Below are 57,671 nucleotides of genomic sequence, written 5' to 3' on the forward strand. Positions count from 1 at the left end.
TCATCGCCCTAGCCCACCGCCGCATCCTCACCCTACACGCCATGATCCGAAACGCCACCCTCTACAACCCCCAACCCACCCACCAACTACCAACCGTCGCTTGACACACCACATAGGGGCACCCCCCATCCGCCAGCGTTAGGGCTGTGTGAGGCGTGCTCCCCGCGTGAGCGGGGATGAGCCTTGGGACGATTGAGTTTAAAGGGGGGTGTCCCAGTGCTCCCCGCGTGAGCGGGGATGAGCCGGTCATTTCGGACTGGCGTTTCTCCGTGTGGACGTGCTCCCCGCGTGAGCGGGGATGAGCCGGCCCCTCACAGCCCCTCACCCCTCCCCTGCTCGTGCTCCCCGCGTGAGCGGGGATGAGCCCTCGTGAACAACCTTGTCACCAACGGGCTTACCGTGCTCCCCGCGTGGGCGGGGATGAGCCGCTCGTCCCGGTGCCGGTCGCTCCCAGCACTGCGTGCTCCCCGCGTGAGCGGGGATGAGCCTCGTAGACGCAACGACGTTTCCAATACCAGTAAGTGCTCCCCGCCTGAGCGGGGATGAGCCTCACATTGCTTTTAATCTGGCTGATCTTGGTAGGTGCTCCCCGCGTGAGCGGGGATGAGCCGAGTATGAGGGCGACGAGGGTGACCATCGCGTCGTGCTCCCCGCCTGAGCGGGGATGAGCCCGAGGAGGCCGTACACGGTGAGACGACCCCGTAGTGCTCCCCGCGTGAGCGGGGATGAGCCGATGCCTTGGATGACGGTGAAGATGCTTTGGATGTGCTCCTCGCGTGAGCGGGGATGAGCCCGCATACAGGGCTCGGCGCGCATCCTGATAGCCGTGCTCCCCGCGTGAGCGGGGATGAGCCCCACGGAGAACCGAACTCCCCGGAAACACGGGGGTGCTCCCCGCGTGAGCGGGGATGAGCCCACCCGATGCGCGCGCGATCCCCGATACATGGAGTGCTCCCCGCGTGAGCGGGGATGAGCCGATGCCTTGGATGACGGTGAAGATGCTTTGGATGTGCTCCTCGCGTGAGCGGGGATGAGCCCGCATACAGGGCTCGGCGCGCATCCTGATAGCCGTGCTCCCCGCGTGAGCGGGGATGAGCCCCACGGAGAACCGAACTCCCCGGAAACACGGGGGTGCTCCCCGCGTGAGCGGGGATGAGCCGCGTTGTGTGGAGGTTCGGCATAGCGCTGGGTGGTGCTCCCCGCGTGAGCGGGGATGAATCGGCCTGCTGGGTGTCCGGGATGTTCAGGAACAGGTGCTTTCCGCGCGAGTAGGGATGACTCCGTCTGCATTGCACCCTTGGTAGCGAAGGCCTTGGCGATCTGAGGGACCGGCTCGCCATTCGGGAAAACCTGTACAAGCCCTTCGCTCCGCCTTTTGAGATAAGCCTTGGGCACGAGCAAAATCGTCACAACTGCGCAAAGCGCGACCAGATCATGTGTCACCAGGACCTGCACCAGACCCCATTGTTAACATCTGTATCACAGCTAACAACGCCGCAGCCTCTCACAGGCAGGTTTTGCAAAATCCCAACTTCTTCGGAACATGATGAAATAGGGGGGTGTCATCTGGGTTGAGGGCTTTCATGTCATCGTTGTGGGCGAGGTTGAAAGGCACTTATGGGGTTGATCTGATCCCTGAGCAGCCGCCTGTGCAAGAGAATCGCAGAACCGAGGCGCGGACCCGTCCCTTCGCCGCCGCTCGGAGAGGGATCCGTAGCGCGGCGCGCGAGAGTGAGCCACATTCCTCTGTTTCTTCCTCTGCTTCGCGAGTGCGTGAATATGTGAATACTCTGGAGCGTTCCTTGAGTCCGAAAGAAGTTGATGAGGCGCGCGAGCTCGCAATTTCAGGGTGGCAGCGCCTCCAGGCCATGCCGGGCGGGGTACAGATTTCCGGTCAACTGGCCGTCGCGGTGAGAGCGGGAGATGTCGAAGGGGCTGTCGACGTCCTCGTGAAGAACGCGGGCTACCGGAGGATGGAGGCTGTTGCGTTCGTCGCCGCTTTCATGATGGTTCTCGCTTCTGGGCAACGCGTAGTCGACGAGGCCGAGGAGGCTGATCGTGAATACCGGCAGCTCATCAGCCGTGGCTTGCCTCCGATCAATAGTGACGAGGTCGCAATGCTGTGGACTGGCGAAGCACATGTTGCCTGTGCGCGTTATCAGCGACGCAGCGGGGCGAGCGAAGAGGACGCGCGAACCATGATTCGTTTGGCGGCGAAGATGGCCGCAGCGGAAGGCGACCTCCCCGCAAGCACTCTCCCTCATTAAGGAGGGAAGCTCTTCTGTGGTTGCTGTGTCTCTCAACGCTTCATGCGCGCGGGAGAAAGGTCCCGGGAGTCAGAAGATGGCGAGGAACCAGTCTCAGCGCTTCATGAGCGCGGGAGAACGGGCTCCCGACCTCCAATGCGTGCTTGCCGGAAATGCGAGGCATCCGTAAGTGCGAGGCATCCGGAAGTTCGTGGTTGCCGGAAGTACGAACGTGCCGGGAAGAAGAGTTCCCCAAAACCAAGCGCCCCAACTCAGGACGCTGGTCGATGCAAGAAGCGCCAAGCCGCAGCGAGCCACGACAGGGCGACTCCTGGGGTAGCGGAGCTAGGGCTTGCGCGTCCCGAAAAAATAGATATCATTTTGATAAGCGGTTTGCTTGAAGTTGATAGCTGCCTTGCTTGAAGCTGTGCATCCGGCGCGGCCAGCGAGGCTCTTCGAGGAGGTCCCCATGAACACCCAGGCCCCAATCGTCGATCCCGAGGTGGAAAACGACCCCACCAGTGTCACCGCCAGAATCGACATTGCCGAACGTCCCGCAGCGTCGATCAGCTCCGCAGCAGCCTTTCCCGCAGCCCTGCTTCTCCTCGCCGGATTCGCCTACTCCATCTACACCTTCATCATCGGTGCGGTCATGAGCGACGCGGAAGAACCTGGCGGAATCGCCCGCATCATCGCAGGCATCCTCCTCTTCCTGCTCGTCCTCATCCTCATGACTTCCCTCGCTGTCATCTCGCCCGGACAGACCTCCGTGCGCCAATTCTTCGGGAAATACATCGGCACCGTCCGCCGCACCGGCCTCGTCCTCGTGCCCCCACTGACAAACGGCAAAAGGGTCTCCGTCAAGGTCCACAACTTCGAGACGAACGAGCTGAAAGTCAACGATTCAGACGGCAACCCCGTGAACATCGCGGCGATCGTCGTCTGGCAGGTCGCCGACACTGCGCGCGCCGTCTTCGCCGTCGAAGAGTACGAGGAGTTCATCAAGGCACAGGCCGAGTCGGCCCTCCGCCACGTCGCGACCACCCATCCCTACGATGAGCCCGGCCCCGGTGAGACCTCGCTTCGTGGAGGCACCGACCTCGTGAGTGCAGAACTCGCCGAAGAGGTCGCCAACCGCGTCGCCCTCGCGGGCCTCGAAATCGTCGAGGTCCGCATCTCCTCCCTCGCCTATGCGCCCGAGATCGCCCAAGCCATGCTCCAACGCCAGCAGGCCGGAGCCGTCATCGCCGCCCGCGAGCAGATCGTCGAGGGCGCGGTCACGATGGTCGACCAGGCACTCAAACGTCTGGAGGATAACGACATCGTTGAGCTCGACGACGAGCGCAAAGCCCAGATGGTCTCCAATCTCCTCGTGGTCCTCTGTTCCGATACGAGGACGCAACCCGTCGTCAATGCCGGTTCGCTGTACTGAGGTGAGCACTCATCATGATGTCGCTGCCTTCGGAAGTTGAGGCTCTGGCGCAATTCTGGGGTGCGGGCCATGGCTGAGAAGCGTGAGCGCAAGCAGGTCCTGCTCCGGCTCGATCCGGCCGTCCATGAGGCTCTTGCCAAGTGGGCGGCCGACGAGCTGCGTTCGGTGAACGCCCAGATCGAGGTCGTCTTGCGCAGGGCCTTGAAAGATGCCGGGAGGGAGGTCAAAGCCGCCCCCATGCGAGGGCGCGGCAGACCCCGCAAGGACAGGGGAGAGGCGGTTTCACAGGCCTGAGGGTCGAGCAGGGCTCGCAAAGATAAGGGGCGGCCCGTCCTTGGAGTGGAAAGAGTCGAGCATTCCCCGCCGGGTGAGAGTGAAGGTGGGGCATTCCCCATCGGGTGAGAGTGCAGGCGGGGTGTCCCTCGCAAGGATGAGGATGCGGAGGGGGCAACTCCAAGGTGAATCTCGCAAGCGGCAGGGAAAGATCCCGTGTCATATATGGAAAATTCCTAATATGAGATACGGAAAATTCCGCATATCTTGCTAGTCATGAGTTCATGAAGTCGTACATTCCGCGCTTCGTTGATGCCGAGCTGGAGCGAGGACTGCGCGCATCGGGGGCTGTCGAGATCTGTGGACCTCGAGCCTGCGGGAAGACTGAGACGGCGCGTCATGCTGTGAACGCGGCTGGCGGCTCTCAGATCAGCTTGGACGTTGCGGGCACCACGATGGATCTTCTGCGCTCTGCTCCTGGGCAGATTCTCCTTGGCGACACTCCCCGACTCATTGACGAATGGCAGTCGCTACCGCAGATCTGGAACCTCGTACGTCACGAGATCGACGATCGTAGACAGAAGGGGCAGTTCATCCTCACTGGTTCTTCAACTCCGGAAGAAGACTCCCTGCGCCATTCCGGGGCGGGGCGGATTCGTCGACTCACAATGAGAACGATGTCCCTCTATGAACGCGGACTCAATCAAGGGAATCTTTCTCTCGCATCACTGTTCGAGGGAACAGCTGAAGTGAGGGGCGAGGTCGATGCGAGCGTCACCGATTACATCTCTTGGATGGCATCCGGGGGATGGCCAGGATTCCTCGGCCTCGATACGCAAGACGCCGCAGATAAAGTCGCCGCTTACATCGAGCAGATAGAAGAACACGATTATTCGATCGTCGCGGGAATGCGACGTGATCCCCGCAGATTCGGCGCTTTCCTCAGAGCTTACGCAGGGCTGATCGCCCAACCTGCGACCTTTGCGGCTGTCAGAAGAAGGATCGGAGAAATCTCCCAAGGAGAGCCCTCTGAGCAGTTTGTTCCTCTTCTCCATGATTTCGCCTGCCGACTCTTCCTCGTCGAAGATCAACCGGCGTGGTCTCCCCGTTTGCGTTCGAAGGCCGGCCTCGTGCAGACACCGAAGCGCCACCTCGCCGATGTCTCATTGGCGATGAGCCTTCTCGGGGGTGCTCCCGAACGCTTCGAATCGGACCCGGAAACACTCGGCATCCTCTTCGAATCACTGGTGGTGCATGAACTGCGTGTTTACGCGCAATCGATCCGCGCTCGAGGAGTCTTCCACCTGCGAGATGGCAAGGGGCGCCTTGAGATCGACGCGATCATCGAGTCCCGCTCTGGAGACTGGATCGGTGTCGAGGCTAAGCTCTCGCACTTGTCAGTTGACGAGGCCGCAGCAAACCTTCTTCGAGTCGCTTCCCACGTCGAGCGAAGCCCGAGCGCCCTCGTCGTCGTCATTCCATCCGGGCCGGTCATCCGGCGCACAGATGGGGTCTGGGTGATTCCCCTGGCGGCGCTCCGCCCGTAGCGCCGCATCACGTCGGCGCTCCCTCGGGGTATTGACCCTTTGGTGGTGTGCCCGGGCAGTCATCTCCGGCACTATGCCTGGGTATTCATCGAAGACAGGTGGCCTGTTGTTCGGTTCTGAGTGACCGCGGCTTGACTGTAAGTGGAGGAGATCGCGGCAAGTGGAGGGGATATAGTCCCTCCTTTTGTTGTTAAACCCTCCACTTGGGGGCTCGTTCGCGACACAGCTTAGGGAAGTCGCCGCCGCCCACCGGGCCTATCAGCCGAGCCTTCGCCGGGCTGCACCTCGCAGTGCTCATACCCCGCTTCTGATCTTCGTGCCTCGCATGTCTATACCCCTGCTTTTTGCCGTCCCACAGTGCTTTCGACGGGCAACCAGGATGCCCTGCTCGTGCGGCGACGCTGAGGATTCGGGCCCGGTAGACTTACCCGCGGTGCGGCCATCGTCGCATGCTCATCGAAATCGCGGGAGATTCCAATGCCAGCCGTCATCGTGCTCGGCGCCCAGTGGGGCGACGAGGGTAAGGGCAAGGCGACCGATCAGCTCGGTCAGAACACCGACTATGTCGTGAAGTTCAACGGCGGCAACAACGCCGGACACACCGTCGTCATTGATGGAGAGAAATACGCCCTTCACCTTCTGCCTGCGGGAATCCTCTCCGAGGGCGTGACCCCGATCATTGGTAACGGCGTTGTTGTCGACATTGAGGTCATGTTCCAGGAGATCGATGAGATGGCGTCCCGGGGCGTGGACTGCTCGCGTCTGAAGGTTTCCTCGAATGCGCACATCATCCCGAGCTACAACCGCCTCATGGATCAGGCCAATGAGCGGGCCCGTGGGAAGAATCAGATCGGTACGACGGGCCGTGGGATCGGCCCGACCTACGCGGACAAGATGAACCGTATTGGCATTCGCATCCAGGATCTCTTTGATCCTGAGGGCCTTGCTGAGAAGGTTGAGGCGGCGCTCGCTCCGAAGAACGAGATTTTCGCCGCTGTCGGCATGGAGACCCTCAACCCGGAGGTTGTGACCGAAGAGCTCCTCGCTTACGCGGATCGCATCCGCCCAATGATGTGTGATGTGTCCTTGGAGGTCAATGAGGCGCTCGATCGTGGAGATACGGTCCTCTTCGAGGGCGGCCAGGCGACAATGCTCGACATCGACCATGGCACCTACCCCTTCGTCACTTCCTCGAACCCGACTGCGGGTGGTGCTTTGACTGGTGCCGGGGTTGGGCCGACCCGTATCGACCGGGTCATCGGTGTTGCGAAGGCCTACACGACTCGAGTGGGGGAGGGGCCTTTCCCGACTGAACTTGATGACAAGGTCGGGGAGGCCTTGCGCGTCAAGGGCGGAGAATTCGGTGTCACGACGGGGCGTGCGCGTCGAACGGGCTGGTTCGATGCGGTTGTTGTCCGTTACGCGACTCGCATCAATGGGCTCACTGATATTTGTTTGACGAAGCTTGATGTGCTGTCTGGCTATCCGTCGATTCCCGTGTGTGTCGCTTATGAGATTGATGGTGTGCGCACTGAGGAGATGCCGCTCGATCAGGCTGGATTCGCGAAGGCTGTTCCGGTGTATGAGGAGTTGCCGGGCTGGGATGAGGACATTAGCGGCTGCCGCACTTTCGAGGAGTTGCCGGTAAATGCGCAGGCGTACATTGCCCGCCTTGAGGAGTTGTCGAAGTGCCGGATTCAGTCGATCGGCGTGGGCCCTGGCCGTGAGGCGACGATCGTCCGTTACCCGTTGATCTGAGAGCGAGTTGGCGTAGCAACGGCCTTCCGACGAAGTAGCTGTAGCGACGACGAAGTAACTGTAGCGACGATGAGGTACCCGGAGCGACAGGCCTTCTGAGGAAGTGACTGCGGCGAGAGCCCTTCTGACGAAGCGTGGCAACGGTCTTGATGGCGAAGCGTGGTGATGGTTCTGACCTTGGCGACGCCTCTGGCGGCGACTAGGGGCTTGGCCGTAGGCGAGTGGGTCCCAAGCGTCAGTGCATCGACTGCCGTGACTTACCGTAAGCGCCGCGATTGTCGTGACCCGCTGTCAAGGCTTCGACCGTCGCCACCCACTGTCAGGGCCTCGACTGTCGACCCCCGTCAGTGCTTCGAGCGACGTGTCCCCTGGCCTGTCGTATTCATGGTGTGTCGCGTGTTTAGAGTGCTCGGACGAATTGGATGGCGATTTCGAGGGGGACGGGGTTCCATTTCATGACGTAGCGGACTGCGGCCATTTCTCCGGATTTTGAGGAATCTCGGAGCCGGAGGACTTCGTCGCGGTCAACGGGGCTTTCGGCGAGCACTCTCTCGAGGGAAAGGCCATAGACGCTGCGGTAATGGTCGTGCTGCGATGCCTTGCGGGGATTGTTGTGGTGCACCGCCCACGTTGCGATACCGAATATCGCTGCAAGGGGAACCCTGTAAACGAAGAGTGGAACGATGAAATCCACATCGGTCAATCCTTGGTGCCAGTCGGCCATCGCGCACCGGGAAAACCGGCGAGCGCGCACTTCATCGCGTCATTGTTGCACTTTGGGTGTGAGTGTTGCGTCGAAGAGGGACGAAGCTCCTGACCATGCGGGATTTCAGTGAGAAGCTCGTGCCCATGCGTGGCTCTACTAATCGTCGAGGACGTTCTTGCGCAGAGCGTTGCACCAGACCCGGGGGTGCTGCGTCGAAGAGGGATGAGGCTCCTGACCTTGTGGGATTCCACTAATCGTCGAAGACGTTTTTGCGCAGAGCGTTGCACTGAACTTGCGCGGAGCGTTGCACTGAAAAGGTCGAAGGCCGTGAGGAGTCTTGTGAAGAATCAGGTGCGTGTGAGGCGAGGTGAGGTGCTTCTCGAGCCTCAAGGGAGAATAGCCAGGGGAATGGCTGAAAAGTTGGGGCACCGAGCCGAAAGCGCCTGTCGGCGCGAAGGCCGCTCGTAGCGGCGAAGTGTGGAGCCCGGGGCTTAACGACTCGGTGCGCGCACAAGCATACGCGTTCACACTCAATCGTGGGTCGTGGAGAACGTGGATCACCCCACGTGGGCGTTCTTGTTCAGGTGGATCCGCTCAGGAGGCCGTGTCGAGCGCCTCGGCACATGAGTGTTGAATACCGCTCCTTTGCCCGATGGAAACCTCAGCGCGAGGAATGAGGGCATCCGCATGAGACGATGAAGGACATGGATACCCGCTCGGATTCTTCGGCTAAGAGCCCGTTCCCCTCGCGTGCTCAGATGACGAGGGCGAGGCTGGCTGCCGAGGCTGAGGCGTCGATCGATAAGGCGCGCTCCACGACGCACGATGCTCCGCGTAGCGCTGAAAGCGCTGCTTTGCTCAACGCTGAAGGCAGCGCACCGCTCGAGGCTGAGCGCGCCATTGCGCAGGACACTCAGAGCACTCCGCAGCACACCAGCGAGAACGCCGAACGGCTCGCCAGTGGGACCGCCGCAGGGGTCAACAGTGAGGGCATCGCAGGGCTCAACAGCGAGAATGCCGCAGGGCTCAACACTGAGAGCACCGCAGGGCTCACCAGCGAGAATGGATCTCCTCTCGGCGCGCAGAGCACTGCTCCGCACAGCCTTGAGGGCGCCGTTGCGCCTTGGAAGAGTCGGAAGGATGAAAGCCTCTCCGGCGAGAGCACACCCGCTCTTCACTCGCGATCCGCTCCTCACCTTCGATCCGCTCTTCACACTCGATCCGCTCCTCATAGGCGATCCACTCCAATCGAGGGCTTCACGAGCGCGAGCATGCCGATCGACTCGGGAATGCGAGTATCGGCCCTCAGCGTGCTCCTTTTCTCCGCGCTCACAATTGCAGCCTGGGCTTTGCCCGGCGCAGCCTGGAGCTTTTCTCCAGTGATCGTTGTCGCGGGCCTCGCCCTCGCCCTGGGATGGAATGCTCTGACCGGTATTGAACTGCCTGTGCCGACTATCGGGGTTCTCGCTCTCTCAGCCCTCTTCGTTCCCCTGATGGTCGCCTATACGCACAATCTCGGTTCGGTTGTCCCAGTGGCGGGAGTCGCTTCAAGTCTCCTCATCGCGGCGACGGTGATGTCCTTGCCGGCTCCACGGGACCGTTCACGTGAAGAACGAGCAGGCGATCCCCCACAAGGAAATCCCCCACAGGGAAGGGGAACAAGGCCCGCGCGCTCAGTTGCCCCTCCGGCTTCGACGATTCACGAGGACGACAACCTTCAACCCCCCAGACGCGCGACTCCTGTTGACTCCTCAATGCCGAACTACTTGGTCCTTTCTCATGCGATCGCCGCTCAGGCGCTCATCATGAGCGGCACTGCGTGGGTAGCGCTCGACGCTTTGAACCAATGGGAGATCATCATTCCAATTGCGGCGATCATTATTGCGGCCGTCGTCTGGGGTGACCAGATCGGTTCGAGCTACCGTTCTCAGTCCCTTGGGGCCCTGGGGACCGGAGTGCTCGCAGGAGTCATTGCTGCGAGCGCTTTCTGGGGTGTTGGAATGATGACCTCCGTCACTCCGATCGTTTTGCCGGGAGTCACCCACGTTTTCGGCCGCCTGTCTGCAGTCCTTCTCCTCGGAGGCATCGCGGGGCTGTCGGTGGCGCTTTCCGTGATCGTTCTCGATGGGCTCCTCGGCGATCACATCATGCGAAGCCCACCCCTGGGTGCTCTGGCCAGAGGAGCGGCGAAGTTCTTGGTTGCCGCTACTCCGATCTACGCGATCGTCCGCATTGGGGGAATCTGAGTCGGAGCCCTGCCCCGGGGCTCTTTCCCCATCCCTGGGCCATCACGCGCTGGGCCATCACGCGCTGGGCCATCACGCGCCGGGCCATCACGCACTGGGCGAGCACCCACTGGGCCGTCACGCACCGGGCGATCGTGAGCCCTCGAATGCGTCGGCACATTGCTGCATCAGCATATTGCCAGGTATCGATGCTCTGTTCGCAGAGCGTGACATTTCCCCAAGCTCATCCCTTCACCGTACGTGTTCAGCGCGTATCAGGATCGGCCTGCAAGATCGCAGCAGGCACGCTCAGGCCCTACCCTTGTGCTCATGATGGTCATTCCCGCGGATCTTCCCGCTTCTCTCGCCCCCCTCGCTTGGATGCTCGGAACCTGGAAGGGCTGGGGCATGCACTCCGGCTTCGACGAGGCCGAGGACTTCGCCGTCATCGAAGAGATCACGGGAAAGATCAGCGGAGAGCAGATGCTCCTCACGACCTCGATCTACCGTGGCGTGCCGAAAGCGGACGCTCAGATCGACCCTGTGTGGGATGCGGCCACAGGATTGGCGAATATTGCCCGCGGGGACTTGATCTTTGAAGAGTCGATGTACGTGTCCGTCCTTCCTGGTTCGGGAATCCTCCCCAAGCCGGGCGAGTATGTGCCTCGTGAGTTCACTGCGACCTCGGCGACGACGAACGCTCTTGGTGTCTTGTGGGCCGGAGTAGGTGTGGGTCCTCGCGTCCAAATGGTCTCGGATGCGATTGCACGCGCAGCGGGAGCTCAAGAGGTCGAGCATCTCGGGCGAATGTACGGTCTGGTCGCCGGTGAACTCATGTGGACTCAGGAACGCACACTCGCTTCCTCAGAGGCCGAGGTCGAGATGTCCGGCCGACTCATGCGCGTCGCCCAGGCGACGACCAAATCCGGTGAGACAGTCGAGGGGATCGACACCGAGGCCGAGGGCGGGCTCGGTGAGTGAAAGTGAGTGACACCGTCCCCGAGAAGTCTTTGAGCCCGGATCCTTCGGCCCTCAACTCCGAAGCATTGACGGACCCTGCGGCTGAGTGTCTTGAAGCGACAGCCCCCGCGCCCACAGACCGAGTAAACGCAGAGCCTCAATCCTCAAACCCCGCGCCCGCCGCACCTTCGGATGAGTGGCGTTCCCCGATGACGCGCCTGCCCGGCGCAGTCCTCAGCTGCGAATTCACCGATTCCCCACGCCCCGCCCCCTCCTCTCCCATCGCCCTGCACTACTCGGACCCCTCGGGCGAACAATGGGCCCTCGAAGAGGGACGCGGCCTCGTGGACCGCGCAGACCTCGGAGTCATCGCTGTTTGCGGCACAGACCGTCACAGCTGGCTCACCTCCATCACCTCCCAGATCATCACCGGCATGGGGCCAGGCGATTCGAAAGAACTCCTCGTCCTCGACCCCCAAGGGCATATCGAGCACGCGGCCGCAGTCATGGACGACGGGGAAACGACCTGGCTCATCTGCGAGGGCCACGACACCGAGGGCCTCGCCGCATTCCTCGACTCCATGCGCTTCGCTTTGCGAGTCGAGGTGAGAATCTGTGGCGACCACACGCTCTTCGCGAGCGCGGGCAGTGACACGGACACGGCCCAGGGCCTGCCCGGCCTCCTCCTGAGCTGGGCTGACCCCTGGCCCGGGACTGTTAAAGGGGGTACCGAATACTTCCAAGGCCCCCACCCTGGCTTGCGTTCGAGAATGCGCCTCCACCTTGTCGCCCGTGAGAAGGCCGAAGAATTCACGAGGGCATGGTTCGGCGCAGACCCGAATCGCCGCCCATCGGGAATGCTCGCCTGGGAGGCGATGCGCATCGCCTCGTGGCGTCCTCGTCTCGGATGGGAAACCGACGCCCGTTCCATCCCTGCTGAACTCGATTGGCTGCGAACCGCCGTCCACACGAACAAGGGCTGCTACCGAGGCCAAGAGTCCATCGCTCGCGTCATCAACCTCGGACGCCCACCGCGAAGGCTCGTCTTCCTCCAACTCGACGGCTCCAGGGGGGACCTGCCCGACGAGGGAACACGCATTGAATGGCGGGGCCGCGTCGTCGGTGTCATCACCTCAGTGGCCCGCCACGCGGAAATGGGGCCGATCGCCCTCGCCCTCCTCGCTCGCAATGTGCCCGCCGACATCGTCTTCGACCTCGATGGGATCGCCGCCGCGCAAGAACTCATCGTCCCCATTGACGGCAAGTCCGCGATCTCCCCGAAGCAACGGCCCGGAGCAGAACTCGCCAACCCGCAGCTGCGTCGCCACGACGTGTCCCCGATCGGCGGCCTGGGTGCTTTGGGGGCCCGCTGATGCGCGCCGTCATCCAAAGGGTCGCCCGAGCCAGCGTCGACGTTGAAGGCACAACCGTCGGAGAGATCACAGGGCCGGGACTCATGGTGCTCCTCGGAGTCGCCCGAGGCGACGGCTGCGAACAAGTCGCGACCCTTGCGCGCAAGATCGCCGAATTACGCATTCTCGAGGGCGAGCGTTCTGTCACGGAAGTCGGCGCTCCCGTCCTCGTCGTCAGCCAGTTCACCCTGTATGGCGATACAAGGAAAGGGCGGCGGCCCTCCTGGTCGAAAGCAGCTCCTTCTGAGCAGGCCGAACCCCTCGTCAACGCGCTCGTGGAGGATCTGCGCGCTCGCGGTCTTCATGTGGAGACCGGGGTTTTCGGCGCGATGATGGAAGTGTCGCTCGTCAATTCGGGGCCCTTCACCGTTCTTGTTGAAGCTTGAGGGGTGAAAACGGGGCCCGGGTAGAGACCAGAAGTGAGTGGGGACGGGAACTGAGCGGCGGCAAGAAAGGAGTGAGCGTAGGAAACGAGCCACAGCAGGAAGTGCTCGATAGCTGGAAACGAGCGGTGGCAGGAAATGAATAGCCGCAGGAAGGGGGCTGTGGCTGGACATGAGCGGTGGTAGGAGGCGAGCGGCCAGCGAGGCTGCCCCCTGTCAACGTCACTCGGGCAAAGCATGCCACAATGCATGGGGATCGCTGTTCATCGGAAGAAGACCTGAGGTATTGATGACTTCCCGTGCCGCTTCGCGTCATGCTGCTTCGCGCTCTCGTCGAAGCCTGCTCCAGCGGACCCCAGCGATCATCGTCATCGTCTTCTCAATGGTGATATCACTCCTCGCGGTCCTCTCCCGAGGCATCGAAACCACTGAAGTCAACGTGGACGACGGCGGCATCTGGGTGACCAACGAGTCGAAACTCATGGTCGGTCATATGAACTATGACGCTCGAATCCTCGACGCTGCTTTTTTGACGCAATCGACAGATTTCGACATCGGCCAAGCCGAAGACACCGTCACCTTCTCCGACTTCACCTCCCGATCCATCGCACCGGTCGACGTGTCGAGTGTTGCCCTGGGGGCTGCGACTTCGCTGCCTGAAAGCGCTGTCGCCATGCAAGGCGGCCCAGCCATTGGCGTCATCGACCCCACTGAAGGAAACGTGTGGCTCTCCGATGCCACAGCCCCCTCCTCGATCGCCTACACCCAAGAAACAGCGCTGAAGAGCGGATTAGAAGATGGGGCCATCGCAACTTCCATCAATGGGACGGTCTACGCTCTTTCTGCCGTCGCAGGTGAACTCTTCACCGCTCAACGCACCGGTGCCGTCATCGAGACTCATCAGACCCCAGTCCCCGGACTGTCCCACACAGCCGAACTCAGCCTGACAGTCGTCGGAGAACGCGCTGTCGGCCTCGACTCGGCGAGCAACACCCTTATCCTGCCCAATGGTGAACTGTACGACCTCACCGCCGAGGGGATCTCCCAGGGGGTCGTCCTCCAACAGCCGGGCCCGGCCTCGGACGATGTTCTCCTGGCAACGACAAGCGGGCTTTTCGCAGTGCCCCTCAAAGGCGGTCATGCGAAAGTCCTTGGTACCTCTCCTAATGAGCTGACAGGCCAGGCAGCTGCTCCGGTTCGTCACAACCGCTGCGCCTACGCGGCCTGGGCGGTGTCGGGAGCCTACCTGCGGGTCTGTGACGATGCCGCGATGAATGAATCAAGCATCGTTGAGACTCTCCAAGGGGCCGGGGAGATTGTCTTCCGCACGAACCGTACTCGGATCGTCCTCAACGACATCGGCAATGGTTCTGTTTGGCTCCCCGACGAGAACATGGTGTTGATGAGCGACTGGGACCAAGTCGAGAAGGAACTCATCAAGAACAAGACCCAGGAAGAGACTCCCGAGCTCAGTGAGGAGATCGCCGACCCTGAGAGGCAGGAGAAGAACACTCCTCCTGAAGCGGTCGACGACGAGTTCGGCATCCGTCCGGGGCGTTCGACCACCTTGCCGGTGTTGAACAACGACTCGGATGCTGACGGCGACGTCTTAACGGCGAGGGCCCTTGAAGCCGCCGACTTCGGTCGGGTCGTGTCAACCCGAGGTGGTCGCGCCCTGCAGATCACGGACGTGGATGAACAACAGACGGGCACAACCTCTTTCGTGTACGAGGCGACGGATGGGGAGGCCGCCGACACGGCGACTGTGACGGTGTCAGTGCATCCCTGGTCCGTCAATGAAGGGCCCCAACAAGTCCGCAATCCTCTCATCAAGATCGGAGCTGAAGCTCAGATCGAATACAACGTTCTCTCCGATTGGATTGACCCCGATGGCGACCAGATCTACCTCGCCGGAGCGCTCGCCTCTGAAGGCCTGTCCGTGCAGTTCTCAGAAGACGGGACTGTGTCGATCAAAGAACTCGGAGCAGGCCCCGGCATGAAGACCATCGGGATCGAAGTCTCTGATGGGCGTGAAACCACCAGCGGAGTCCTCACACTCAACGTGCAAGAGGCCGGCAATCTCGCTCCCACTGCCAACGCGGACTTCTACGTCGCACGAGTCGGAGAGCCCCTCGTCCTCGATCCGATCAGCAACGACACCGACCCCAATGGGGACGCACTGTCCCTGGTCGCGGTATCTATCGCACCTGTGACGACGACTCTGGTTCCGGATCTGAACTTGGGGACCATCACCTTCACCGGCACCGCCCCGGGCTCGTACCAGTTCACGTACACGGTGACCGATGGGCCATCAACAGCCCTGGGCGTCATCCGAGTCGATGTCGTTGACGCCGAGGAGAAGGCCACCCCCATCGCTGAAGATGATCTGGCGGTCTTGCCCGCAGGAGGTTCGACCCTGGTTGCGCCTTTGGCGAATGACACGGATCCGGCTGGCGGGGTCCTCGTCGTTCAGAGCGTTGAGGTCGATGAATCCCTTGGATTGCAGGTCACTCTCATCGACCGACATATTTTGCGCATCACTGCGCCTTCGGGCCTGGAGGATTCAGTCGCCTTCACATACACCGTTTCCAATGGTCAGGACACGGCGCGCGCGCAGGTGACAGTCGTTCCTACGAGATCCAGGGACGTGAATGAAGCGCCCGAAGTCAATCCTGATAGTGCGAAAGTACGTGTGGGAGACCTCGGCTCCGTAGCGGTCTTGGCGAATGACCGTTCGCCCGCGGGCCTGACGATGACCCTACTGACAACGCTTGAGGACACCACGAACAGGCCGGAAGTCGGTTCAGCTTTCGTCACGGGTGATCTTGTTCGTTTCGAAGCGGGAGACACCCCGGGGATTGTCACTGTGACCTACACGGTGCGCGACTCTGCGGGCAATGAGGCCTCCTCAACCGTCACTTTTGAAGTGATCGCGGATTCTCAGACGAACTCTGCGCCCCAGCCCAAAGCACTGACCGCGTGGGCGGTCACATCCGAAATGACGAGGATCCCCGTGCCCCTCAATGGCATTGACCCGGATGGGGATTCCGTGGCCCTGGTCGGAATCGAACAGTCGCCGACGAAAGGCACTGTCGAGTTGGGAACGAGTTGGCTCGAATACACGCCCTCCAAGGGGGCGAAGGGCACTGACGTTTTCACCTACATCGTTGAGGATCGTAAGGGTAAACAGGCAACGGCCCGTGTTCGCGTGGGGATCGCCCCTCCTGCGACTCGGAACCAAGAGCCGATCGCCGTCGATGATGCCATGACCATCCGCCCGGATCGTGAAGTGTCGGTCGGTGTTCTGGTCAATGACATTGACGCGGACGGGGACACGATTTCCCTGGTCGAGGGGTCCCTGCTCGCCAGCAGCGAGGCTCTGGGGGCTCGTATTACGGGCACAAGCATCACCTTCACCTCTCCCAGGGACGAGGGCGATTACGCGGTCGCCTATCGGATCTCCGACGGGAAAGGAGGCATGGACACGGGTAATCTGGCGATCCATGTTAAACGAGATGCTCCGCTGCAGGCCCCGATTGCACGCGACGATGTTGTCGCCATCTCCGAATTGCCTGCGAATAACGGCAAGGTCCGTGTCGCGGTGACGCAAAACGATGACGACCCGGATGGTGTTCTCGCCGACCTCAGCGTGTCAACGAACTCTCCCATCGCCTCGGTCGAGGGACACGAACTGCTCATCACTCCGGCTGAGAGCAGGACGCTGGTCGTCTACACGATTACGGACCGGGACGGTTTGAGTTCCTCTGCAGTCGTTTTCGTCCCAGGAATCAACCGGACGAACCCAGTGATCGATGAGACCCGCATTCCCCTGGAAGTGCGTGCCGGTGAAGACCTCAATATCGACATCAACGACTATGTCATGGTGCGCACGGGGCGTAGCGCGCACATTGTGAATGCGAATTCCTTGACGAGTTCGGTCGGCATTGACCCCGGGATTGAACTCGTGGGGGACCATTCGATTAAGTTCCACGTCGCCAAGGATTACGTTGGGAAGAGTTCTCTCTCTTTTGAAGTCCGCGACGGCCTTGCAGATGATGACTCTGCGCTTTCAGCCGTTTTGACGATCCCCATCAGAGTCAAAGCGACGAGCAACCATCCTCCGACGCTGACTCCCACAGCCATCAGAATCGCCGTGGGAGACGACCCGGTTTCCTACGATCTTTCCTTAATGGTCAACGATCCAGACGACGAAGACCCGAAGTCCTTCGCCTACTCCTTGGTGAAGAGCCCCGCCGGGGCGAGCGTGTCGCTCAGCGGGCACACTTTATCCGTTCAGGCTCTGGCCGGACAGCAAAAGGGCGACCTCGAACCCATTACGGTCACCGTCAATGACGGCTCGGGTGAGGTTGAAGCGCAGATTCCCGTGAAAATCGTGTCCTCCACTGCGGAGCTTGCACGTGCAACGGATATTGAGATCACTACCGCTAATGCTGGACAAGCGGTGACTGTTGATTTGACTCCCGCGCTGTTCAACCCCTTCAAAGAGACTCGGCTGCGCATCCATTCGGTGCAGTTCCAAGTTGGGGAGGGCACTTTGGATCCCGACCCCAAACGCTACGCTCTGACGATCACTCCGCAGGCGGGCAGGAGCGGGTCAATGGTCGTGACGTATAAGGTCGCTGATGCGACGGAGGACCCGTCGCGTTATGTGCAGGGCAAAATCATTTTGACTGTTCGCGATCGTCCTGCCCCTCCCACAGTGGTGAGAGCCTCTGTTGCGGGTGCCGGTAGGGCCCGAGTGTCCTTCACCCCTGGGGCGAATAACGGTGCGCAGATCGACCACTATGAGATGACGGATGTGACGACGGGGCAGAGCTACAGGTGTGCGACGGCTCTGTGTGAGGCATCCGGTTTGCGTAATGGTGAGGAGCACGCTTTCACGGTTCGCGCTCATAACGAGGTCGGATATTCGGATCCTTCTGCCGTGTCGAACTACGAACTCATTGACGCGGTCCCCGGTAAAGTGCCCACGCCGACGATTGAAGCGGGGGATCGTGAACTCGTGGTCTCTTGGGCTCCCCCGCACAATGAGGGCTCTGCGATCACGAGGTACACGCTGAGCATTGCCGGGGTGGATGGAATCAGGACCCAGGAAGTGACCTCCACGAGCGCCGTCGTGAGGGGCTTGAGGAACGGCCAGTCCTACACTCTCAGCGTTGTCGCCCACAATAGGGCGAAGGAGCCCTCGCAAAGTTCGGATGGTGCCATTGGTACCCCCTATGGTTTCCCTGATACGCCGAGCTCGGTCACGGCCACTGTGATTGAAGCGAGTGCTGACGGGCAGAGCGCGACCGTGCAGGTGTCCTGGAATCGGGGTAGTCCTGAGGATTCTGATTGGGGTAACACCACGGTGAGTGTCGGGGGGATCTCGACAAGCGTTGATAAGAACCAGGTGTCGGCGGTCATTGGCGGTGTTGTGCCGGAAATCAGTCATGAGGTGAGGGTGCAGACCTCGAATATTCATGGCAACAAGTCCAATGTTGGCATATCGAGTGTGAAGGTGTCCACCATTCCCCTCGCGCCCGCCACCGATAATCTCAGGCTTGAACCGACGGGTGTGAAGGGAGAACTCAAGGTTCGTGGCCTGTCGAAGAGGGGTGGGCGTGGATACGATTCGAGCGACCTTCAGATCCACTACGCGGTTGCGGGCCAGGCGTGCAACGCGAATAGCGAGATCCTCGACATGACGAGGATGAGCGTCAACTCGCACAGCAATGACCCCGTCTCCTATTCCTTCTGTCAGGTCGGTGTCGCTTCGACGGGTCATGCTTCGGTTTCTGAAACTGTGACGGCGCAAGCCGTGGCACCCGAATCGAAACCTGAGACTCCGACTTTGACGGCGCCCCTCGTTTCAGCGTCGAGTATCACCGTCAAATGGAATGTCGAAACGGCAAGCCCGCCTGTCACAAGTGCGGTTCTGATTGTTGATGGTTCGCGGGTTCCAGTCGAATACAAGAATGGCGCTTACCCGCTTTCAGAGCTGGAAGCGGGTAAAGCCCATACTTTCGTTCTGGAGATTTCGAATGTGTGGGGTGCGAGCTCATCCGCGCCCCTGACAGTAGTCGCCCAGGGGGCTGGCGGTTGATGTGGGCCAATAACTGTGGAGCGGAATAATCCCAGTCGCAAACTCGTGACGTGCTTTCAAAGATGACAAGGATCTAGGACCGATATGACGATCAGTATTCAAGATGCCACCCGATTCGCTCAGACCTTCGCAGGATTGGTGGAGGGGATCTCCACGGCTGTCCTCGATAAGGAGCATACGATCCGTCTGGCTCTGACGACGATGTTCGCAGGCGGGCATCTTCTCCTTGAAGATGCTCCCGGTACGGGCAAAACCGCTTTGGCTCGCGCCATGTCGAAGGTCATCGACTCGAAAACCACTCGAATCCAGTTCACCCCCGACCTGCTGCCTTCCGATATCACCGGCGTCAATATGTACGACCAGAAAACCGGTGATTGGCGATTTCACAGGGGCCCGATTTTCGCTGAAATCGTCCTGGCCGATGAGATCAATCGTGCTTCACCCAAGACTCAGTCGGCGCTCCTCGAAGTGATGGAGGAATCCCAGGTGACGGTCGACGGTGTGCGCCACCCTGCGCCCGCGCCCTTCATGGTGATCGCGACCCAGAACCCGATCGAACAGGCCGGCACGTACCCCCTGCCTGAAGCACAGCTCGACCGTTTCCTCATGAAAACATCAATCGGCTACCCTTCGCGCGCAGCCATGATTGATGTCCTCAACGGAGCGGCTGCGCCCGACCGTTCACAACGAGTCAGGCCCCTGCTCAGAGCGGACCAGGTTGTTCGACTTTCTGAGCTTGCAGCCCTCAATCACACGGATCGTGCAATTCTCGACTACATCGCCGCCCTGGCTGAAGCAACCAGAGCGGATGAGTCATCAACCCTGGGTGTCTCCACGAGAGGCGCAATCGGCATGGCGCGCTGCATTCGCGTGTGGGCCGCCGCCCAGGGACGCAACTTCGTCTTGCCGGATGATGTCAAGGATCTCGCTGTTCCCGTGTGGGCGCACCGGATCCTCGTCGACCCGGATGCTTCTTTCTCCGGGGCCACAGCCGAGGGCGTCATCAAGCGCGCCTTGACCACTGTTCCCGCACCGGCGGTGGGTGCCTGACCCCGGTGGCTCTTACAGCTCGATTCGACAAGACCCGTGAGATGCTCGCCGAGAAGGCCCGTGAGATGCTCGCCGGGAAGACCCGCGTGCCCGCCCTCGTCCTCGCCTGGTTGAAGACCCCCACCCCCACAGGATGGGCCGTGCTCATCAGCGGGCTCCTCGCCGTGTGGATCGCCGCACAGTGGGGGTGGGTTGAGGCGTACCTCATTGCGGCGATCTGCATGGTGGTTCTCCTCCTGGCCCTCGCACTCGTCATTTGGCCCACTCCCCACCAGATCACGATCGACTTGCCGAAGGAACGCATCGTTGCCGGACAAAGCGCTGTTGGTGCGATCACGGTGACCAATACGCGCAATAGGCCCGTCTCTTCGGGAGTCATTGAGCTTCCCATCGGAAACGGGGTCGGACACTTCCTCGTTCCCCCACTGGGCCCCAGGGGCGAGTGGAATGAAATGTTCTCAGTCATCACTCGCCGACGAGGCCTGATCAGTATCGGTCCTGCCCGCTCGGTTCGCTCGGATGGTTTGGGATTGTTACGCCGGGTGCGTATCTGGGATCGGCCCGACATTCTTCGCGTCCACCCGCGGACCTTGAGACTCTCTTTCGATGCCACGGGATTCCAGATGGATGTCGAAGGCGTGACGACGGCGAAACTGTCCTCTTCGGATGTTTCTTTTCATGCTCTGCGCGATTACGAACCCGGTGATGACCGGCGCAACGTGCACTGGGTGTCCACTGCTCGCCTCGGTCGTCTCATCGTCCGCCAGTTTGAAGAGACGCGCCGCTCCCACCACATGATCATCCTCGATACTGCGGCTCACGCTTGGCCGAGTGAGGCTTTCGAAACGGCGATCTCAGCTGGCGCTTCTCTCGCCCTCGCCGCTCTGGGAGCATCCCGCGCGGTGTCGATGAGCACTTCGAGCGGATGGGTGTCGACCACGTCGCCGGTACGCATGCTTGATGCTTTGACCGAGGTCGAGGCCAAGGATGCGATCGATATTGAGGACAGGGTGAGGCGCTGCGTCGAAGAGCGCGCCGGAGTGTCTGCGGTGACGATCATCGTGAACCCCAATGTTTCAGATGAACAGGCTTCACGTGTGGCGCGCCTGACGGGTGCGGACGTGTCGACCCTGGTCATTCGGATTCGTCCCGGCGCTTCGAGGCGTCGACGCAAACTCACTCGGGGTGTGCTGTTGGATTGTCCGTCTCTCGATGATCTGCCGCGATTGATCGCGAGGGGGGCGCTGGAATGAGTGTGCCCCCGAGTAGAGGCTCGCGTAGGGCGAGCATGCATCCTGGCGCGAAGAGCGCCGAGACGCGCGGGGCGGGTCGTGTCCGCCAACCGTGGTGGACCCTCCTCCTTCTTCTCCTCCTCTTCCTCGGCCCTATTGCCACTCACGGGCCGATCTTCGGTGACTATTCGGGGTTCATCGCAGCCACAGTCGGCGTCCTCGTCGGCTTGCTCATCTCAGCGGCGGCAACTCGTTGGAGATGGGATGCGCTTTCGGTCCTCGCGGCCCTGCTCGCTGCGTATCTCCTGCTCGGCGGTGGCCTCGCATTGGGGACGACGTGCCTGTTTGGGGTGATCCCGACGGGGCAGACTCTCCAGCTTCTGGTCCTCGGTTCGGTCCAGTCATGGAAGGATCTGCTCACTCTCACTCCGCCCGCATCCTCCTATGTGGGGCCCGCCCTGGTCCCCTGGATCAGTGGCCTCGTGTTGTCGACGTTCGCTGGGCTTGTGACGCTGCGTTGGGGGCGTGCAATCCTCGGGACTATTCCGATCATCCTCATGGGAGTCATTGGCATCGCTTTTGGCCCTTCGGGAACACATCCGAGGCTGTGGCCCGTCGTCATCTGGTGGGCGCTGGTTCTTCTGTGGTGGGCTGTGGCGGCTCTCAGGCGTCGTATCACCGTTGGCGAGGACATCATCATCGGTAAAGGTGCGAAGGCGAACACGATGAGCGCCACGGCCTCTTCGACGAGTACTCGTTCGCGCAGCGTCGTCAATCTTGGACGCAGACTCGTCTCGGCCCTGATTATGACGGGAATCGGAGTGGGGCTCGGCGTGCCAGCCACGATCGGATGGGGGCCTTGGGATTCGCGGATCGTTGCGCGAGACCTTGTTGAACCGCCGCTCGATCTTCGCGACTACCCTTCACCCTTGGCGGCGTTTCGCCACTACACGACAGATTTGGAGAGCAAGGAACTCCTGTCAGTCTCGGGGCTTCCCGAATCGGCGAGGGTGCGTTTCGCGGTTGTGGATGTCTACGATGGCACGACTTTCGGGATGAGCGGAGCGGATGCTCACCCTGACTCGGGTTTTCGTTCCGTTGGTTCTCGTCTGCCCGAGCAGGCCATTGGCGAGGGCGCCGTGTTCGCTGAGATGCACATGAGGACATCGGGCCTCATTGGCCCGTGGGTGCCTTCGCTCGGAAACGTTCAGACTTTGAGGTTCACCGGTGAAAACGCGCGTGCGCTCCAGAAGGGTTTGCACGCCAATTCGTGGTCCGATTCAGCTTTGACGACTGGGCCGAACTCCTCCATGGACTACGCCATCACCTCGTATATCGAGCCGAAACCTTCGGATGGTCAACTGGCCGATGTTGAAACTCTTGCCTTTCACGGTTTTGATGAGAAGGTTCCCGAGGATGTCGCTCAATTGGCGACTACGGTCACCGCGAAGGAGCAGTCGCCTTTGGCGAGGGTTCGCGCGATTGAACGCTACTTGTCGGAGAATGGTTTTTATTCGAACGAGGACGCAGCCCATTCGCGTCCAGGACACCGTGCTGACCGTCTCCAGCGGATGCTCGAAGCTGAACAGCTCATTGGCGATGATGAACAGTACGCGACCCTCATGGCGCTCATGCTCCACTCCCTGGGAATCAATGCCAGGGTCGTGATGGGCTTCTACTCGCAGGAGACCTTTGGGGATGTGGTCTTTTACGGCTCTGATATGCGCATGTGGGTGGAGGTCGAGTTCGAGGGGGTCGGTTGGGGTGTTTTCGATCCGACTCCGCCGCGCGACCAGAAACCGCAGACTGAGGTGCCTGAACCGAAGTCGGTGCCCCGCCCGCAGGTCTTGCAACCGCCTGAGCCTCCCGAGGATCCGACGGAGTTGCCGCCTGTGACTTCGGATCGTGATACGGAGTCCGAGGACGATGATCGCTTCGAGATTCCCTGGAAGGCGATCGCCGGTGTTTCGGGGTTGCTTCTTGTGCTCATTGGCCCGATTGTGGTGATCGTGTTGGCGAAGGCGCTGCGTCGTCGTGCGCGTCGCCGGGGCCCGGATCCTCATGCTGTTTTGGTTGGTTCGTGGGACGAGGTCGTCGATATGGCGACTGACGCGGGAATCACGGTGAGTGTGAATAAGACCCGTCAAGAGACGGCGTGGGAGTTGACGAGTCTGTGGTCGCAGCGCGCTGCTTCTTCGAGGGCCGCGGGCACCCAGGAGGGCGCGGCTGTTGGCACCCGGGAGGGCGAGGTCGCGGGCACCCGGGAGGGCAGGGCCGCTGGGCTCACCGCAGTTCCCGGGTGGACCCTGTTCGAGCAAGAGGTTCCCACGACCGTCGCCATTGCCCGGCGCGCAGATATCGCAGATTTCGCCGAAGACGCCGCATTCGGCTCGGAAGCGCTCCTGGCCTGGAAGGATGTCGATACTTTGCGTCGGGATCTCAGAGGTGGAATGAGAATACTGGGACGCATCCGTTTCGCTTTGTCTCTCAGATCACTGCGCGCCCGGAATCGACGTGCGCTGGCCGCTCGCGCGGAGAAGAAGCGCCAAGCCGAGCAGGGCGATAATCCGAAACGCAGGGGTTCGCTTCCCTTCATGACGCGGCAATCGCCCAGAAAGAGGCAATCGCCTGGAAAGAGGTCCCGATGACGCCTGTTTCGCCATCAGCAATCGATTCTGCTCCTGAACTGCCTGGCTTTGAATGGGTCAGGCCCTTGGGTTCGGGGGGATTCGCGGACGTGCACCTCTACCATCAGCTTCTGCCCTCTCGTGATGTAGCGATTAAGGTTGTGCGCTCTCTCAACGATGAGCGGGGTGCCGCCGAGTTGCGACGCGAAGCGAATGCGATGACTGCGGTCGCGGGCCATCCGGCGATTGTTCCCCTGCACGGAGCGGGCACCGCTGAGGATGGGCGTCCGTTCTTGGTGATGGAGTATTGTCCGGTTGCTGATGTGGGCGAGCAAGTGCGAGCACGCCCCATGTCAATCGACCAAGCTCTTGACGTTATGGTGCAGATTAGCGGTGGGGTTGAGATGCTTCATCGTGCGGGTATCGTGCACCGTGATATTAAGCCGGCGAATATCATGCTCGACTCATATGGGCGTCCCGTCCTCGCTGATTTCGGGGTTGCTTCTCCTATTGGTGTCCTCGCTGATGGTGTTCTTGACGGTTTCTCTGTTCTGTGGGCTCCACCTGAGCAACAGGATCAGCGGACCCATATTCATCCGACTCAAGACGTGTGGGCCTTAGCGAGTACGACGTGGACTCTTTTGACGGGTCGTAGTCCTTTCGAGGATCCCTTTGGGGATAATTCTGCTGTCGCCGTTGCTTCGAGGGTGCGTTCTGGACGTATTCGCGGCCTGGGGCGCGCGGATGCGCCTGAAGAGTTGGAGAAGGTCCTCCTCCGTGCGATGAGGCTTGATCCCTTGGAGCGAACGCCCTGCGCTGCCGAGTTCGGGCGGGCCCTCCAAGGGATTCAAAGGCTTATGGGAAGGCCTGTGACTCGTCTTGAGATTCGCGATCCGCGCCCTGAAGCCGCTTCGCCCCCTCCGGTGGGGATACTCGGTGGGGCTGCAGCGCTTGAGCAGCCGGATGAGCGGGGGTTTGCGCAGGCCGAGCAGGGCACGCGGCTGCGTTCATTTCCTTCAGTTGATCCCGATCGGACGAGGCTTCGTGCGAGGAGTTTTGATTTCGATTCAGGCGTTGAAGCTCATGCTGATGCGTGGAAAGAGCCGAGGTCGGCGACCACTGCGGGTCGAGTTGACGTTGCTCAGGAGGATGTGGAGCCTCGCCGGGTCTCCATGTGGGGGATTAGTGCCCTCGTTGTTGTGGCGGCGGTGATTGTTGCGGGCTTGGTTGTCGCGATGCTCACCGGGGGAGGGCAGAGGGTCTCTGTGGCTCCAAGTCCTATAGATCAGGGAACTGAGGCTCTTGATCCGGTCGATGCCCCTCCGGCCCCGGTCACCTCGCTTTCAGGGAGGGTCGAGGACGGCAGGGTCACGTGGACGTGGATCGGGGCTGAAGAGTCTCGTTCTGATTCCCAATCGGAGCCGGGGTTTCGTGTTGCGAAGACGGATCACTATGTGTACACGGCACTGAGGCCGGGTGAGGATCCGATTTTGAATAACATTGATGCGAATACTGTGACCTTGGTGGGGGTTCCGGGGGAGAACTGTTTGCAGGTTGTTGCGGTTAGTGAGCGGGGGCGTCAATCCTCGGTGGTGGAGGAGTGCGTGAACGTCGAGTGAGTTTCACGCAGGAGCGTGCGATGGGCGCGTGGGCTCAGGTAGAAGCGTGTAGTCGTCGAATGAGCCCGGGGTGGAGTGCACGAGGACGTGAGCGCGGGCGCTGAGCAAGGTGCGGGTGTTCTCAGGTGTGGGAGTTGTTTGCTCGTGTGTTGAGTAGGACGCGGGGAAAGCTCTGGCTCGTGTGTTGAGTAGGACGTGGGGAGCAGAATGCGGAGGAAACGCTGAGTTCTTCAGCGTCGTAGCTCAAGGGTGTCGTTTGAACCACGAGGCGAGGAAGAGTGCGGCAACGAGGGAGGATCCCGCTCCTGTCATGATGAGGATCAGGAGGCGATGTGCTCCGCGTCGGTCGCTATGGGGCGTTGGGCGAGGCATCAGCCGTGGTGCGGCTTTCTGCGCGCGAGGATATTTCGGGTTGTCCGGTCCGGCAGCGGTGCCGTCGTTCGTGAAGTTGAGTGCGTCGTAGGGGGCGATGATCCCCCAACCGAGGCGCTCCGATTTCTTCGCTGCATTGGGGCGCAGTGCAGTTGCCAGGATGCGGTACTTCCATTCGGGCACGGTTTCGGCGGGGTACGTGGATGCGACGAGGGCGGCCAGGCCCGCCACGTAGCCGGTGGCGTAGGAGGTCCTTGGAGCGTCGGGGGCGAGGATGCAGTCGCCGTAGCTCTTGTAGGTCGTGAGGACTTTGCTGCCCGGGGCGGCGACCTCGATATGTGTTCCTGCCACAACTTGGTCGCTGGGCAGTCCGTGCTCATCAACGGCGGTCACGGAGAGGACTTCAGGGTAGGCGGCCGGATAGCGAATGGTGTTCGTCTCTGATTGTTCCGTGGTCTCAGTGTTGCCCGCTGAGGCGACCACCAGGGAGCCCTTGTCCGTGGCATAGCGCACGGCGCTTTCCAATTCTGGGGAGGGTGTTGAGGAGGAGAGGGGGACGGTGATGATGACGGCGCCGCGGTCTGCGGCCCAGCGAATCCCTTCCGCAGTGACTCGGGAGTTGGGCCCTCGGCCTGCTTGGACTGTTTCCGAGTCGATGTTCTCATAGACGCGGACGGGCAGGATCTGCGAGTGGGGCGCCATGCCGACGACTCCTGAGCTTTCGATCTTCCTCGCCGCGATTTGGCCTGCGACTGCGGTTCCGTGTCCGGAATTGTCGATTCGTCCGTCGCTGTGGTCAATGAAGTCTGTGCCGGCGAGGACGGCGCCTTCAAGGAAGTGGGGGTTGGAGGCGTCGACACCGGAATCGACAACGGCGACGAGGACGTTGCCCTCGGATAATTGCCAGGCGTCGTTCATTCCCAGTTGTGCGATGAACGAGGGAGTCTGGGAGACGAGGGTGTGGTCGTTGAGGTTATCGACGCACGGGTCCTCTGCTGGCCCGGTGGGGGCATCTGCTTTCAGTCCAGTGGGAGTTCTCTGCGACGCCACAGTCGGAGCGTTCACTGTCGCCTCAGCGGGAGCGTCCGTTGCCGTCCCAAGCGGGGTGTCCTCCACTCTAAGCGGGGCATCCATTAGCGCCTTTGCCGGGGTTTCCTCCGCCCCAGCGGGAGCGTTCGCTGTCGCCTGAGCGGGAGTGTCCGACAGTGCCGCGTGTGTGACGCGCGGATAAGACGCGACACACGGGGAAGATAGGAGGATCGCCGAGAACATCACGGCGACGAGGCTGCGCCTGTGTCTTTTCATTGGACGCCCACGGTAGTCCACACCGCTTCGGCGGTCATATCTTCACCGGGCTCGACCAATTTCGTCCACGCCGAGGGAACGGACACGACATCTTTATCAGTCCATGACAGGCGGGCAATGGCGTCGGCGGGGTTTTCTCCTAAGCCGTGTGCTCTGCCGATGTCGGAGATGAACATGGTGGCACCCAGGGTTCCGCCCGAAGAGGCGCGGACGAGGGCTCCTGAGCCGCCTCGCACGGTGACGGAGCTAAGCGGCTCCGTTTTCCCTTCTGTTTGAGATCCGGTCTTCCCTTCTGTTTGAGAACCAGTTGGCACCTCCGTTGCAGAAGCGTTCGTTGTTGACGCAGCGCCACTGGCGGCGCGCCTGGCTTCCCGAGCGTTCATTGACAGCAGTTCAGTGCGGGCACCGGTAGCGGACAAGACGAGGTTTGCGCAGGGAACGGAATCGGTGTTGACGACCTCGTCAATGTTGATTGTCGAAGGCCAGTCGGCGGGGCCGAATGTTTCGTTCCCTCCAAGATCTTGAATATCGGCGATTGTGGCGCTTAGCGGGTTTCCGGCTTTCTGGTAGGCGTCGGAAAGCTCGTACATGCGGCGCGCGACGGATGACAGGGACGCGATGCGACCGTCCCCCGTGACGATGTAGGCGCGGCTGGGGCTTTTCTCCTTCGCTTCGTCCCGGACTTCAATAATGGTTCCGATTCGAGCCGATTTGAGGCGCTCGGGCATGTTTGTGGCGGGCTGGCCGGCATCATCAATGGAGAGGGGTGCCAGGTCTGATCCTTTGACGAAGAGGTCGAGCCATGCGGCTTCAACTTCGATAGGGGTGACTTGGTCGAGGCCGAGGGAGCGGGCAGGACCGAGGGTGCCTGTCGTGTCGAGCAGGTAGCGGGTTCCTCCACTAATGAGGTACTGGCGATTTGCGCTGGTGACGAGGGCTAAGCCTGCGTTTGAGGTTCCTTCGGGTTTACCGGCGACCCAGGTGTGGGTTCCGCCTTCGAGCGCACACGACATCCACTCATCGGAGTGGAGGGCCGAGGATGAGGGGATGTCATCGGGGATGCCGGTGATTCCGACTTGGGATCCTCGGGGGAGTCCTTCAATGGTCGAGGCCGAGACTCTGCTCGTCTTGTAGGAGCCTGCTTCAGATAGGAGCCTGGCGGAGGTGATGTTGGTGACGGGGCGCAAAGTCCCGTCAATCGTGTAGTAGCGGGCTCCACTTGATTTGATGACGATCATCGTTGAGTTCTCCCAGCCTTGGGGCAGGGTTGGGGAGAAACGCCCCATGACGGCGGCGACGATGAGGATGAGCGCCGCGATGACGGCACCGACGAGGAGGGGACGCAGGTTATTTGGCGCGTCGACTTCTTTCCCGCCGGGGGTTCCTGATGAGAATGCGGCGATGAGTCGACGCCGGTTGAAGCGCTGGGCCTCGAGAATGTCCTTATTTGAGGGCATCAGATCACTCCCCACACCAGGGTGGTCAGGGGCAGGATCGTCAGGAGGACGATGATGCTCAGGGCGTTGGCGGCGCGGGTGAGCCATGGGCGTGTGCGAGCGTTGACGACATTGGCGGCCAGGAGACAGGCGGCGACTGTGAGGGCCGCGATGACGATGCTGGGGACCATTGCGGGGTGGGAGCGGGCTGCGCCGAACATGGCACCCAGGGTGAGCAGCATCCCGGTGATGACGCCGATGAGGACTTCCAGGCGTGATCGTAGGGAGCGGGTGGTGAGCATGAGGGCGGCTCCGGAGCATCCGAGCAGAATGATCGCCTCGGGCGAGTTGAGCAGCATGGGGGCGAGGAATCCCAAGGAGATGGACACTCCCGTTTTGACGGCGACGACGAAGACTTGTGAGGTGGAGACCTTTCCGTGGACTTCGTAGATGTCGATTGGCGCCATTGAAGTGGGGCCCGTGACTTTGACGGGAACCTGAGCGAGGGCGAGCCAGGGGGCTGAGAGGGAGGTGATGAGGAGGAGGGCGAGGGCGAGTGAGGCGGTCTTCTCTACGGGGATCGTTGTGGAGGCTCCGATGACTCCGTTGAGGACCATCGTTGTTCCTAGGACGAGCGGCGCAGCCACGATGGCGCGCATACGTGAGGGGAGGACGAGGGCGGACGCTGCGGCGACGAGGATGCCGGCTCCTCCGGCTAGCCAAGTGATGGGCCGCCAGCCTCCTCCGACGAGGTTGAATCCGGCGGACATCATGAGCAGGGGTGCTGTGGCGAGTAGTGATACGGCTCCTGCGACGGAGGGGATCCTGATGATGATTGCGGAGGCGGCGACGACGAGGAGTGCTCCGATGATTCCGATTGCGGCACTGAGGTATCCGTGTTCAGGTCCGAGGGTGAGGAGGAGGGCTGCGACGAGGATGAGAGCTGCGGCTGCGTGGGAGGAGAGTTGGAGGGAGTCGGCGGGGGTCCATTCCTTTGAATCTTGGTCGACGCTGGAGCCGACTGCTTCTATGAGGTCGTCGTAACGCAGGTCTTTGGCGGATTGTCCGATGGGTTCTAGGGTGAGGAGCGCCCCGGCTTGGACGTTCTGGTCGGGTAGGGATTTCGACTGGTCGAGTTTTCGTCCTCCGGAGGTGATGATCTCGAATCCTCCTGAGACGCTGCTCGGGTCGAGTCGGCCCAGGGCTGAGACTATCCCGGGGATGGCTTCGGCTAGGCATACCGATTGGGGGATCGACATGTCGATGGTTTCTCCGGCATAGCTCACTGAGATTGGCATCAGGGCCGTGCCTGTTCGCGTCATCGTAGACATCGAGTCCTCCGCGTCCTTCACATGGTGCGAGTTTCCTGCTCATAGGCTAGTGCTTGTCGAAGCGAATGAAGAGTCTATGTCCTGAAGGCATCCTGTATGAGCTTCGGCGCGTCGTTTCGCCATTGAAAGGGCCGGGATGTAGTCGGGATATATGTGACCTGTAATGATTCTTACCTCGTTGACAACGGCACCATGACTCAATTCCTCGTCGGAACCGTGATCTCCTTGTCGGTAGCGTGATCCTGTTCGCCATAGTGGTGACCCTCGTCTTTCTGTTCCCGTTGGCGCTTTTGCCTGTCGGGGACTTGATCGATACGAGAAGGAAGCGTCAGGCTCGGTACGATGAGTTCTTCACTGTTCGATACGCTCGTTCTATTGGCAGGGTGGTCGTAGAGTCTCCTCTCGATCGAAGACTCCTCAATCAGTGGTGTTCACAGGGGAATAAGGGGGGGCAGGCGAGCTCGATGCTACATCGAGTTGTGGGACGTTGTGTCGCGGGTTGTCGCCGATGAGTTTCTTCGCAGAATTGGGAGGATCGGGTCGTACTGATCTCTTGGTGTGCACCGATGTGGAGGTGCTCCTTGTGAAAGACATGGATCTCCCCTTTTGGTGTGTGCCGAGATGTGGAAGTGTTGCTTGTGCGAGATGGTGAACTGCTCCTCTTGTCGTGGGCCGGTGATCATCGTGTGGGGCTCGCGTCGGAGCGGGTTTCATCCCTGAGCCTGGGTCCGGGCCCGTATCGTGAGCTGTCGTTTTCTCTGCCCACGAATGACCGGGGAATCCGTCGATATTTCGCCATGGGGTGCTGTTCTTTTCCCGTGAGTGTGCATACTGATCCGGGCGATGGACGGGCGGCGCTCTCTCGTTTAGGGTGAGACTTGCCAACAGCTCTGGGTGTGATCGGCATCCACTGTGCATCCCGCTATGGAGGAGAAGAATATGGCAGGTCAGATTTCTGCAGCCGAGGGAGCAATCCTTAAGGGTGCCGATACCGTGTCGGCGACTCGTGAAGATCTTAAGGCGCGTATTGCCGCCGTTGAGAGTCAGATGGCCTCTATTGGCTCCAACTGGACCGGTCCTGCGGCCACGGCGTTCCATGCTCTCATGGCTCGTTGGAACGAGGAAGCAAACAAGGTGAATAACGCCCTCGTTCAGTTTGAGGACAACCTGCGTTCCGCTCAGCGTGATTACGACGTTGCTGATCAGGAGCAAGAGAGTACATTCGCCAAGCTCGCGAGCCGTTTGGGCTGACCCCGGTAGTAGAAGTAGGTAGGAAGAACTCATGGATCTCAAAGTCAACTACGGATCGCTCAGCACGGCTTCCAGTGACCTCAACAGTGGAGCTACCGCTATCCAGTCCACCCTGGACAACATGGATGCGGAGCTTCAGCAGCTCCGATCCAACTGGGAAGGCGATGCTCAGGAGGCTTACCTGGTTGCGAAGCAGCAGTGGACCGAGGGCATGACCGGTATGCGCGATGTCCTCGCACAGATCTCCACCCTTGTTGAATCGGCGAATCAGTCGTATAGCTCGACTGATTCGGCGAATGCTGCTCGTTTCTCCTGAGGATTCGATAGGAGCATATGCTCCATCGCTGAGCTAGAGCCCCGTATCCGTTGTGGATACGGGGCTCGTTGGGTTTTGGGGTGTGGGGTTCGTTGGGTTTTGGGGTGTGGGGTTCGTTGGGTTTTGGGGTGCCTATCGAGTTTTGGTGGTTTTCACTAGTTCCCGCCTCCGGTTCCAGGTTTTCCGTTCTGTTCCTGTCGTGTGGCAGGTGGTTGTGCCGGGGAAAGGTGGAATAGGTGTTTTTCGCCGGTGTGTGCGTGGCGCGACGATCGCAGGAGAACCGAGCTCGTCTTGGCTCAGTGCTGCTCCTTGGCCAGGCGTGGCTGTTCCTTGGTGAGTTTCGGGTGTTCCTTGGCCAGCCTCGCTCCTTGGCTCAGTCTTTCTCAGAGTGAGCGGTGATGGTCAGGGTACGTTCTCCCATGATGAGGATCGTCCCGATGGGAACGGAGCGTTTCTGGCCGCGTGGAAGCTCGGTGACGCTGCCATCGGGGGTGCGAGCTTTCGTGCCGTTGGCGGAGAAGGCATCTTCAACCCAGACTCCGCTGTGGTTTGGGCCGAGTCGAAGATGCGTTCGGGAGAGGGAGCGGGTGGAGTCGCTGACTGTCACGAGGCGCGCCTTGGGGTCGTCGGAGCTTGGCGCTCGTCCGAGGACGAGGACGGAGTCGATGAGTTCTTGGCCCCCCGAATCTAGGACTGCCCAGATTTGGGGTTTTTGTGTTGGAACAGGCTGACTAGGTGTGGATGGGCTCGTGTGTGGAGGGGCTGGATGTTGCGTCGGGATTGGCGCGTGAGTTGTCGAGGATGCTGGACTGGAAGAAGTTGAGGCTTGGCTGGGGTTTGCACTGATCGGGTACGTCGGGGGTGCCGGGTGGTGGGCCGCGCTCAGCGGGCCGAGGGTGGCAGCAGCCCGGCTTGGGGCAGTGCCAGGCAGCTCCCGCGCTGAGCCACTTTGGCTTTGGGTAGCAGCACCCCAGCCCGGGGCAGCAGGACCCCAGCCGTGGGAACCCCCAGATTGTCCTCGCGCCGTGTCTTCTTGCCGGGAGACGACACCTGCGCGGCCTTGTGGGGCAGCAGGTACAGGCTTTGACATCTGAAACCCTCTTGATGCGGCGACGGCGGCAAAACCGCTGGGGGCTGCGCTGAAGGAGGGGTGTTGCGGGAGTGGCCTGTGCTGCTCGGGGGCGTGAGACGAGGTGCGGCCCGCTTGATGAGGGGCGGTTGAACGTTCGAGGGGCGTGGTGAGGTCGATTGATCGGGTGCCGGTGATTCGCTCCATCCATCCGCGCCCTTCACGGCATAGGAGGGCCGACAACACGAGCCCGATAAGGGTTAAGGCCATGAGGTAGTAGAGCAGCCCATAGGCTAAGCCTTTGCCCAGGCCGGGTGCTCTGGTTGAGTCTTGGGCGAGTAGCGCGGTTTTCGTGATGAATAGTCCGGGAGAGCGTCCTGTGATGGAAAGGATGAGTGCGCCCACGATGCTCAGTTGAAGGGACATGATGACGACGAGGATGAGGGATGGACGCCATATCCACAGTGCAGAGCAGATGACGAGGACGAGGAAGAAGTCGATGATGAAGGCAGTGAGCCTGGCTCCTGGTCGTGCTGGAGCGAAGTCTGTGGGGTCGTGTGAGGGGCGTTGTGTTTGAGCCGCTATCGCCGACACCGAGGGGACGTCTGCTGCTGAGCGCGCACCAGCCGAGGGAGTGGAGTGGGGTGGCCGAGCCGAGCGCGGCGAGGAAGACGAGTGCGGAGTGAACGCGGTCATGAGGCCACCTGTCGAATGAGAGTGAAGACTCCCGCTGCGTACACGGCTGCGGGCAGGAGAAGGATGAGGCTTAGGGATTCGCAGACATCGAGGATCCAGCCGATGAGGGCTGAGGGTTCTCGCACGGTGGCGATGAGGGCGATGGCAATGTACGCGCAGCCCAGAAGCAGAAGGATGAGGGCGCTGATATGCGTTCCGATTGCGTGTGTCACGAAAGAGGTGGTGAGTGCGGAAATGATCAATCCGAGCGCCCCGATCTGGGGAATGATTCGTGCGCTGTGTTCACGCCGATTACGGCCTGTGATGAGCAAGAGGAGTGAGGATGCCGCGATGACTCCGATGGCGGCGCGCCCCTCCCAGGTCTGGTGGTTCATCAGCGTGGCCAGGGAGGGGGCGGAGATCAGGATGAGCACTGTGCACGTGATGAGGAGGGTCTGCGTTCGGGCTGTGCCTTCGTTGATGGTTCGTTGAACGCGCGGCATGGTGATTTTCGAGGGCGCGGAGGGTTCGGGTCCTCTAAGGCGTCCGACCATTGTCGTGACCAGCGGCATGTCGAGGAGTTGTGTTTCTGGGATCCGGATCGCTAAGGAGGGGGTGAGTGTTGTCAGGAGTGCTCCGATGGCGACGATAAGGGGTGTGAGTGTGGTGAAGCTGATTTCGTAGTAGTTGGTGAGTGTTGAGATGGTGACGATTCCGGCCCAGATTCCGCAGGTCTGGGCTGCGAGGACGAAGTCGTAGATCACCCAGGCGCTCAGGCTGGCGAGTAGTGCCCACCAGGCGATGGCGAGCTGTGTTGCACTTGCCGCGAATTCGGTTTTGGCTGGGATCGCTGCTGTGGCTGTGAGGCCGAAGAATAGCGATAGTGCGAGGACGAACCAGGCGTGAGTGCGCACGCGCTCGCGGCTGATGGCTGCGGCGCAGATGAGGGCGCTGAGGATCGCAGTGAGCCAGCGTAGGGCTGTGGGTGGTTCCCACAAGCCGATGAGTGGAGCTACGAGGACGGAGCCTTCAGCGATGATGAGGAAGGAGAGGAGGAGGGTGGATGCCAGTGCTGAGGGGAACCAGGGGAGTTCGTTGAGTCGGGCTACTTGTGCGGCGATTTTGCGTGATTCTGTTTGCCGTGAGAGGGCGATGACGCTCCCGGAGGGCAGGTCGTGGCCAATGATGGCTCCGCCGTCCAGTTTTCTTCCGTCTGCGGTTGTCACATTGAGGGAGGGGTCGCTCAGATCGACTGTGATTGTCGCCATGAGTCCGGCGATGGTGGTCCCTGCTGGGACAGTGTAGTCGTGGGCACCGGTTTGGTCGATAACCGTTGTGCGGGCAAGCGACTGCACCATCTGCGCCTTCCTTATGTTCGTCGGGGGGGGTTGGTCTTAAAGGTCTTCGAAGGTCGGTCCCAATGTTCCTTGGGGTCGGTCCTTTATTCTCTCGTGAGGGGTGGTGGATTCCGAGGGCGTTCCCTCAACCCCCTGGATGCGGGTGGTGACACCTGAATCCCGGCGCTGGTGACACCTGCTCCTGGATGCGAGCGGTGACACCTGCACTCCGACGATAGTATGAGGCGGGCATATGGTGGTGCGCAGATCCATCAAGAGGGGGCTTCATGGATCAAATCAGTGCAGAGGACGTTGAGCAGACGGGCGCACCTGAATTGCCGTCCGGTCAGATCCCTGTGCAGGCTCCTCCGGATCGAGCTGAGCCGACGGGCATGGGGTCGATCCTCGCCACTGTCATTCCGATGATGGGCTCGATGGGCGTCATGGTGTTCATGGCGCTGTCCCAGGGGCAGAACACTCGGATGATGCTCATGGCCGGTGCGATGGTGATCGCCATGCTGTCGATGGTTGCTTTCAATATTTATCGGCAGGTGTCGGGGCACCGCGCGAAAGTCAATGGGCTTCGTCGCGAGTATTTGGCGTATTTGTCTGAGATGCGTCAAACGGTCCGAGCTGTCGCCTCGCGTCAGCGCAGCTACATTAATTGGCATTTGCCGGATCCGAATGCTTTGGTCCTGATCGCTGCTGAGGGGACTCGCCTGTGGGAACGGGAGGTCGGTTCTGAGCAACTCCTGAGTGTTCGTTTGGGGTCTTCGACTCAAGATCTTTCAATGGAGTTGGTTGAGCCGGAGCTTCCCCCTTTGGCTGACCCTGATGTGGTGTGTCATTCGGCGATGTCTCGTTTCCTCGCTGCGCATTCCACGGTCGACGATATGCCTTTCGGTGTCATGCTCGGCGAGTTCAGTCATGTTGAGATTTGCGGGGCGCGTGAGCAGACGAGCGCTCAGCTTCGCGCGATGATCGCTCATTTGACGACTTTCATTCCGCCGAATGCTCTGAGGATCGCCGTGTTAACGACTCCTGACAGGCTCAGTGAATGGGAGTGGGTCAAGTGGTTGCCTCATGCGAGGTCCTTAGCTCTCTGTGATGCTCTTGGCCCTGCGCGCATGGTGACAACGGATTTCGCGGAGTTGGAGGATCTTGTCGGTGAGGAGATCTCGACTCGTCCCGCATTCCGCTCCCGAGACGAGGCTTCGCCGTGGCCTCATCTGCTCTTGATTTGCGATGGGAAGACTCCTGCGGCTAATTCTCGGCTCGGCTCCATTGAAGGTGCCATCGGGGTCACTCTTGCCACCTTGAGTGACACCTGGGGGCCGATGACATCTCGTTCAACACTTCGTTTGATTATCCATCCGGTCGGTGTTGGGGATGAGTCAGGGGCCATGGAGGTCATCCTCATGGATCGTAATCCGGTTGTGGGTGTTGCTGACTCTATGGGGATTCTTCAGGCCGAGGCTATTGCCCGTCGTATGACCCGCTATTCGGAGGAGGAACGTCCCGAGGCCCAGTCGCCGGTGGGTCGTTCTGATCCCAAACGCCAACAGGATCTGATGGAGTTGCTCGATATTGGCGACATCCGTGATTTCGATCCGCAGCGTCAGTGGCTTCGCCGTGAGGGCCGTGAGCGTTTGCGCGTCCCCTTTGGGGTGACACCGGAGGGTATTCCGGTCTTCATTGATATTAAGGAGGCTGCTCAGCAGGGCATGGGTCCCCATGGGCTCCTGATCGGTGCCACGGGTTCGGGCAAGTCGGAGGTTTTACGCACGATCGTTTTGGCGATGGCGCTTACTCATTCGCCTGAACAGCTCAACTTCGTCCTCGTTGATTTCAAGGGGGGTGCGACTTTCGCGGGAATGTCTGAGCTTCCTCATGTTTCCGCGATGATCTCCAATCTTGAGTCGGAGTTGTCTCTTGTTGACCGGATGCAGGATGCGTTGCGCGGCGAAATGGTGCGGCGTCAAGAGGTTTTACGTCAGGCGGGTAACTATGCGAATGTCTCGGATTACGAGGCCGATCGCCTTGCCGGCAAGCATCAGGGGGAGCCTCTGCCTGCCCTTTTCATCATTCTGGACGAGTTCTCTGAGTTGTTGACCGCGAAGCCGGAGTTCATTGATCTTTTCGTCGCGATCGGCCGACTGGGGCGTTCGATTTCGATCCATTTGCTTCTCGCTTCGCAGCGTCTGGAGTCTGGGCGTTTGCGGGGCTTGGATTCGCATTTGTCGTATCGAATCGGCCTGAGGACTTTCTCCGCTTCGGAGTCGCGTGAGGTTTTGGGGGTTACGGACGCCTATGAGCTGCCCGCCTTCCCGGGGGTCGGCTATTTGAAGCCGGGTACGGATCAGATGATCCGCTTCCGCGCCTCGTATGTCGCGACTCCTCCGCCTGCTCGTAAGCTGTCTTCTTCTCGTGGTGGGGCTGTGGGCCGTCAAGCTCAGGCGATCAAGGTCCTTCCTTTCACGGTGGCTCCTGTGCTTCAACGTGAAGAGAATCCTGCGGACGATCCTCGAGGCGATGCTGTGGTTCTGCCCGGTGATGAGCAGTGGGAGGATATGACTGAGCTGGATATCGCGGTTGCGCGTATGGCGGGCACAGGCATCGAGGCTCATCAGGTGTGGCTCCCGCCCCTCGATGTGCCCGACACGATGGATTCTTTGATGCCGGATCTTGGCGTCGATCCTCGTTTGGGCTACGTGTCGAAGGAGTGGCGCGCGAAGGGGCGTTTGCGGGTGCCGTTGGGTGTTGTCGACTTGCCTCTTGAACAGCGCCGTGAGCTCCTCAAGTTCGACTTCTCCGGGGCGAATGGTCATATGGCGGTGGTGGGGGGACCGTTGAGCGGCAAATCGACTGCTTTGCGTTCCATCGTGATGGCTTTGTCGCTGACGCACACTCCGCAGGAGGTGCAGTTCTACATCTTGGATTTCGGTGGTGGAACATTCACTCCTTTCGAGGGGGCTGCGCATGTGGCCGCTGTTGTCACGCGCGACCGCGAGGAGACGATTAATCGCATGCTCTCGGAGTTGGAGGGCATTATTGCGGATCGTGAGAAGTATTTCCGGGAGAACCGGATCGATTCGATTGAGGCGTATCGGCGGGGGCGGGCGCAGGGGCGTTTCGATGATGGTTATGGAGATGTGTTCTTCGTCGTCGATGGTTGGGGGACTTTGAAGTCTGATTTCGAGGGCATGGATCTGCGTGTTCAGGAGATGCTTGCTCGTGCTTTGACTTTCGGTGTTCACCTGGTGGCTTCGGCGGCTCGGTGGATGGATTTGCGCCAGCAGGTCCGTGATCTTATCGGTTCGAGATTGGAATTGCGTTTGGGGGATGCCTCGGATTCGCAGATCGACCGGAAGATTCAGACTTCGATCCCTGAGGAGCGCCCTGGGCGCGGGCTTGATGTGGATGCGCATCATGTCCTTGTCGCTTTACCTCGTGCTGATGGGGTTCATGACTCGGTGGATTTGTCTGATGGTGTAAGCGCGGCTATTGAGAGGATTCGTTCGGCTGCGCCGATGGGTCCTGGGCCGAAATTACGTTTGCTTCCTTCGAAGGTGACGGTGGGTGAGCTTTTGGCGCTTCCTGTTAAGGACCCGGGTCCTTCGACAGCGCAGCCCTTGGTTTTGGGGGTGGAGGAGCGCCGTTTGGGTCCTCTCGTTTTCAACCCGCGTTCGCAGTCGCACTTGTATCTTTTCGGTGATTCAAAGTCGGGGAAGACGAATTTCTTGCGGAGCATCGCTCAAGAGGTGATGCGGACGAATTCGCCGAAGGAGGCGCAGCTTTTCCTCATCGATTTGCGTCGGACTCTCCTCGGGGAGCTCCCCGAGGATTTCTTGGCCGGCTATATGACGACGAAGAACGAGGCCGATCAGCAGTTGCGTGATTTGGCGAGATACCTTGGCACTCGTCTGCCCGGTGATCAGGTGACGACCGATCAGTTGCGTAATCGTTCGTGGTGGACTGGAGCGGAGGCTTGGGTTCTCGTTGATGATTATGATCTGGTGGCGACCGCTTCGGGCAATCCGCTTGCAGCTTTGCAGCCTTTAATGGCCCAAGCGCAGGATATTGGTTTGCATGTGATTGTGGCTCGCCGCATGGGCGGAGCTTCACGTGCGGCTTTTGAACCGGTGTTGCAGTCGATGGGTGAGCTGGGTGCGACGGGAATACTCTTGTCGGGAAGTCCCGATGAGGGGACGGTCCTTGGTCGCGTCAAGCCGGTGAAGTCCATTCCGGGACGCGCTCAGGTTGTTTCGCGTGATGCGGGGCTTTTACGGGCGCAGCTTGTGTGGACGGAGCCGAGTACCTGATTCGGGGTTCACTACGTGAGCCGGCGCTTTGAACCGTGGGGTGTGGGATCGTCTTGTCTGCTGTCCACTCGCTCGCTTAGCCTTGGGATGTCGTATTCATGAGGGAGTTCAGTGTGTTCTCTTCGCGTTTTTTGCGCTTGTGCGCATCTGCTGCTGTTAGCGTGGTCTTTTTGTCGACGGGGCTGACGGGCTGTTCGACGTACTACGCTTCGAAGCATTCCAAGGAGATTGATGCTCTGACCTACATCGGTGATGGCCTCAAATCCGATTACAAGATGAGGATCGAAGCTGCGCAGAATGAAGATGAGATGAAGGAGATCGTCGAGGAGGCTACTCGCGTCTCCAACGTGGTCGGCACTCCTATGCGTCCTTTTGACCTGCTTGGTGAGATGAGTGATTCAGATTTCATGCTGAACGAGGACGGGACGGTCACCGCTACAAATGAGAAGTTCCACGCTTTGATGTCGAATGCGACTCATTGGCGTCTCGGTGATCGGACGATGCATTTGTGTACGGATGAGACCTGCGAGTACTACTCCGAGTGGGATGTCTCCTATGTGATCGAGCATGGGGCACCTGAGCGTTATCGTTTCACGATCAATACGAATGGTGTGGAGTCTGATGATGCGGAGAACTATCGCGATCTCTTGGTCAAGAAATGAGTGTGGCGTGTGTGTGGCCTGTGGTGCTGCACTCGCGCGATGCGGCGCATGAGTTGACGGTGTGATGAGGAGGGCAAGGGGTGGATCTGTCTCGGCTCGGTTCGGTGCTGCTCACCCGCTGGGGCGCTGCCACTGATGTCGGGCCGGTGCGTTCCCGGAATGAGGATTCTTGGCTGGCTTCGCCTCCGCTTTTCGCTGTTGCCGATGGGATGGGCGGTCATGTGGGAGGGGCCTTGGCGTCCTCGACCGCTGTCCGCGTCCTTGAGGAGCGTTTGAGTGCGGATGCTCTTGGTGGGCGGCTGGCGGATCTTGTGGATCTGAGCGAGGGTGTTCGCCAGGCGGCTCAGGCGGTTGCTGCTCTGGCTGATCCGGAGGATCCGATGGCGGCTCCCGGTTCGACCTTGACGGGTGTTCTCGTTCTTGACACGGAGCAGGGGCCGTTTTGGTTGAGTTTTAATATTGGGGATTCGCGCACCTACATTGTGGGTGGGGATTCCATCCGTCAAGTGACTCGTGATCATTCCGCTGTTCAAGAGGCTCGCGACTTGGCGGAGTTGACGGGCGAGGAGCTCGTTTTCCCTCCTTCGAATGTCGTAACCCGCGCTTTGGGGGCGGGGATGGCTGTTGTGCCGGATGCGGATTATGCGCTTACGCCTCTTTTTCAGGGAGATTATGCGTTGATGTGCTCTGATGGGGTTCATGGTGTCCTTGACGATGAGATGATCGTGCAGATTGTCCGTTCGGGTGGGGAACCTCAACAGATCGCGAATGAGTTGGTTGATGCAGCGATCACTTCCGGTACTCGTGATAATGCGACTGCTGTTGTCGTTCATGCCTTGCGTGCGTCGCGGGCCGGTGATGCGTGTGAGGTGCATTCTCGTCAGATTCAGGCGGTGCGCCCGGCGTCAACGACGACTGTGCGTCGCGGCGTAAATTAAGAAATAGGAGAAGTGATGCTTCAGCTTGGGCGTTTTTCTGCCCGGGGTACAGGTGCCATTGTGGTCTGCGGGCCGCTGGGAATGTGCTGTGTTGAACCGGATCTGGCTGATTCTGCTGCTGATGTTGTGTGGGGGCACGCTGACATTGGCCAGTGGCTTTCCCAGATGGTGCATTTCGGCCGCAGTATTGTTTTCTTCGACCTTTCTGGAGTGCAGCCGTTTCTTACTGTGCTCGGTGGCGCGTGGGTGCGCGGCCTTTCTTCTGGCACTCAGGAGCTGCAGGCTTGGTCGGCGCCGATTTGGGCGTGGGCGGTGGATCCTGGGCAGTGGCAGATGCTGGAGGTCTGTGTTGGTGCTTCCTCCGATTGTGCTTCGGGTGAGTCGTGGGAGATGGTGGCCGAGGATCGGATGGATGCTGCCTGGGTGAGGATCGGTCGGGGCTTCGATGAGTGTGAGCGGCTTCCTTTGTCTCACGCTCTCGGACCTGCTTGTGCTGTGGGGCGTTCTTCTTCGGATGGGGGGAGTCCGTTGTCTGCTGAGCGTGAAGACCAGGCTCTTTCTCCTGTCGATGGTGCCCTTCCTGTGCCTGCGGATGTCGCCCTTCCTGTGGCTGTGCCGACTAATGGGGGAGTTGAAGAGGCCGGGCCGCTTTCTGCGCCCGGGGGTTTCCTTTGGGCTCCTGATCCGATTCCCGGTGCGGAGCCTGGGCTTGGGTCTGAGGCTGAGCTTGAGCCCACGCCCGCGCCTCAACCCGAGTCGGTGCCCGAGCCTATGGTGGTGCCTCAACTTGAGCCGCTGCACGAGCACATGCCGGTGGTTGAACCGGTGCCCGAGCCTGTGCCTCTAGTTGAATCCGCGCCTGAGCCCCTGCCTGTGCTTCAACCCGAGCCGGTGCAAGAGCCCTCCCCTGCATCTCAGCTTGCTCCGCTGCTTGGACCCGCGTCCCCGGCTGAGCCGGTCGTGAATCCTGAGGCCTTTGAGGCGACAATGACTCCTGAGATGCTCGCGCAGATGGGAGCGGCGAATGACGCGGAGGCGACAGTGTTGCGGCGTGTCGAGGGTAATTCCTCGCTCGGGCCGACGGCTTTCCTGCTTTATGGTGGCACTGCTCCCACGGAAGTCACTCGTGATGTTGTGATTGGCCGGGATCCTGATCCGCGGGCGATTTCTGGCCGTCCTGCGGCGAGGACCTTGCGCGTGGTGAGTCCGGCGACTGAGATTTCACGCTCGCATTGCGCTGTGATGGTGAGTGCCCCTGGGGTGTGGTCGCTCATGGATATGGGATCGGCTAATGGGACTCTGCTGCGGCACGGGGATGGTTCTTTTGAAGAAGTGACCCCTATGGTGATGTTTTCTCTGTCCGATGGCGATCTGATTGATGTCGGTGAGGGAACGACGATTGAGTTTAGGGTTCGATGACTGATTCTTCCTGGGTGGGCGCAGGCACGTGTTTGAGTGTCTGCGCCCACCCTTGTATTGAAGCAGGCCCTTGTATTGGGGGTGTCAGTAGGTTTTCTGGCTCTTAGTGATCGACCATCACCATCGGTCTGATTCTTGTGATGACAGGGGTGTGAGTTCGTGGGCGGAGCCGTGTTCTTGAGCTTTGTGTGTGGGGGAGTCGTGTGCGGGTGTTTCCTCGTCGATTCGCATGACCTCGTATCCGATGAGGCCAAAGGAGCGTTTCTTTTCGCTGCGCTCGTTTCGCCCTGTGTCGCTGGGAAGGATGGAGGGGCGTCCGAGCCTGTCGCGGCTTGATGGGGTTTGTGCTGAAGCTGTGTGTGCGTTTGCTGTGCGCGGGTTCGTGGCGGGGGAGTGTACTCCGTTGAGGTTTGTTGAGGCTGCGGCTTGTTGCATGGACAGCATTCCGGTTCCTCCGACTTGTGAGGTGAGTGCGGAGGCGCCTGGGGTTGTAATGGCGAGGGAGGAGACGCCGGAGACGGATGAGCGTGCTGCTGCTGCGCCGATTCCTGCACTTGTGCCGAGTCCGAGCATGCCTCCGAGGGCGGCGGTGGAGTGTCGGTGGTGGTCAGAGCCGGGGCCTGTGGAGTTTAGCCATTCGGCTGTTGAGCTTTGGCGTCGAAGGTCGATGAGGGCTTGTGGGTCGCGCGGTAGGTAGCCTGCGGTGGGGCCGTCGGGGGTCATCCTTTGGTTGACGGGGGTGTGGAGCAGGTCGTGGTGTGCGAGTTGTTCGGGGTCGTTGATGGGGTTACTGGGTGAGCCGGGCTGGCCGGCGGGGGGTCGTTTCCAGTTGGGTGCGGTTCCTCCGCTGAGGGGTGTGGTTGCTCGGGTCGTGAGGACGGCTCCTCCGACTGTTGCGGCTGCCAGGGAGTTTGTGTTGAAGGATGCGGAGGAGGCTACTGAGTGTGCGGTGGCGGTGTTTGCGCCGAAGGTACCGGAGCGTGTTCCTGTGGAGTCCTCGCCTTCAGTGGGGGCGGATTGGTCCTTAGGTGCAACAACATCTGTCAACTTGCGTATCTCAATGGCTTGTTCTGTGACTGCAGAGTTCATCTCCTCGAGGATGTGTTCGGCAATCTTGTCTCGCTCGACGCTGAGTTTGTCCTGAAGAATCCTGGCATAGAGCGTGCCCGTGAAGCACTCGCCATTGATCGTGACATAGGGCTGGCGGGCCCATTCATTGTATTCCGAGGCGGACATGAGGATCCCTTCGGCTTCGTTGATTCGACGTTCGCGGGCCCTCGCCATGGCACTGCGCGCCATATCGTGCAGGGCGATGCTCTCTTCGAGTCTTTCTTTTAACCCCTGGAGTTTGGAGGAATACTCGCCGAGCCATTCAGCGATGGCATCTGCGGTTTCTCCCGACAGCTGCGCGGTAGAGCTGAATGTGGCCAAAGCGTTTTCACATTCGCAGATCGAACGCCGAATGGTGTCAATCGAGTCGATCTCCGCCGAGTCATCGGTCTTGAGTTCGTCAAGGGCGAGGAGTCGAGTGTATGCGTCACTCATAAATCAGCCTCCATGCTGCAAGGGAAGAAAAGAAAAACCTGGACTATTTCCGGATGGAATCGTCCATTCCTGTGCTCGAGTAATCGGAAGGACGTGGTGTGGAAGGAGACGGCGTTGATGCGGACTGGGGTGAACCAGTGCTTGCTACTTGGGGGGCAGCGCTCTCAGGACCCACACTATGACCATAGGGCCGCGTCGGTTCATCGGGCTGCTCCTCGAGATTCCTAGCGAGATGCTCGACTGCCTCGGCGACGGAGCTCTCATTGTTTTCGACCGCCACTGCGCTTGCTCTAACTGATGCGATGAAAGAGTCAAGTTGGTCGCGCATGGTCGCCATTTCCCTTTCGAGATTCGAAAGGAAGAGGGAATAGCTCGAGGAGAACTCGCTCGGCCCGGCTTCTGTCCCCCACTTTTCGGGGCCTTGCTTGAGTAGGATATTGGTGGAGACATCCGTGGCCGTGGAGACCGCTGGGGAGCCTTCTGCATCAAGTGTATTGGCTGCAGCGATAATGCTTTCAGTATTGAATGTGCTTTCGGTGCCCATAGTGTTCCTTGAGGACGCTGGTGTGCATCTCCATGATTCGGGGACTAGTTGGGGAAGAGAAGTTGCGCTTCGTGGCAGAGTGTTTGCGTTTGTGTCGTGTGTCTATTTTTGTGGTGTGTGGTGGTGTCTGTTTGGTGGTGGTGTGGGTGGTGTGTTGGGGGCTCGGTGGTAGCGGGGGGATGTGCCGTAGGCGGTCTTGTGGGATGTGACGCTGACGAGGTTTGAGTTTGAGCCTCGGTAGATGTAGTGGGGATCTTTGATTCCGCGGTCTCCGGGTTCGATGAGGCCGTCGATGTAGTCGTTGTAGTACTCCTCGCTGGGCACCCACTCGGTGTTCTTGTGTAGGAGGGGGTTTTCATCGGGCAGGCTTGTGGGGTCTTCGGTGAGTAGGCCGCGGAGGTTGGCCAGTCCGTAGCCGTACCCGGGGTCCCATTCGACTCCGTCATCGCGGGCTGCTGTGCGGACGAGGGATTGGAGGATTTGCCTGTTCGTCGCTTCAGGCCACTTCTCCATCGCCAAAGCCAGGTAGCCAGATGTCAAAGCGGTTGCGACTGATGTTCCTTTAGTCTCGTGGTAGATTCTTCCGCTTGGGTAATCGCGGGTACTGACTGGGCCTCCATAGAGGGCAACGGTGGTTCCTTTTCCGTAGTTGGAGTAGTCGGCTCGGTTGCCGTGAATGTCTGTTGCGGCAACACCGACAGTCAGATTCGACGAAGCAAAAGAACCTTCATGGTCTTCTTGATTGTCATTGCCCATACCCCCGACAATGATGGCTCCATCCAAATCAGCCCGGGTCAATTCGTTGTCCATATTGGAGCGCATTGAGGCTATGACTGAGTAGGAGATAATGTCGGCGCCGTCATTGAGAGCAAGCGTCAGAATATTGTTGAGACTGGTGGAACATCTCCTCCCCTCTACAGTTTCTACAGTTGAATCTTCCCTGCCGATGGGGGTGGCGTAGTTGATGATTGTGGCTCCGGGGGCGATTCCGTAGTCGGGTGAGACGAGGAGGGAGGCCATTGCCGTCCCATGGAAGATGGAGTCTGGGGTGGGTGTGTAGGGGCAGGGGGTGACGGTGGTGATGTCGGCGCCTTGCAGTTCCGGTGCGGAAGTGTCGACCGGCCCGTCGATGAGGGCGATGGTGATGCCTTTGCCTGAGATGCCGAGTTCTTTGAGTGCTCCGAGGTTTAAAAGATCAACATAGGGCTGGGTCGTGATCGTGTCTTCAGCCCTGGCAGGAGGCGCGAAGGAGACGCTCACAAGAGCAACAAGTGCCATCAGGGGGACAAGACCCCGTGAAAACGAACGCCGACTCATATGTGCTCTTCCCCCTCCTGGGCGACACGCCTCATCCAAGGCCCCATGCTATCGAACACCAGACACTCTCGACACTCAGACCATGTTTACGCAGGACCATGCGACCGCTGCGATTCTCTCGCCTGTCGTACCGGTGGTCGCTTGGTGTCTGAGAACGCCCATTGTGGTCAATACCGATACCCCTTCTGCACAAAGGGGTACGTTCGCGCCAGCCCCCTGTTTCCCCTGTTGTGTGCTTGTGTCGTGTGTCTATTTTTGTGGTGTGTGGTGGTGTCTGTTTGGGGGTGGTGTGGGTGGTGTGTTGGGGGCTCGGTGGTAGCGGGGGGATGTACCATAAGCGGTCTTATGGGATGTTGTGCGGACGACTCCCGACTCTGAGCCTCGGTAGATGTAGTGGGGATCTTGGATCCAGTGGTCGATGGGGTCGATGAGGCCGTCGATGTAGTCGTTGTAGAAGTCTTCGCTGGGCACCCACTCATCGTTCTTGTGTAGGAGGGGGTTTTCGTCGGGCAGGTTTGTGGGGTCTTCGGTGAGTAGGCCGCGGAGGTTGGCCAGTCCGTAGCCGTACCCGGGGTCCCATTCGACTCCGTCACCGCGGACAGCGGTGCGGACGAGGGACTGGAGGATTTGCCTGTTCGTCGCTTCAGGCCACTTCTCCATCGCCAAAGCCAGGTAACCAGACATGAGTGCCGTCGATATAGAGGTTCCGGTACCTTCGTGGTTGATCTTTCCCGTCGCGTAGTTGCGGGTACTGACCGGGCCCCCATAGAGGGCAACGGTGGTTCCTTTTCCGTAGTTGGAATAGTCGGCTCGGTTGCCGTGAATGTCTGTTGCGGCAACACCGACAGTCAGATTCGCCGAAGCAAAAGAGGTGGGATCGTCCTCTCGATTGTCATTGCCCATACCCCCGACAATGATGGCTCCATCCAAATCAGCGCGCGTCAACGCAGGGTCCATCCCTACCCTTGATGAAGCCGTGACGGAGTAGGAGATAATATCTGCCCCATCATCGAGAGCGCGTATCATTGCCAGATCAAAAGAAAAACGGCAAGTGGGGTCTAGCACAGTATCTTCGCCTGTAAAAGGAACGGCGTAGTTGATGATTGTGGCTCCGGGGGCGATTCCGTAGTCGGGTGAGACGAGGAGGGAGGCCATTGCCGTCGCGTGGGATGTTGAGTCTGGGGCTGGAATAAGGGGGCAGGGGGTGACGGTGGTGATGTCGGCGCCTTGCAGTTCCGGCGCGGATGTATCGACCGGTCCGTCGATGAGGGCGATGGTGATGCCTTTGCCTGAGATGCCGAGTTCTTTGAGCGCTCCAAGGTTAAGAAGGTCAACATAGGGCTGGGTCGTGATCGTGTCTTCAGCCCTGGCAGGAGGCGCGAAGGAGACGCTCACAAGAGCAACAAGTGCCATCAGGGGGACAAGACCCCGTGAAAACGAACGCCGACTCATATGTGCTCTTCCCCCTCCTGGGCGACACGCCTCATCCAAGGCCCCATGCTATCGAAGAGACGACACGCTTACTGAAACCATGCACATCCACCCAGAGGGGGCACCGAAAGAAGAATTACTACCATGCGGCGGGCCAGAAGCCTCCACATATTCTCACTTATCCTTCAAAGCCTCCTCACGCTCAATTCTGACGGTGTCCGACGTTCAATGAATCCCTCTTCGCTGAGGCACCCAGTCAAGCTCTTCGCAGCAAATGAGTAGAAAAGACAGCTACAAGGATGAAGGTGATAATAAAGATAAGAGTACCTCAGTTGAAATGCTATGAATGGATCATTGTTCTCAGTCTCCCCGGATGATTCGAGAATTGCTGTGCTGTAATCGCGCATTGTTGACGGAGGTTGTAATATGGTTGTAAGCTTCTCCGAAACCGAGCGCACTACCGCTTTCCGTCACATATTTTCTAAAAGCAGTACGTTTTTCGGGGCTCATCTGATCGTAAGGTAAAACTTCGCCGTTAGCTTCGGTGAGGGCAGCTATTTGCGCACTATCACTTTCCCTTTGAGAAGATAAGAAGCTTTTGAAGGTGTCGCTTGTGGAGATCTGCTGGCAAAGCGAGTCTTTCATGTATTCCGCGACCAAATCCTCACTCTTTATTCTCTCCGTATTGTTGTTCTGGTTAGTTGGAAGAATGTTGTCAACGAGTTTGTTCGTCACTGAATTGTCAACTGCATATTTGATCCAACCCTTGGCGGGCATGGCGCCGATACCATCACCAATGAGATCCTTCCAATGTTCGTTGCGAGCATTCAGGGCATCAAGTGCTTGAGATGTGGCATCGCTAGGAGCGGTGAACAAGGCTTCCATGAGCGGAGACCAGGTGTCGATGACCTCATCGATTGATAGTCTGCTATCCCCCGAGATGGTTCCATTGAGGCTCGTATGAAACCCGCTCGCCGCTGCGAGGCGGAGAGTATCTATCGCTGGAGCACGACCGCCCTTGTAGAAGTCATCTCTTTTATCGTCCGGCGTGCCGTTGTCGTCTAGCTCAGGGGCATCGAAGCCCAGATCAGTGAAGAAACCGTGTTTTCCGAGAAGACGGTCCCGCATCGCAGAGTTGAAAGTGATGTGGTTGTGCCCATCAGTGCTGAGGGCGATCCCATCGGTCGCGTAGACAGTTTCGAAAGACTGGGCGATCCCAGCAACGTGGGGAGCCAGAATTGAGCCTGCCCAGGATCGCAGCGGAGCGTTCGTATAACCGAAGATATCCTGACCGTTAACTTGGTCAGTAGCGGAGAACAAAGTGTGATCATGGTTGATATCAAGGGCATCTTGATAGCCGAACATGAAGTTCGCTGCGATGCGTGCTGCGCGGGCATCCCGATCTTGCCATTCGCGTCTATTCTCTTCACCGTCACAGACCGTTTCTCTCGGGAAAGGTTCGGGTTTCGATGCCTGATCGAGAACCCGTCCGAATTGTTCGCCTCCGTCCTGGAAACCGTAGTAGCTGTTTGAGCCTGACGCAGTGCGGCCACCGGTGAGGTAACGGGTCATGTTGCGCGGATGATCAGATTCATCGACTATTCCGTCATGGTTGACATCCATGCCTTCAGGTGTGTCAGAGGCAAGGAAAGTTTGTACTGCGTCGAGGCGCTGGCGCTCAGCGTCAAGCAGTGGATGAGCCGCCTTCTCAAGATCAAGATTCGTGGGTCGGTCCATCAGCGTGTACATGGCGTGCATGGGATCAAGCATCGTCGTGGACGCAGGATCTTGGAACAAATGAAGCTCATCTTCATACCCTTGAAACGACTTCCACCTGGGGTTTTCTGCGTCCCAGGCGACAATGTCTTGAGCGAGGGAGCGTCCATTAGTGGGCTCTTCGAAAAAAGCAGGACCAAGAGCGAGATTAGTGTTCGCCGCCCCCGCCATCCCCATGGTCTGGCACAAGATCTCATAGCCGAAGACCGCAGTTGGTGAAGGCTGGTCAAGAGTCGTTTGGTGGAGGTGAAAAGGGGTCCGTCCGGCTTGTTTCAAGCTTTCGACGTAGTGGCGTGTGTGCTCGTGCAGTGCGAGGCCTTTCTCAGTGGTGAGTCCACCTAGGGCGGATGCGAAAGACGTGGCGGTCTGCGGGTCACTCGTGTTGATGCCACCCATGGCCAGTACGCTCGCTGCTCCAAGTGCCAATAGCAGAGAATGGCGAGTGCTCTCTTCAACAAGAGGATAGGAAGCGACATAGGCACTGAATGCGAGGAACTGTTCGGCAGAGACCCTTTCCGAGAGAGCACGAGCGATGAAAGGGTTTGACAAAAGATCAGCATAGCGCTGAGCAAAATCCTCGAGCTGCTTCCCCTTCGGGAACTCAGTGTTGAGATACCGAGCCATCTCAGGGACGATCGTTTGCGCATACTCCCATTCGGCCTGGCCATCAACCAGAGGAATGTCGTTGAAAAGCTGGGCACCGATCTGCGCACGTGACGTGCAATGGGAGTCGTCAATCACCGTATTCTGTGCCGCGATAAGAGCTAGTGCGGCATAGAGAGCTTCAGTATCAAGCTTTTCGAGTGTCGTGCGGTACTCCCGTAGAACATCGGCTTGAACGCAATCGCGTTCCGAGGCTGCATTCTCGACGCGCCGTTGCAACTCGAGCTTGCTCATGGGAGACGCGGAACTGCTGAGCGACTCAGCTTCAGCATTCACAGATGCAATCGTGTGTGCGTATTCTGCGCTGGCCTCGTCATAGCGTTCCCACAGAGCCGGGATCGTGGAGGTAATCGCAGTACCAAGGGCATCCGCCCAAGTGGCCAGAGCCGAAGACGCAGGTGAGAAACTCTCAGCAAGTTCGCGCGCATGTTGGCCAAGGGTAAGGATCGAATCCGTGTAAGCATCCGCAGAATCCCCCACCCATCCGGGAACACTGCTGCTCTGATGCGAGGCGACCTGTGTGCCGACGATTGCGCTGGCAACGGTGCGCAGCTCCTCTGAGAGGGCGTTCGCTGCGCTGCGCGTGTCCGCAGGCAAAGGCATAACATCTGATCCAGGCATGTGGCACTCAGTCTTCCATGCGAGTTGAAATACGAGACAAAGCCTCACGAGTTGCGAATTCGGTTGCGTCGAAATCACTGATCGCCTCGGCTTGCCCCGAGCCCAATGTTGCGCAGGCATCAGAGTATTCCAAGACCACCCACCTCATCTTCTCGACGTAATGTCCGATTGTGCTTCGGAGTTTCTGCGTCCCCATGTTCGAGCCGGAAGGCATGTCGTGCGCGACCTGCGCACCATTAGGGAAAGAAAGGAATCGAGCACCAATCGATGCGAAAGAGTCCGCGTCATGCCAATCCTTCTTCGCACTGACCCCCACAGCCTCGCGATCAAACTCAATCCTGTCCGCCATAAACTCCCCTAAGTCCCTTAAGCCATGTGCGTCCTTGCCACCGATAATAGTCAGTGCCACTCATCACCTCGATGTTGAGACGAGCCGCGAACCGCTCGCCCTCACCTTGGTGGTCATGTGGCGTGAGCCTTGCGCAGTTGCGAACGTCCGAGTAATGCGAGTGCGATCCCGATCGTCGAGAAAAGTAGTGACGCTACTCCCGCTATGAGTGGAAGGCTCAGCGAAGTGCTAACTTTCAGCGGAGTTTCGAATAGTACTTGTTCGAAATTGTCATTCAGGCCCGAAACCACGAGCGTGTGTGAGCCTGCAGGCAGGTCGTGGGGTATCGTCACTTGGCCGTGGGCAACCCCGTCTTCGTCGACCGGGATCGTGCCCAGTGCGGTCGGGGCGGAGTGGACGACGATGGTGATGACACTGCCAGGGCGTGCACCTCTGAGATCGAGTTGAATGGTGTCGGCATTGCGGACGTCGATGCGTTGATGGGTTGCTCCTGGTTGAGCCGAGCCGTCCCCTGTCGGTGGTTGCAGTTCGCCTTTGACGGAGACCGACCTGGAGATCAAATTCTCGAAAAGCCTGATGATGCCCCTGAGACTAATCCGGGAGGGACGATCCGGCATGGTGCTGGAAACATTTGAGGCTCGGTCCGTCTGCGACCATGAGATGAGTTCGTTGGCCCAAGCCCTATGACCGCGGGCATTGGGGTGAGCCAGTTCCCTCAGCTGAAGTTTCCACGCCTGGTTCAGTACGTTGCCGATGTCAAGCTGGACGAAGTATGAATCCGAGTCGCAGATGGTGTGGCTCGGCTGGGGGAAGTCGAGTACCGAATCGGCGTAGACGATGGGATAGCCAGCAGAGGCGAGATTGTCGACCGCTGTCTCGAGCTGGCGGTTGAGAGTCATCAGGACGCTGCGGCCGTACGTCATTTCTTCTGTCGAGAAACCATAGTTCGATACAGGGGCATTCGAAGCGCATGTGCCTCTACCCGTTTGCCATAGCAAGTCCGGATAAGGCGACACGATAAGGGGCGCCACAGCGCCTCGCTTGGCGACCCACTCGGGAGTGTTCGCGGCTTCCACAACCTGCCGAAGAGTATCCTCCAGACTCTCTGACATCAGAGTGATCTCCGAAAGCTTGCGCCTTTGGGCTCCCACGTTTGACGCGCAGTCATTGACGAGGCAGCTCAACACAATGTCTGCGAAGCCGATGTCGTTGCCACCGATTGTCATGAAAACGATGCCCGGCGGCGTGGTCAGCGCACTCAGAGCCTGTACCTGGGGAAGTTCGGTGTCGTTCTGGTTCCTGTATCGTACGTCAGCGCTGGTGGCTCCTGAACAGGCAATAATGTCAGTGGTCTGCCCTCCCAGGACCGCCCCATAGGCCAAAGTGGAACGGTGACACTTGTTGTTCGTGATGTACGAGCCGGTGCCTTCACCGGAGGAGTAGGAATCTCCGAGAACGACGACCGGTCCGTGGAGATTCTTCAGCAGGGGGCCGACATCATTCATAGTCAAATCGTTTTCGGCGAAGTTGATCGTGCCTGTGGCCAGTGCGGTTCCCGCTTCGGGCGAGCCGACCGCGATTTTCCACGATGCTGCACCCCGGGCATTGGTGGCCGATGTGGCGATCCATTTCACCGTCACCGATCCACCTGCGGGGATAGCGGCAAGGGGGCGTTGAGGAGCTAAGACGGTGGTGAAGCTGCGTTGCGAGCCGCCCCGGTCCAGCGCAAGGATTGCTTTTGCGCCCACGACCGAAGCAGGGGAGGGGTTATGGATTGTGGCAATGATCTGCGCATTCGCGCCGGGCAGGATCATCGCTGGGGCGTTTACCTCTAATCTGAGGTCCTTCGGCTGGTACTTCTCGAGTTCCGTGATGAGTTTCTCGGCATCCTCCGCGTCGTGGTAGGTCGAACCCGTGGCATTCGCAATGCATTCAAGCTCCCCGCGCCCCTGTTCGGAGATGTCGAAACCAACAGTGGGAACGTGGAGCTTGAATCCTTCGGCACCAGCCTGTTGTGCAACCTCGCACGGGGGAACGCCACAGTTCGATTCTCCGTCAGAGACCAAGATGATCGTCGCAGCGGTGAAGCCCTCCCTCTTGAGGCTGTCGATGAGCGCGGAAAGGGCGGGTCCGGTCGGTGTCCCTCCGTTTGCGCTCAATGTGCGAATCGTCGCGTCCAGATCTGTCGGGTCAGGGGTTTGGGTGGGGCTGAGTCCGGGAATCCAGGTGCCGGGTTGACAGCCCTGGTTATCGGTCAGGGTCCCGGGATAGGTCCACAGTCCGAGTCTGGTTCGAGTGCCACTCTGCTCGCGCAGCATCGTGGTCATGCTCGTCTTTGCAGCGCTGAGTTTATTCACTCCATTGCTGTCGGTCTCGTTCATGGATCCAGACACGTCGAAGAGGATCGCCAGTGGCGCATCCTCAAAGGTTGTCGCCTCACTCGGAGTGTTTCCCGATTGAGGGGCCGCCAGGGTCGGCAGGATCGTAGCAGTCAGGCAGAAGGTGACGAATGTCGAAGTGATGAGGCTGCGCCATAACCGTCGCTGTCTCATCGGTTCGACGCTTCCAGGAGATCGATCTGGTCGGTTGTGCCTTTGATCAGGGCATTAGAGAGTACGGCACGCGTGTTCGTCGGGGAAGCCACTGCGACCTCGAGCCGGAGGGTCGAGCTGACATCGACATCGATTGTCGTGGGCGCACCGTAGGTGGCTTCAGCCTTTTGTACTTCGACGCCGTCGGCGAGCACCCGGACCGAAACGCGGGAATCTGCGGGATCGGTGTCGAGCACGCCGAGGACAGCGGTGAATCGACTGCCGTGGCTTCCGAGGATCCAAGCTGTGACGCGTTCTTCGCTGTTGCGACCCGAAGCACAGGCAAGGGCGTTGTCGTAGGACGTGCCGTTGACACTGCCTTTCGTGTTGGAACAGTCCCCGGATGAATTCGCATTCTTCAAGGTGCTTAGGAGGATCGAGGAGCCGACGTCTGCGACGGTGATGGTAAGGTCATCGGCCAGCGGAGCGCCGGGCTCTTGAGACAGCGCGATGACTGTTCCCGTCTTCGCTGATGGGTCGAACCTCCGTTCAATCTGGGGCTGGACGCCGAGAGCTAGGAGGGAATCCATCGCATCGGACTGCGTCTTGCCGAGCAGATCAGGCACTGTTGCTGCAGCAGAGATGCTGAGGTGCAGCGAACCGTCGAAGGCCGAACCGACAACGGGATCCTGTGCGACGACCAAGCCGGGAGTTCCTGCCCAGGGAACCTCTTCAGTGGTGATGGTATCCGGTGTGATGTTGAGGTCGGCTAGGGCCTGGGTAGCCTCATTGAGGCTCAGACCTCTTACGTCGGGTACGACTTTGGAGATGCTGTCCGAGATCATGGGAATCTCAATTACGGGCGGCATCGACTGGGCTCGGTCGGCCTGGATACGGTCGTGCACTAACCATCCGGCGACGCCTCCGGCGCCGAAGACTCCCAGCAGGAGAACCAATATTCCCGAGGCCGCGAGTAGGCGCCCCCTGGGGACGCTTGGCATCCCAGATGCGCGTTGCGCTTTTCCCAGTGTCGTCTCTGGAGCGTTCGGTGTGTTGTTGCCTGCGGGATCAGGGTTTGCAATCCGCGAGGCTCTGATCGTATGGCTCGTGTCTATCTGGAGCGGTTCGGCGGTGCTCTCCGCTCGGTGTGCAGACAGAGATTGTGACGACGGCTCAGGGACGTCGGTGCTGGTACCGGGATGCGACATTGTGAGTCCTGTGAACAATGTGTCGAAGGGCACGATCAGATTACAGGACCGTCTTTCGGAAAGGGCGAAGTTGGCATCGTCCACGGGAGATATTCGACGGTCGTGCGGGAGCACTTTCTCGTGACGATCGCGCCCACCATCACGCCTTCGACGAAGCGACGGAGCACAGCTTGAGCACTTACCCTCGAGGCCGAGACGATTCGTCGAAGCGTTCCACGGTTGGCACAACGACGTGCATGTCAAGACCAGCAGGTTTGGCGTATCGAGGGGAATCTTGCCTAACGACGGATTGTTGCGCCCCGGGTTTGATAGAGGCGGTGATAAGTGGGAAGAAGTCGCTGTTATGACTCAGAGGGAGTATCCGCTTGGGGACGCCCTTCACAGTGCTCGTCGACGCGTGAGGGGCTAAACCTTGTCTTCCATCGTGTCGACAAGGGCGAGAAGTTCGTCAACGAGCCCCGCGGTCCGCGTGGTGATCTCGGGGGCGTCAACGCTCGCGAGCTGCAGTTCTCTCCAGCGCCTCGTGAAATCCCTGGGGAGTGCTTCTAGTCGGCTCGTATGCTCGAGGAGGCGTTTCTCTCCGGGGTGATACCTGTGATTGAGAGCGAAGAGCATGTTGAAATAGGTCGCTTGAATGGAGGCGCGCCGGTGCGCGACCATCTCGTAGTCCCCTCGCTGATAAGCCATGGTCATCTGTGAAAGGAACGTTTCCAGGAGTTCGGGCGATTCTATGAGAATACGGCGGCGAGTGGCGGCGGGATAGGTCGAGACCCGCTCTTTGAGATCGCGGAGGCTCCCGTCATCGTCAACCGTGACGCATGTTGCGACCGTATAGAGGAAGCACGTTGTGAACCCATCGCTCATCAAGCCCGTCGTCGAGGCGATGTCGATCTGATGACGAAGCTCGGATAGATCGAGGTAGACGACTTCGACGTCGCGATGACCGATCGATAGGTGATCCTCGGGGCCGAATGCGTCTGAGGACGCGATGAAGCCCGAATCAGCGATATCGGCGAGGAGACGGGCACGTTCCTCACGCTGAGGGGGAGCGCCTTCAAAAAACGCATACATATCGGTATCCGACGCGGCATCCGCCATTCCGGACGCCCGCGAGCCTCCGATGGCAACCGCACGGATCCCAGGTACGCGCATGAGCGCGTCGGCGAGAGCCGTGTCGGCATCTGTGAAGTCCATGCGCACACTGTAGGCACAATCCGCCGCATCGGTCATGACCGATGCGGCGCCCGGATGCGATGTGCTTGGGCGGCATCAGAGGAAAGCGAGCACGGCACGACCGTCTTCGCAGCCGGGGCGAGAAGCGCCTTCGCGTGTCCTGGCACTCCAAGCAGAACCAGACCCCTCACGCCCTGGGCGAACTTACGCGCGCAGCTCAAGCACAAGCCCATAGGGTGGAGGAGGTTCATTGGATCCGGTGTGCGCTCGCACGCGGGCCCCAAGTAAGGAAGTGACATGTTCGAACGGTTCACCGACCGCGCCAGGCGGGTCGTCGTCCTCGCCCAAGATGAGGCGCGCGGCCTCAAACACAACTACATCGGGACCGAGCACCTCCTCCTCGGCCTCATCACCGAGGGAGAAGGAGTCGCCGCGAAAGCCCTCGAAATGACGGAGATCAAAGGCGACGCGGTCCGCACCTGCGTCATCGAGATTATCGGTGAGGGCGAGAAAGCAGTCGAGGGCCACATCCCCTTCACTCCACGGGCGAAGCGCGTCTTCGAACTTTCCTTGCGTGAAGCCCTCCAACTCGGCCACAACTACATCGGGACTGAGCACCTCCTCCTCGGCCTGCTCAAAGAGGGCGAGGGCGTTGCCGCCCAAGTTCTGACCAAACTCGGTGCCGACCTGACCCAAGTCCGTGAGACCGTCATCCAGCTCCTCTCGGGCTACCAGCGCGGCGAAGGTGAAGGCAGAGAATCCGTCGGCGCCGGAGTTGGCGGCACAGGCGGACCCGAACGTCAAAACTCGGCGATCCTCGAACAATTCGGTCGTAATCTCACCCAGGCTGCACGCGAAAACAAACTCGATCCCGTGATCGGGCGCCGAACCGAAATGGAACGCGTCATGCAAGTCCTTTCGCGCCGCACGAAGAACAATCCTGTCCTTATCGGCGAGCCCGGTGTCGGCAAGACCGCTGTCGTCGAGGGCCTCGCCCAGGCGATCGTGAACGGGGATGTTCCCGAGACGATCAAAGACAGGCAGATCTACAGCCTCGACATGGGCTCCCTCGTGGCGGGCTCGCGCTACCGTGGCGACTTCGAAGAACGCCTGAAGAAGGTCCTCAAAGAGATCCGCACGCGCGGAGACATCATCCTCTTCATCGACGAGATCCACACCCTCGTCGGTGCGGGTGCAGCAGAAGGTTCAATCGACGCCGCCCAAATGCTCAAACCCATGCTTGCCAGAGGTGAACTCCAGACCATCGGCGCGACAACGAATGACGAATACCGCAAGTACATCGAAAAGGACGCCGCCCTCGAGCGTCGTTTCCAACCGGTCAAAGTGGACGAACCCTCCGTCGAGGAAACCGTCGAAATCCTCAAGGGACTGCGCGACCGCTACGAAGCCCACCACAGGGTCATCATCACCGATCAGGCGATCACTGCGGCCGCCGAACTCGCCGACCGCTACATCTCCGACCGTTTCCTGCCGGACAAGGCCATCGACCTCGTCGACGAAGCGGGCGCCCGCCTGCGCATCCGCCGAATGACCGCCCCGCCGGAGTTGCGCGAACTCGACGAGAAGATCGCCGAAGTGCGTCGCAACAAGGAATCCGCGATCGACGATCAGGACTTTGAGAAAGCAGCGGCCCTGCGCGACGAGGAAACGAAACTCGGAGAGACCCGCAAAGCGAAGGAAGCGGCGTGGAAGGGGACCGAGTCCGATGAGATCGCTGAAGTCGGCGAAGAGGAAATCGCCGAGGTTCTCGCCATGTCGACGGGTATCCCCGTCTTCAAACTCACCCAGACCGAAACGACGAAGCTTCTCAACATGGAAGCTGAGCTGCACAAGCGCGTCATCGGTCAAGACGAGGCCGTCAAAGCCCTCTCCCAGTCGATCCGCCGCACCAGAAGCGGCCTGAAAGACCCGAATCGTCCCGGCGGCTCCTTCATCTTCGCGGGCCCGACCGGCGTCGGAAAGACGGAACTCGCGAAGGCTCTCGCAGAGTTCCTCTTCGGCGACGAGGACGCCCTCATCCAGCTCGACATGTCCGAGTTCTCAGAAAAGCACACCGCCTCACGCCTCTTCGGCGCTCCTCCCGGCTACGTGGGCTACGACGAGGGCGGCCAACTCACCGAAAAGGTCCGCCGCAAGCCCTTCTCGGTCGTCCTCTTCGACGAGGTCGAAAAGGCCCACCCGGATATCTTCAACTCCCTCCTCCAGATCCTCGAAGAGGGACGCCTCACCGACTCGCAGGGCCGAAAGGTCGACTTCAAGAACACCGTCATCATCATGACGACGAACCTCGGCACGCGCGACATCAACAAGGGAGTTCTCACGGGCTTCCAGTCGGCGGACAATCTGACGCACGACTACGCGCGGATGAAGTCGAAGGTCAACGAGGAACTCAAACAGCACTTCCGCCCCGAGTTCCTCAACCGAGTGGACGACACGATCGTCTTCCCGCCGCTGGGCAAGGACGAGATCAAGCAGATCGTCGA

At 59.9% G+C, this 57,671-nt stretch carries 36 protein-coding genes and 1 CRISPR repeat array (1 of these 37 running past the window's edge); of the genes, 21 read left to right on the forward strand and 15 right to left on the reverse strand.

Going from position 1 to position 57,671, the window contains the following annotated elements:
* Window positions 1-155 precede the first annotated feature (155 nt).
* Window positions 156-1,220: a CRISPR direct-repeat array (repeat unit 28 nt; unit sequence GTGCTCCCCGCGTGAGCGGGGATGAGCC).
* Window positions 1,221-1,802: 582 nt separating this feature from the next.
* From JFX23_RS03145 to JFX23_RS03165, 5 genes are all read left to right on the forward strand, one after another.
* Entirely contained in the window at window positions 1,803-2,267 is a 465-nt protein-coding gene (locus tag JFX23_RS03145) for a hypothetical protein (protein WP_198775691.1), read from the forward strand.
* A 448-nt stretch (window positions 2,268-2,715) separates the two neighbouring features.
* Window positions 2,716-3,678: an SPFH domain-containing protein gene (locus tag JFX23_RS03150; protein ID WP_051057818.1), complete on the forward strand. Its 963-nt coding sequence runs from the start codon at window positions 2,716-2,718 to the stop codon at window positions 3,676-3,678.
* Window positions 3,679-3,747: 69 nt separating this feature from the next.
* The gene (locus JFX23_RS03155) at window positions 3,748-3,972 is read left to right on the forward strand and encodes a type II toxin-antitoxin system antitoxin (protein WP_198775692.1); all 225 of its coding nucleotides are present in this window, start codon (window positions 3,748-3,750) and stop codon (window positions 3,970-3,972) included.
* Window positions 3,973-4,235: 263 nt separating this feature from the next.
* Entirely contained in the window at window positions 4,236-5,498 is a 1,263-nt protein-coding gene (locus tag JFX23_RS03160; RefSeq protein WP_198775693.1) for an ATP-binding protein, read from the forward strand.
* Window positions 5,499-5,975: 477 nt separating this feature from the next.
* Entirely contained in the window at window positions 5,976-7,256 is a 1,281-nt protein-coding gene (locus JFX23_RS03165) for an adenylosuccinate synthase (RefSeq protein WP_198775694.1), read from the forward strand.
* 400 nt (window positions 7,257-7,656) lie between these two features.
* On the opposite strand, the gene JFX23_RS03170 is transcribed toward JFX23_RS03165, so the two are convergent.
* Window positions 7,657-7,950, reverse strand: coding sequence for a hypothetical protein (locus JFX23_RS03170; RefSeq protein ID WP_198775695.1), 294 nt, complete (start codon window positions 7,948-7,950; stop codon window positions 7,657-7,659).
* Window positions 7,951-8,657: 707 nt separating this feature from the next.
* Between JFX23_RS03170 and JFX23_RS09330 the strand changes: the two genes are divergently transcribed.
* The 9 genes from JFX23_RS09330 (at window position 8,658) to JFX23_RS03215 (ending at window position 25,576) form a co-directional block, all read left to right on the forward strand.
* Entirely contained in the window at window positions 8,658-10,208 is a 1,551-nt protein-coding gene (locus JFX23_RS09330; protein ID WP_233050538.1) for a hypothetical protein, read from the forward strand.
* A gap of 309 nt (window positions 10,209-10,517) precedes the next feature.
* The gene (locus JFX23_RS03180; RefSeq protein WP_198775696.1) at window positions 10,518-11,168 is read left to right on the forward strand and encodes a heme-binding beta-barrel domain-containing protein; all 651 of its coding nucleotides are present in this window, start codon (window positions 10,518-10,520) and stop codon (window positions 11,166-11,168) included.
* Window positions 11,165-12,520, forward strand: coding sequence for a CAF17-like 4Fe-4S cluster assembly/insertion protein YgfZ (ygfZ, locus tag JFX23_RS03185; RefSeq protein ID WP_198775697.1), 1,356 nt, complete (start codon window positions 11,165-11,167; stop codon window positions 12,518-12,520). The genes JFX23_RS03180 and ygfZ overlap by 4 nt, the downstream gene beginning before the upstream one ends.
* Window positions 12,520-12,945 (forward strand): D-aminoacyl-tRNA deacylase, encoded by a 426-nt coding sequence (gene dtd / locus JFX23_RS03190; protein WP_198775698.1) that lies wholly within the window; start codon window positions 12,520-12,522, stop codon window positions 12,943-12,945. Before ygfZ ends, dtd begins: the two co-directional genes overlap by 1 nt.
* Window positions 12,946-13,324: 379 nt before the next feature.
* Window positions 13,325-19,048, forward strand: a complete 5,724-nt coding sequence (locus JFX23_RS03195) for an Ig-like domain-containing protein (RefSeq protein WP_198775804.1) — start codon at window positions 13,325-13,327, stop codon at window positions 19,046-19,048.
* A gap of 84 nt (window positions 19,049-19,132) precedes the next feature.
* Window positions 19,133-20,098, forward strand: a complete 966-nt coding sequence (locus JFX23_RS03200; RefSeq protein WP_198775699.1) for an AAA family ATPase — start codon at window positions 19,133-19,135, stop codon at window positions 20,096-20,098.
* Window positions 20,099-20,163: 65 nt separating this feature from the next.
* A complete protein-coding gene (locus JFX23_RS03205; RefSeq protein WP_233050549.1) occupies window positions 20,164-21,351 on the forward strand; it encodes a DUF58 domain-containing protein in 1,188 nt (395 codons plus the stop codon).
* A 35-nt stretch (window positions 21,352-21,386) separates the two neighbouring features.
* A complete protein-coding gene (locus tag JFX23_RS03210; protein ID WP_198775700.1) occupies window positions 21,387-23,978 on the forward strand; it encodes a transglutaminase-like domain-containing protein in 2,592 nt (863 codons plus the stop codon).
* Window positions 23,975-25,576, forward strand: a complete 1,602-nt coding sequence (locus JFX23_RS03215; RefSeq protein ID WP_198775701.1) for a serine/threonine-protein kinase — start codon at window positions 23,975-23,977, stop codon at window positions 25,574-25,576. Before JFX23_RS03210 ends, JFX23_RS03215 begins: the two co-directional genes overlap by 4 nt.
* Window positions 25,577-25,819: 243 nt before the next feature.
* On the opposite strand, the gene JFX23_RS03220 is transcribed toward JFX23_RS03215, so the two are convergent.
* The 3 genes from JFX23_RS03220 to eccD all read right to left on the reverse strand — a co-directional run bounded on the left by JFX23_RS03220 (window position 25,820) and on the right by eccD (window position 30,020).
* Entirely contained in the window at window positions 25,820-26,998 is a 1,179-nt protein-coding gene (locus JFX23_RS03220) for a S8 family serine peptidase (RefSeq protein WP_198775702.1), read from the reverse strand.
* Window positions 26,999-27,249: 251 nt separating this feature from the next.
* On the reverse strand, window positions 27,250-28,710 hold the full coding sequence (eccB, locus tag JFX23_RS03225; protein ID WP_198775703.1) for a type VII secretion protein EccB: 1,461 nt from the start codon (window positions 28,708-28,710) through the stop codon (window positions 27,250-27,252).
* A complete protein-coding gene (gene eccD, locus JFX23_RS03230; protein ID WP_198775704.1) occupies window positions 28,710-30,020 on the reverse strand; it encodes a type VII secretion integral membrane protein EccD in 1,311 nt (436 codons plus the stop codon). The genes eccB and eccD overlap by 1 nt, the downstream gene beginning before the upstream one ends.
* 939 nt (window positions 30,021-30,959) lie before the next feature.
* Between eccD and JFX23_RS03235 the strand changes: the two genes are divergently transcribed.
* Window positions 30,960-31,271 carry a WXG100 family type VII secretion target gene (locus JFX23_RS03235; protein WP_198775705.1) on the forward strand — a complete coding sequence of 104 codons (312 nt, stop codon included), beginning with the start codon at window positions 30,960-30,962 and terminating at the stop codon, window positions 31,269-31,271.
* Window positions 31,272-31,302: 31 nt separating this feature from the next.
* Window positions 31,303-31,587 carry a WXG100 family type VII secretion target gene (locus JFX23_RS03240; RefSeq protein ID WP_005963298.1) on the forward strand — a complete coding sequence of 95 codons (285 nt, stop codon included), beginning with the start codon at window positions 31,303-31,305 and terminating at the stop codon, window positions 31,585-31,587.
* A 373-nt stretch (window positions 31,588-31,960) separates the two neighbouring features.
* Here JFX23_RS03240 and JFX23_RS03245 read toward each other — a convergent pair whose 3' ends face one another.
* Complete coding sequence (locus JFX23_RS03245; protein ID WP_198775706.1) at window positions 31,961-33,352, reverse strand: hypothetical protein; 1,392 nt, start codon at window positions 33,350-33,352, stop codon at window positions 31,961-31,963.
* On the reverse strand, window positions 33,349-34,689 hold the full coding sequence (locus JFX23_RS03250; protein WP_198775707.1) for a hypothetical protein: 1,341 nt from the start codon (window positions 34,687-34,689) through the stop codon (window positions 33,349-33,351). The genes JFX23_RS03245 and JFX23_RS03250 overlap by 4 nt, the downstream gene beginning before the upstream one ends.
* A gap of 266 nt (window positions 34,690-34,955) precedes the next feature.
* On the opposite strand from JFX23_RS03250, the gene eccCa reads away from it, so the two are divergent.
* The 4 genes from eccCa (at window position 34,956) to JFX23_RS03270 (ending at window position 42,009) form a co-directional block, all read left to right on the forward strand.
* Window positions 34,956-38,990: a type VII secretion protein EccCa gene (gene eccCa, locus JFX23_RS03255; RefSeq protein WP_198775708.1), complete on the forward strand. Its 4,035-nt coding sequence runs from the start codon at window positions 34,956-34,958 to the stop codon at window positions 38,988-38,990.
* Window positions 38,991-39,088: 98 nt separating this feature from the next.
* Window positions 39,089-39,652, forward strand: coding sequence for a GA module-containing protein (locus JFX23_RS03260; RefSeq protein ID WP_198775709.1), 564 nt, complete (start codon window positions 39,089-39,091; stop codon window positions 39,650-39,652).
* Window positions 39,653-39,732: 80 nt separating this feature from the next.
* Window positions 39,733-40,590 (forward strand): PP2C family protein-serine/threonine phosphatase, encoded by an 858-nt coding sequence (locus JFX23_RS03265; RefSeq protein ID WP_198775710.1) that lies wholly within the window; start codon window positions 39,733-39,735, stop codon window positions 40,588-40,590.
* A gap of 15 nt (window positions 40,591-40,605) precedes the next feature.
* Complete coding sequence (locus JFX23_RS03270; protein WP_198775711.1) at window positions 40,606-42,009, forward strand: FHA domain-containing protein; 1,404 nt, start codon at window positions 40,606-40,608, stop codon at window positions 42,007-42,009.
* 117 nt (window positions 42,010-42,126) lie between these two features.
* Here the strand turns inward: JFX23_RS03270 and JFX23_RS03275 are convergent, their stop codons facing one another.
* The 9 genes from JFX23_RS03275 to JFX23_RS03315 form a co-directional block, all read right to left on the reverse strand.
* Window positions 42,127-43,554 (reverse strand): hypothetical protein, encoded by a 1,428-nt coding sequence (locus JFX23_RS03275; protein ID WP_198775712.1) that lies wholly within the window; start codon window positions 43,552-43,554, stop codon window positions 42,127-42,129.
* 43 nt (window positions 43,555-43,597) lie between these two features.
* On the reverse strand, window positions 43,598-44,098 hold the full coding sequence (locus tag JFX23_RS03280) for a hypothetical protein (RefSeq protein ID WP_198775713.1): 501 nt from the start codon (window positions 44,096-44,098) through the stop codon (window positions 43,598-43,600).
* A 102-nt stretch (window positions 44,099-44,200) separates the two neighbouring features.
* A complete protein-coding gene (locus tag JFX23_RS03285) occupies window positions 44,201-45,376 on the reverse strand; it encodes a S8 family peptidase (RefSeq protein WP_198775714.1) in 1,176 nt (391 codons plus the stop codon).
* Between the two features lie 288 nt (window positions 45,377-45,664).
* The gene (locus JFX23_RS03290; protein ID WP_198775715.1) at window positions 45,665-46,828 is read right to left on the reverse strand and encodes a S8 family peptidase; all 1,164 of its coding nucleotides are present in this window, start codon (window positions 46,826-46,828) and stop codon (window positions 45,665-45,667) included.
* A gap of 378 nt (window positions 46,829-47,206) precedes the next feature.
* The gene (locus tag JFX23_RS03295; RefSeq protein WP_198775716.1) at window positions 47,207-49,888 is read right to left on the reverse strand and encodes a hypothetical protein; all 2,682 of its coding nucleotides are present in this window, start codon (window positions 49,886-49,888) and stop codon (window positions 47,207-47,209) included.
* 25 nt (window positions 49,889-49,913) lie between these two features.
* Window positions 49,914-50,315, reverse strand: a complete 402-nt coding sequence (locus JFX23_RS03300; protein ID WP_198775717.1) for a hypothetical protein — start codon at window positions 50,313-50,315, stop codon at window positions 49,914-49,916.
* Window positions 50,316-50,368: 53 nt separating this feature from the next.
* Window positions 50,369-52,807: a GDSL-type esterase/lipase family protein gene (locus JFX23_RS03305; protein WP_198775718.1), complete on the reverse strand. Its 2,439-nt coding sequence runs from the start codon at window positions 52,805-52,807 to the stop codon at window positions 50,369-50,371.
* Window positions 52,804-53,742, reverse strand: a complete 939-nt coding sequence (locus JFX23_RS03310; RefSeq protein WP_198775719.1) for a PASTA domain-containing protein — start codon at window positions 53,740-53,742, stop codon at window positions 52,804-52,806. The genes JFX23_RS03305 and JFX23_RS03310 overlap by 4 nt, the downstream gene beginning before the upstream one ends.
* Before the next feature lie 657 nt (window positions 53,743-54,399).
* Window positions 54,400-55,188, reverse strand: a complete 789-nt coding sequence (locus JFX23_RS03315) for a DUF4037 domain-containing protein (RefSeq protein WP_198775720.1) — start codon at window positions 55,186-55,188, stop codon at window positions 54,400-54,402.
* 276 nt (window positions 55,189-55,464) lie between these two features.
* On the opposite strand from JFX23_RS03315, the gene JFX23_RS03320 reads away from it, so the two are divergent.
* Window positions 55,465-57,671, forward strand: partial view of an ATP-dependent Clp protease ATP-binding subunit gene (locus tag JFX23_RS03320; RefSeq protein ID WP_198775721.1) — the 5' portion only. The gene runs 265 nt beyond the window's last position; 2,207 of the gene's 2,472 nt are visible here — the first part of the coding sequence; the start codon lies at window positions 55,465-55,467; its stop codon lies beyond the right edge, outside the window.

The organism is Schaalia cardiffensis (assembly GCF_016405145.1).
GTDB classification, from domain to species: domain Bacteria; phylum Actinomycetota; class Actinomycetes; order Actinomycetales; family Actinomycetaceae; genus Pauljensenia; species Pauljensenia cardiffensis.

What these genes read in the sequence shown, in the direction of transcription:
- JFX23_RS03150 (WP_051057818.1), top strand. Translation starts at nt 2,716, where the DNA reads ATGAACACCCAGGCCCCAATCGTCGATCCCGAGGTGGAAAACGACCCC.
- JFX23_RS03155 (WP_198775692.1), top strand. Translation starts at nt 3,748, where the DNA reads ATGGCTGAGAAGCGTGAGCGCAAGCAGGTCCTGCTCCGGCTCGATCCG.
- JFX23_RS03160 (WP_198775693.1), top strand. Translation starts at nt 4,236, where the DNA reads ATGAAGTCGTACATTCCGCGCTTCGTTGATGCCGAGCTGGAGCGAGGA.
- JFX23_RS03165 (WP_198775694.1), top strand. Translation starts at nt 5,976, where the DNA reads ATGCCAGCCGTCATCGTGCTCGGCGCCCAGTGGGGCGACGAGGGTAAG.
- JFX23_RS09330 (WP_233050538.1), top strand. Translation starts at nt 8,658, where the DNA reads ATGAAGGACATGGATACCCGCTCGGATTCTTCGGCTAAGAGCCCGTTC.
- JFX23_RS03180 (WP_198775696.1), top strand. Translation starts at nt 10,518, where the DNA reads ATGATGGTCATTCCCGCGGATCTTCCCGCTTCTCTCGCCCCCCTCGCT.
- dtd (WP_198775698.1), top strand. Translation starts at nt 12,520, where the DNA reads ATGCGCGCCGTCATCCAAAGGGTCGCCCGAGCCAGCGTCGACGTTGAA.
- JFX23_RS03195 (WP_198775804.1), top strand. Translation starts at nt 13,325, where the DNA reads ATGGTGATATCACTCCTCGCGGTCCTCTCCCGAGGCATCGAAACCACT.
- JFX23_RS03200 (WP_198775699.1), top strand. Translation starts at nt 19,133, where the DNA reads ATGACGATCAGTATTCAAGATGCCACCCGATTCGCTCAGACCTTCGCA.
- JFX23_RS03205 (WP_233050549.1), top strand. Translation starts at nt 20,164, where the DNA reads ATGCTCGCCGGGAAGACCCGCGTGCCCGCCCTCGTCCTCGCCTGGTTG.
- JFX23_RS03210 (WP_198775700.1), top strand. Translation starts at nt 21,387, where the DNA reads ATGCATCCTGGCGCGAAGAGCGCCGAGACGCGCGGGGCGGGTCGTGTC.
- JFX23_RS03215 (WP_198775701.1), top strand. Translation starts at nt 23,975, where the DNA reads ATGACGCCTGTTTCGCCATCAGCAATCGATTCTGCTCCTGAACTGCCT.
- eccB (WP_198775703.1), bottom strand. Translation starts at nt 28,710, where the DNA reads ATGCCCTCAAATAAGGACATTCTCGAGGCCCAGCGCTTCAACCGGCGT.
- eccD (WP_198775704.1), bottom strand. Translation starts at nt 30,020, where the DNA reads ATGTCTACGATGACGCGAACAGGCACGGCCCTGATGCCAATCTCAGTG.
- JFX23_RS03235 (WP_198775705.1), top strand. Translation starts at nt 30,960, where the DNA reads ATGGCAGGTCAGATTTCTGCAGCCGAGGGAGCAATCCTTAAGGGTGCC.
- JFX23_RS03240 (WP_005963298.1), top strand. Translation starts at nt 31,303, where the DNA reads ATGGATCTCAAAGTCAACTACGGATCGCTCAGCACGGCTTCCAGTGAC.
- JFX23_RS03245 (WP_198775706.1), bottom strand. Translation starts at nt 33,352, where the DNA reads ATGACCGCGTTCACTCCGCACTCGTCTTCCTCGCCGCGCTCGGCTCGG.
- JFX23_RS03250 (WP_198775707.1), bottom strand. Translation starts at nt 34,689, where the DNA reads ATGGTGCAGTCGCTTGCCCGCACAACGGTTATCGACCAAACCGGTGCC.
- eccCa (WP_198775708.1), top strand. Translation starts at nt 34,956, where the DNA reads ATGGATCAAATCAGTGCAGAGGACGTTGAGCAGACGGGCGCACCTGAA.
- JFX23_RS03260 (WP_198775709.1), top strand. Translation starts at nt 39,089, where the DNA reads ATGAGGGAGTTCAGTGTGTTCTCTTCGCGTTTTTTGCGCTTGTGCGCA.
- JFX23_RS03270 (WP_198775711.1), top strand. Translation starts at nt 40,606, where the DNA reads ATGCTTCAGCTTGGGCGTTTTTCTGCCCGGGGTACAGGTGCCATTGTG.
- JFX23_RS03275 (WP_198775712.1), bottom strand. Translation starts at nt 43,554, where the DNA reads ATGAGTGACGCATACACTCGACTCCTCGCCCTTGACGAACTCAAGACC.
- JFX23_RS03280 (WP_198775713.1), bottom strand. Translation starts at nt 44,098, where the DNA reads ATGGGCACCGAAAGCACATTCAATACTGAAAGCATTATCGCTGCAGCC.
- JFX23_RS03285 (WP_198775714.1), bottom strand. Translation starts at nt 45,376, where the DNA reads ATGGCACTTGTTGCTCTTGTGAGCGTCTCCTTCGCGCCTCCTGCCAGG.
- JFX23_RS03290 (WP_198775715.1), bottom strand. Translation starts at nt 46,828, where the DNA reads ATGGCACTTGTTGCTCTTGTGAGCGTCTCCTTCGCGCCTCCTGCCAGG.
- JFX23_RS03295 (WP_198775716.1), bottom strand. Translation starts at nt 49,888, where the DNA reads ATGCCTTTGCCTGCGGACACGCGCAGCGCAGCGAACGCCCTCTCAGAG.
- JFX23_RS03305 (WP_198775718.1), bottom strand. Translation starts at nt 52,807, where the DNA reads ATGAGACAGCGACGGTTATGGCGCAGCCTCATCACTTCGACATTCGTC.
- JFX23_RS03315 (WP_198775720.1), bottom strand. Translation starts at nt 55,188, where the DNA reads ATGGACTTCACAGATGCCGACACGGCTCTCGCCGACGCGCTCATGCGC.